Annotated in this window: 55 protein-coding genes (2 of these 55 only partly in view); 27 read left to right on the top strand and 28 right to left on the bottom strand. The window is 64.5% G+C overall.

Going from position 1 to position 56437, the window contains the following annotated elements:
* From NZK81_RS14935 to NZK81_RS14915, 5 genes are all read left to right on the top strand, one after another.
* Positions 1–308 carry the final stretch of an ABC transporter permease gene (locus tag NZK81_RS14935; RefSeq protein WP_260046939.1) on the top strand. Its footprint begins 466 nt before the window's first position, so only the last 308 of its 774 coding nucleotides appear in the window; the start codon falls outside the window, past its left edge; its stop codon occupies positions 306–308.
* Positions 309–325: 17 nt separating this feature from the next.
* Positions 326–1366 (top strand): DUF481 domain-containing protein, encoded by a 1041-nt coding sequence (locus tag NZK81_RS14930; protein WP_260046938.1) that lies wholly within the window; start codon positions 326–328, stop codon positions 1364–1366.
* A gap of 20 nt (positions 1367–1386) precedes the next feature.
* On the top strand, positions 1387–2514 hold the full coding sequence (tgt, locus tag NZK81_RS14925) for a tRNA guanosine(34) transglycosylase Tgt (protein ID WP_260046937.1): 1128 nt from the start codon (positions 1387–1389) through the stop codon (positions 2512–2514).
* A gap of 98 nt (positions 2515–2612) precedes the next feature.
* Entirely contained in the window at positions 2613–4610 is a 1998-nt protein-coding gene (locus NZK81_RS14920) for an alpha/beta hydrolase family protein (RefSeq protein WP_260046936.1), read from the top strand.
* Between the two features lie 137 nt (positions 4611–4747).
* Positions 4748–5383, top strand: coding sequence for a ParA family protein (locus NZK81_RS14915; RefSeq protein ID WP_260046935.1), 636 nt, complete (start codon positions 4748–4750; stop codon positions 5381–5383).
* 6 nt (positions 5384–5389) lie between these two features.
* Here the strand turns inward: NZK81_RS14915 and NZK81_RS14910 are convergent, their stop codons facing one another.
* The 9 genes from NZK81_RS14910 to NZK81_RS14870 all read right to left on the bottom strand — a co-directional run bounded on the left by NZK81_RS14910 (position 5390) and on the right by NZK81_RS14870 (position 11868).
* Positions 5390–5587: a hypothetical protein gene (locus NZK81_RS14910; RefSeq protein ID WP_260046934.1), complete on the bottom strand. Its 198-nt coding sequence runs from the start codon at positions 5585–5587 to the stop codon at positions 5390–5392.
* Positions 5588–5738: 151 nt separating this feature from the next.
* Entirely contained in the window at positions 5739–6353 is a 615-nt protein-coding gene (gene rpsD, locus NZK81_RS14905) for a 30S ribosomal protein S4 (protein WP_260046933.1), read from the bottom strand.
* 240 nt (positions 6354–6593) lie between these two features.
* Positions 6594–7001, bottom strand: coding sequence for a GFA family protein (locus NZK81_RS14900; RefSeq protein ID WP_260046932.1), 408 nt, complete (start codon positions 6999–7001; stop codon positions 6594–6596).
* Positions 7002–7046: 45 nt separating this feature from the next.
* Positions 7047–7796 carry an RNA methyltransferase gene (locus tag NZK81_RS14895; protein ID WP_260046931.1) on the bottom strand — a complete coding sequence of 250 codons (750 nt, stop codon included), beginning with the start codon at positions 7794–7796 and terminating at the stop codon, positions 7047–7049.
* On the bottom strand, positions 7789–8265 hold the full coding sequence (gene nrdR, locus NZK81_RS14890) for a transcriptional regulator NrdR (RefSeq protein WP_260046930.1): 477 nt from the start codon (positions 8263–8265) through the stop codon (positions 7789–7791). The genes NZK81_RS14895 and nrdR overlap by 8 nt, the downstream gene beginning before the upstream one ends.
* A 32-nt stretch (positions 8266–8297) precedes the next feature.
* Positions 8298–8525: a hypothetical protein gene (locus tag NZK81_RS14885; RefSeq protein ID WP_260046929.1), complete on the bottom strand. Its 228-nt coding sequence runs from the start codon at positions 8523–8525 to the stop codon at positions 8298–8300.
* A 1-nt stretch (position 8526) separates the two neighbouring features.
* The gene (glyA, locus tag NZK81_RS14880) at positions 8527–9825 is read right to left on the bottom strand and encodes a serine hydroxymethyltransferase (protein WP_260046928.1); all 1299 of its coding nucleotides are present in this window, start codon (positions 9823–9825) and stop codon (positions 8527–8529) included.
* Positions 9826–9844: 19 nt separating this feature from the next.
* Entirely contained in the window at positions 9845–10282 is a 438-nt protein-coding gene (gene rpiB, locus NZK81_RS14875; protein WP_260046927.1) for a ribose 5-phosphate isomerase B, read from the bottom strand.
* Positions 10283–10692: 410 nt separating this feature from the next.
* Entirely contained in the window at positions 10693–11868 is a 1176-nt protein-coding gene (locus NZK81_RS14870) for a PrnB family protein (protein ID WP_260046926.1), read from the bottom strand.
* Positions 11869–11977: 109 nt separating this feature from the next.
* Between NZK81_RS14870 and NZK81_RS14865 the strand changes: the two genes are divergently transcribed.
* Entirely contained in the window at positions 11978–12421 is a 444-nt protein-coding gene (locus NZK81_RS14865; protein ID WP_260046925.1) for an Lrp/AsnC family transcriptional regulator, read from the top strand.
* Between the two features lie 58 nt (positions 12422–12479).
* Here the strand turns inward: NZK81_RS14865 and rpoD are convergent, their stop codons facing one another.
* From rpoD to NZK81_RS14850, 3 genes are read right to left on the bottom strand one after another with little or no spacing between them, the layout of a single operon-like run.
* A complete protein-coding gene (gene rpoD / locus NZK81_RS14860) occupies positions 12480–14498 on the bottom strand; it encodes an RNA polymerase sigma factor RpoD (RefSeq protein ID WP_260046924.1) in 2019 nt (672 codons plus the stop codon).
* Positions 14499–14554: 56 nt separating this feature from the next.
* Entirely contained in the window at positions 14555–16420 is a 1866-nt protein-coding gene (dnaG, locus tag NZK81_RS14855; protein WP_260046923.1) for a DNA primase, read from the bottom strand.
* Between the two features lie 25 nt (positions 16421–16445).
* A complete protein-coding gene (locus NZK81_RS14850; RefSeq protein ID WP_260046922.1) occupies positions 16446–16898 on the bottom strand; it encodes a GatB/YqeY domain-containing protein in 453 nt (150 codons plus the stop codon).
* Positions 16899–17058: 160 nt separating this feature from the next.
* Between NZK81_RS14850 and carA the strand changes: the two genes are divergently transcribed.
* The 5 genes from carA to greA all read left to right on the top strand — a co-directional run bounded on the left by carA (position 17059) and on the right by greA (position 22844).
* Entirely contained in the window at positions 17059–18225 is a 1167-nt protein-coding gene (gene carA / locus NZK81_RS14845) for a glutamine-hydrolyzing carbamoyl-phosphate synthase small subunit (RefSeq protein WP_260046921.1), read from the top strand.
* A complete protein-coding gene (locus NZK81_RS14840) occupies positions 18222–18518 on the top strand; it encodes a MerR family transcriptional regulator (protein WP_260046920.1) in 297 nt (98 codons plus the stop codon). Before carA ends, NZK81_RS14840 begins: the two co-directional genes overlap by 4 nt.
* A complete protein-coding gene (locus NZK81_RS14835; protein WP_260046919.1) occupies positions 18515–18892 on the top strand; it encodes a hypothetical protein in 378 nt (125 codons plus the stop codon). Before NZK81_RS14840 ends, NZK81_RS14835 begins: the two co-directional genes overlap by 4 nt.
* A gap of 45 nt (positions 18893–18937) precedes the next feature.
* On the top strand, positions 18938–22261 hold the full coding sequence (gene carB / locus NZK81_RS14830; RefSeq protein WP_260046918.1) for a carbamoyl-phosphate synthase large subunit: 3324 nt from the start codon (positions 18938–18940) through the stop codon (positions 22259–22261).
* A 106-nt stretch (positions 22262–22367) separates the two neighbouring features.
* Positions 22368–22844, top strand: coding sequence for a transcription elongation factor GreA (gene greA, locus NZK81_RS14825; RefSeq protein WP_260046917.1), 477 nt, complete (start codon positions 22368–22370; stop codon positions 22842–22844).
* A 92-nt stretch (positions 22845–22936) separates the two neighbouring features.
* Here greA and NZK81_RS14820 read toward each other — a convergent pair whose 3' ends face one another.
* The 5 genes from NZK81_RS14820 to NZK81_RS14800 form a co-directional block, all read right to left on the bottom strand.
* The gene (locus tag NZK81_RS14820; RefSeq protein ID WP_260046916.1) at positions 22937–23158 is read right to left on the bottom strand and encodes a DUF4170 domain-containing protein; all 222 of its coding nucleotides are present in this window, start codon (positions 23156–23158) and stop codon (positions 22937–22939) included.
* 257 nt (positions 23159–23415) lie between these two features.
* Positions 23416–23979, bottom strand: coding sequence for a hypothetical protein (locus NZK81_RS14815; RefSeq protein ID WP_260046915.1), 564 nt, complete (start codon positions 23977–23979; stop codon positions 23416–23418).
* Positions 23972–24289 (bottom strand): hypothetical protein, encoded by a 318-nt coding sequence (locus NZK81_RS14810; protein WP_260046914.1) that lies wholly within the window; start codon positions 24287–24289, stop codon positions 23972–23974. The genes NZK81_RS14815 and NZK81_RS14810 overlap by 8 nt, the downstream gene beginning before the upstream one ends.
* A complete protein-coding gene (locus NZK81_RS14805) occupies positions 24289–24672 on the bottom strand; it encodes a phage holin family protein (RefSeq protein ID WP_260046913.1) in 384 nt (127 codons plus the stop codon). Before NZK81_RS14805 ends, NZK81_RS14810 begins: the two co-directional genes overlap by 1 nt.
* A gap of 28 nt (positions 24673–24700) precedes the next feature.
* Positions 24701–25219 (bottom strand): apolipoprotein A1/A4/E family protein, encoded by a 519-nt coding sequence (locus NZK81_RS14800; RefSeq protein WP_260046912.1) that lies wholly within the window; start codon positions 25217–25219, stop codon positions 24701–24703.
* 175 nt (positions 25220–25394) lie between these two features.
* Between NZK81_RS14800 and eno the strand changes: the two genes are divergently transcribed.
* The 9 genes from eno (at position 25395) to NZK81_RS14755 (ending at position 34658) form a co-directional block, all read left to right on the top strand.
* Entirely contained in the window at positions 25395–26681 is a 1287-nt protein-coding gene (eno, locus tag NZK81_RS14795; protein WP_260046911.1) for a phosphopyruvate hydratase, read from the top strand.
* Between the two features lie 151 nt (positions 26682–26832).
* Positions 26833–27486: a TetR/AcrR family transcriptional regulator gene (locus tag NZK81_RS14790; protein WP_260046910.1), complete on the top strand. Its 654-nt coding sequence runs from the start codon at positions 26833–26835 to the stop codon at positions 27484–27486.
* 167 nt (positions 27487–27653) lie between these two features.
* Positions 27654–28637: an acrylyl-CoA reductase (NADPH) gene (gene acuI / locus NZK81_RS14785; RefSeq protein WP_260046909.1), complete on the top strand. Its 984-nt coding sequence runs from the start codon at positions 27654–27656 to the stop codon at positions 28635–28637.
* A gap of 85 nt (positions 28638–28722) precedes the next feature.
* Positions 28723–30435: a class I adenylate-forming enzyme family protein gene (locus tag NZK81_RS14780; RefSeq protein ID WP_260046908.1), complete on the top strand. Its 1713-nt coding sequence runs from the start codon at positions 28723–28725 to the stop codon at positions 30433–30435.
* Positions 30436–30467: 32 nt separating this feature from the next.
* Positions 30468–30890 carry a nuclear transport factor 2 family protein gene (locus tag NZK81_RS14775; RefSeq protein ID WP_260046907.1) on the top strand — a complete coding sequence of 141 codons (423 nt, stop codon included), beginning with the start codon at positions 30468–30470 and terminating at the stop codon, positions 30888–30890.
* A gap of 85 nt (positions 30891–30975) precedes the next feature.
* A complete protein-coding gene (locus tag NZK81_RS14770) occupies positions 30976–31422 on the top strand; it encodes a MarR family winged helix-turn-helix transcriptional regulator (protein ID WP_260046906.1) in 447 nt (148 codons plus the stop codon).
* Positions 31423–31580: 158 nt separating this feature from the next.
* Positions 31581–32318 carry an SDR family oxidoreductase gene (locus NZK81_RS14765; protein WP_260046905.1) on the top strand — a complete coding sequence of 246 codons (738 nt, stop codon included), beginning with the start codon at positions 31581–31583 and terminating at the stop codon, positions 32316–32318.
* A 49-nt stretch (positions 32319–32367) separates the two neighbouring features.
* A complete protein-coding gene (locus tag NZK81_RS14760; RefSeq protein ID WP_260046904.1) occupies positions 32368–33849 on the top strand; it encodes an aldehyde dehydrogenase family protein in 1482 nt (493 codons plus the stop codon).
* Positions 33850–33929: 80 nt separating this feature from the next.
* The gene (locus NZK81_RS14755) at positions 33930–34658 is read left to right on the top strand and encodes a TetR/AcrR family transcriptional regulator (RefSeq protein WP_260046903.1); all 729 of its coding nucleotides are present in this window, start codon (positions 33930–33932) and stop codon (positions 34656–34658) included.
* Between the two features lie 98 nt (positions 34659–34756).
* Here the strand turns inward: NZK81_RS14755 and NZK81_RS14750 are convergent, their stop codons facing one another.
* A complete protein-coding gene (locus tag NZK81_RS14750) occupies positions 34757–35581 on the bottom strand; it encodes an enoyl-CoA hydratase/isomerase family protein (RefSeq protein ID WP_260046902.1) in 825 nt (274 codons plus the stop codon).
* Between the two features lie 12 nt (positions 35582–35593).
* Positions 35594–37804 (bottom strand): acyl-CoA dehydrogenase family protein, encoded by a 2211-nt coding sequence (locus tag NZK81_RS14745; protein WP_260046901.1) that lies wholly within the window; start codon positions 37802–37804, stop codon positions 35594–35596.
* A 232-nt stretch (positions 37805–38036) separates the two neighbouring features.
* Here NZK81_RS14745 and NZK81_RS14740 point away from each other — a divergent pair, with 232 nt between their 5' ends.
* On the top strand, positions 38037–38807 hold the full coding sequence (locus tag NZK81_RS14740; protein ID WP_260046900.1) for a DUF2889 domain-containing protein: 771 nt from the start codon (positions 38037–38039) through the stop codon (positions 38805–38807).
* Between the two features lie 43 nt (positions 38808–38850).
* A complete protein-coding gene (locus NZK81_RS14735) occupies positions 38851–40191 on the top strand; it encodes an amidohydrolase family protein (RefSeq protein WP_260046899.1) in 1341 nt (446 codons plus the stop codon).
* A gap of 91 nt (positions 40192–40282) precedes the next feature.
* Here the strand turns inward: NZK81_RS14735 and NZK81_RS14730 are convergent, their stop codons facing one another.
* Positions 40283–41086, bottom strand: a complete 804-nt coding sequence (locus NZK81_RS14730; protein ID WP_260046898.1) for a helix-turn-helix domain-containing protein — start codon at positions 41084–41086, stop codon at positions 40283–40285.
* A 301-nt stretch (positions 41087–41387) separates the two neighbouring features.
* Here NZK81_RS14730 and NZK81_RS14725 point away from each other — a divergent pair, with 301 nt between their 5' ends.
* Entirely contained in the window at positions 41388–42341 is a 954-nt protein-coding gene (locus tag NZK81_RS14725) for an enoyl-CoA hydratase/isomerase family protein (RefSeq protein ID WP_260046897.1), read from the top strand.
* Here NZK81_RS14725 and NZK81_RS14720 read toward each other — a convergent pair.
* From NZK81_RS14720 to NZK81_RS14695, 6 genes are all read right to left on the bottom strand, one after another.
* Positions 42297–43694, bottom strand: coding sequence for an amidohydrolase family protein (locus NZK81_RS14720; protein WP_260046896.1), 1398 nt, complete (start codon positions 43692–43694; stop codon positions 42297–42299). The genes NZK81_RS14725 and NZK81_RS14720 overlap by 45 nt on opposite strands.
* The gene (locus tag NZK81_RS14715; protein WP_260046895.1) at positions 43688–44902 is read right to left on the bottom strand and encodes a CoA transferase; all 1215 of its coding nucleotides are present in this window, start codon (positions 44900–44902) and stop codon (positions 43688–43690) included. Before NZK81_RS14715 ends, NZK81_RS14720 begins: the two co-directional genes overlap by 7 nt.
* The gene (locus NZK81_RS14710; RefSeq protein WP_260046894.1) at positions 44883–46385 is read right to left on the bottom strand and encodes a class I adenylate-forming enzyme family protein; all 1503 of its coding nucleotides are present in this window, start codon (positions 46383–46385) and stop codon (positions 44883–44885) included. Before NZK81_RS14710 ends, NZK81_RS14715 begins: the two co-directional genes overlap by 20 nt.
* 39 nt (positions 46386–46424) lie before the next feature.
* The gene (locus tag NZK81_RS14705) at positions 46425–46715 is read right to left on the bottom strand and encodes a hypothetical protein (RefSeq protein WP_260046893.1); all 291 of its coding nucleotides are present in this window, start codon (positions 46713–46715) and stop codon (positions 46425–46427) included.
* Between the two features lie 64 nt (positions 46716–46779).
* Complete coding sequence (locus NZK81_RS14700; protein WP_260046892.1) at positions 46780–48006, bottom strand: CaiB/BaiF CoA transferase family protein; 1227 nt, start codon at positions 48004–48006, stop codon at positions 46780–46782.
* Between the two features lie 42 nt (positions 48007–48048).
* The gene (locus tag NZK81_RS14695) at positions 48049–49278 is read right to left on the bottom strand and encodes a CaiB/BaiF CoA transferase family protein (protein WP_260046891.1); all 1230 of its coding nucleotides are present in this window, start codon (positions 49276–49278) and stop codon (positions 48049–48051) included.
* A gap of 332 nt (positions 49279–49610) precedes the next feature.
* On the opposite strand from NZK81_RS14695, the gene NZK81_RS14690 reads away from it, so the two are divergent.
* Positions 49611–49931: a hypothetical protein gene (locus NZK81_RS14690; RefSeq protein ID WP_260046890.1), complete on the top strand. Its 321-nt coding sequence runs from the start codon at positions 49611–49613 to the stop codon at positions 49929–49931.
* A 111-nt stretch (positions 49932–50042) separates the two neighbouring features.
* Here the strand turns inward: NZK81_RS14690 and NZK81_RS14685 are convergent, their stop codons facing one another.
* Both NZK81_RS14685 and NZK81_RS14680 read right to left on the bottom strand, forming a co-directional pair.
* Positions 50043–50531, bottom strand: a complete 489-nt coding sequence (locus NZK81_RS14685; protein ID WP_260046889.1) for a MarR family winged helix-turn-helix transcriptional regulator — start codon at positions 50529–50531, stop codon at positions 50043–50045.
* 25 nt (positions 50532–50556) lie between these two features.
* The gene (locus tag NZK81_RS14680) at positions 50557–51810 is read right to left on the bottom strand and encodes an acetyl-CoA C-acetyltransferase (protein WP_260046959.1); all 1254 of its coding nucleotides are present in this window, start codon (positions 51808–51810) and stop codon (positions 50557–50559) included.
* A 252-nt stretch (positions 51811–52062) separates the two neighbouring features.
* Here NZK81_RS14680 and NZK81_RS14675 point away from each other — a divergent pair, with 252 nt between their 5' ends.
* The 3 genes from NZK81_RS14675 to NZK81_RS14665 all read left to right on the top strand — a co-directional run.
* On the top strand, positions 52063–53736 hold the full coding sequence (locus tag NZK81_RS14675; RefSeq protein ID WP_260046888.1) for an MFS transporter: 1674 nt from the start codon (positions 52063–52065) through the stop codon (positions 53734–53736).
* A gap of 141 nt (positions 53737–53877) precedes the next feature.
* The gene (locus NZK81_RS14670) at positions 53878–56157 is read left to right on the top strand and encodes a TonB-dependent receptor (protein ID WP_260046887.1); all 2280 of its coding nucleotides are present in this window, start codon (positions 53878–53880) and stop codon (positions 56155–56157) included.
* A 132-nt stretch (positions 56158–56289) separates the two neighbouring features.
* A protein-coding gene (locus NZK81_RS14665; RefSeq protein ID WP_260046886.1) for an NAD(P)H-dependent amine dehydrogenase family protein crosses the window boundary here: on the top strand, positions 56290–56437 show its 5' end (the start). 893 nt of this gene lie beyond the right edge of the window; 148 of the gene's 1041 nt are visible here — the first part of the coding sequence; its start codon is at positions 56290–56292; its stop codon lies off the right edge, out of view.

Genomic DNA, 56437 nt, shown 5'->3' with positions numbered 1-56437 from the left:
TGTTCGGCTTCATCCTCGGCATCTGGGCCGACAGCTTCGAGAAGCTGTCGGTCGTGCCCATGCTGATTCTGATGCCGCTGACGTTCCTGGGCGGAACCTTCTATTCGATCCAGGTCCTGCCGGAGCCGTGGCGCTCGGTGGCGATGGCCAATCCGGTGGTCTATCTCGTCAACGGCCTGCGCTGGACGTTTTACGGCAGTTCGGACGTCTCCATTGGCCTGTCGCTGGGGCTGACGCTGCTGTTCCTCGCAATTTGCGTGGCGCTCATCTCCTGGATCTTCCGGACCGGCTGGCGCCTGCGAGCATAACACGGTAATCGTTTGATATGACGAAGCGTTCCCCCGTCCTCGCCATTCTGCCTCTGTTGACGATCGCCGTGCCGGCGCATGCACAGGGCGGAGACGATCTCGAGCCCGAAACGGAATCCGAACTGGAAATGCCGGCGGGTCCCTTGCGGGTGGAAGCGCCGCCATTCGTCGATCCGGTGCCGTTCATCGAGGTCGGGCCGCCGCGCCTGAACAAGGCGGTCAAGGCGATGATCGAGGAAGCGATCCGCCGCGACGATTCGAAGGCGGTGGCAGCCGTGGTGAAAGTCGCGCTGGCGACACAGCCTTACGACGCCGATGAAATCCGGGCGATGCAGCGTAAATACCTGGACCGCAAGGCCCACGCGCTTGCGGTCATGACCCAGCGGGAGACGGATCGCATACGCAACTCCGGCGTGCTCGAACTCTGGAAGGGGCAGGTCGAACTCGGTGCTTTCCGGTCGACCGGCAATACCAGCAACTTCGGTTTCACCGGCGCGCTCAAGCTTGATCGCAAGGGCATCGACTGGCAGCATACGATCCTGCTCAATGCCGATTACCAGAAGGATTCCGGGAAGGTCACGCGCGAGAAGTACGGTGCGAGTTATCAGCCGCGCTACACGCTCAACGACGGGCTCTTCACCTTTGGTCGTGTCCAGTTCGAAAAGAACGAGATTCAGGGCATTCGTGACCGTTACTCGCTGTCGGGCGGCCTCGGCTACCGGGTGCTGAAGCGTCGGAACATGGATATGTCGCTGGAAGCGGGCCCGGCGGTCCGTCACACACTGTTCGTCGTCGAACCTTCGGAGACGACGTGGTCGATGCTGACCTCGCTGGAATTCAACTGGAAGGTCAACGGGACGCTCAAGTTCACGCAGAACGCATCGAGCTATGTGGGCTCGGACGACAGCACCTTCACCTCGCTCACCGGCATCGAGGCAGGGCTGGCCGAGGGCCTGAAGGCGAAGATGTCCTATTCGTTCCAGCACGAGACCTCGCCGCCCGACGGCGCGCTGAAGACGGACACTATTTCGCGCTTCTCGCTGGTCTACGGCTTCTGATTTCTCTAACGGGCGGTTCCATGAACCCCCGTTTCGAATTCCAGATCCACGCCACCGACGGCAAGGCCCGCACCGGCGTCATCCGCATGCGGCGTGGCGATATCCGCACGCCCGCCTTCATGCCGGTGGGCACTGCCGCCACGGTGAAGGCCATGAAGCCGCAGGACGTGCGCGCCACGGGCGCCGACATCATCCTGGGCAACACCTATCACCTGATGCTCCGCCCCGGCGCCGAACGCGTCGCGCGCCTTGGCGGGCTGCACAAGTTCATGAACTGGGATCGTCCGATCCTTACCGACAGCGGCGGCTATCAGGTCATGAGCCTGTCGGACCTGCGCAAGATCACCGAGGAAGGCGTGACCTTCGCCAGCCACATCGACGGTTCGCGCCATCACCTGACGCCCGAACGCTCGATGGAAATCCAGCGTCTGCTGGGCTCCGACATCGTTATGTGTTTCGACGAATGCCCCAAGATCGACCAGCCGCGCGACGTGATCGCGCGCTCGATGGAAATGTCGATGCGCTGGGCAAAGCGCAGCCGCGCGGGCTTCGACAGCGGCGGCGAGCACGCGGCGAACGCGGCGCTGTTCGGCATCCAGCAGGGCGCGCTCGACGAAGGGCTGCGCAAGGCCTCGGCCGATGCGCTCATCGACATCGGGTTCGACGGCTATGCGATCGGCGGCTTGGCGGTGGGCGAGGGGCAAGAGGCGATGTTCGCCACGCTCGATTTCGCCCCCGGCCAGCTTCCCGCCGACCGTCCGCGCTACCTCATGGGCGTGGGCAAGCCCGACGACCTCGTCGGTGCGGTGGAACGCGGCGTGGACATGTTCGATTGCGTGCTGCCCACGCGCTCGGGCCGCAACGGGCAGGCCTTCACCTGGAACGGCCCACTCAACATGCGCAACGCCCGCCATGCCGAGGATACCGGCCCGATCGACGAGCGCTGCACCTGCCCGACCTGCGGCACCTACAGCCGCGCCTATCTGCACCACCTGATCCGCTCGGGCGAAATCCTCGGCGCCATGCTGCTGACCGAGCACAACATCTCGTTCTACCAGCAACTCATGCAAGGCATGCGCGACGCGATCGGCGAGGGGCGCTTCGCTGCGTTCGCGGCGGATTTCCGGCGGGACTATCTCGGAAAATAGGCGCTGCCAGCGCTGTTAAATTTCTGAAAAATTCATCGCTACCGATTGAAATTGCGGGATAGATCGTCGAGCGTTCTCGCTGTAAAAGGGGGTGTAGCATGAAGAATTTCGCGGGCCTGTTGCTGATGGGCGCGGGGTTGGTGTCATCCGCCGCAGGCGCAGGAACTGCCGATGGGGCAACGGCCGGGCAGGTCGCGGCCCGTTTTGGCGCGCTGGAGAGCATCCAGCAGATCAGCCTGTCTCCGGAAGGGACCAAGGCTGCCTATATCACCCCTTTTGACGACGGTGCGGTGCTCTATGTGGCTGACCTGACCGTGGGGGGCGCACCCAAGGCCATTACCCGGCTGCTGAAGGAAAACGGCAGGCTTTCGTCGTGCACTTGGTCGACCGAGACGCGGCTGATATGCCAGGTCGTCTTTGTCGACACCCATCATGTCCCGATGCTCACCTATACGCGCGTTCTCGCGCTCGACAGTGACGGGAGCAATTTGCTCCAGTTGTCGAGCAGAACCTCGACGCGGGCACTGGGCGTGGCCCAGAATGGTGGCTGGATCATCGACTGGGATCTTGAGGGAGAGCCGAACAAGGTCCTCATGACCCGTGATTTCGTGCCGGAGAACACGATCAATACCCGGCTTGCCAGCGATGCCGAAGGCCTCGGGGTGGAGATGGTGGACATCCAGTCCGGGCGCCGCCGGACGGTGGAGAAAGCCAGCCTTGAAGCGAACACCTACTTGTCCGATGGGCATGGTAATGTCCGCATCATTGGGCTTCACGATGTCAACGGCAGCGGGACCCTGACCGGCAAGTTGCGTTACTATTACCGCAAGGTCGGTTCCCGCAAATGGGACGAGCTTGCCCGGTTGAACGTGGACGGTACGGTCGATGAAGGGTTCGATCCGGTCGCTGTCGATGCCAGGAGCAATTCGGTGTTCGGCTTCGAAGTGCACGACGGTTACCAGGGGCTCTACAGCGTCGCGCTGGATGGCAGCCTCGAGAAACGAAGAATTCTCGCCCGAACGGATGTCGATGTTGACGGACTTGTCCGTATCGGTCGCCAGAATCGTGTTGTCGGCGTGAGTTATGCGACCGACCGGCGCCGGACAGAATTCTTCGATCCCGAGTTGAACAAGCTCTCGCAAGCGCTGCACAAGGCGCTACCGGGCCAGCCTTCGATCGGTTTTCTCGATGCCAGTCGCGGAGAAACGAAGCTGCTGCTCGAAGCATCCAGCGATACCGATCCCGGCATGGTTTATCTGTTCGACAAGGCCAGTCGCAAGCTGGAGGCCGTGCTGCCGCTTCGCGCCTCCCTCGCCGATTTCCCGCTGGCGCCGATGAAGGCGATTACCTACCCGGCGGCGGACGGCACGATGATCCCGGCCTACCTGACCTTGCCGCTTGGCTCGTCGGGTAAGAACCTTCCTGCCATTGTCATGCCCCACGGGGGGCCGAGCGCGCGCGACGAGTGGGGTTTCGACTGGCTGGCACAGTTTTTCGCGGCTCGGGGATATGCCGTTCTGCAACCCAACTATCGCGGTTCATCGGGTTACGGAGCGGCCTGGTACAAGGAGAACGGGTTCAAGTCCTGGCGCACGGCGATCGGCGACGTCAACGATGCCGGACGCTGGCTCGCGGGGCAGGGGATTGCGGCACAAGGCAAGCTTGCCATCGTGGGATGGTCCTACGGGGGCTATGCGGCGCTCCAGAGCGCTGTGCTCGATCCGGACCTGTTCAAGGCTATCGTTGCGGTCGCTCCGGTGACGGATCTGGAGAAGCTGCGGGAAGAGTCGCAGGGTTTCACAAGCTCCGCCCTGGTGGACAAGTTCATCGGCCACGGCCCGCATGTAATCGAAGGTTCGCCGGCCCGTAACGCGGCGCGGATCAAGGCGCCGGTGCTGATGTTCCATGGCGATCTCGATCAGAACGTCGGTGTGGCCGAAAGCCGGTTCATGGCCGACAAGCTGCGCGATGCCGGAAAGTCCGTGACTTACGTGGAATTCAAGGATCTCGATCACCAATTGCGCAGTGCCGCCGCCCGCACGCGTGTGCTGAGTGAGAGTGATGCCTTTATCCGCAAGAACCTCGGGCTGAAGTGATCGTGTGAGGTCGGGCCGGCGGTTGTTCCGGACGGGCTGGACATGCCAGTCGCTTTTGCGGAGATTTGCAGGGCGGCCAGCCGGGGCGAATCGAACGTCGGACGCTGCGAATTTCCTCAATTGGAGAAGGCGTGGGCATGCCGACTGTTGCGATTGTCAGCCAGAAGGGCGGATCCGGGAAGACGACGCTGGCCCTGCATCTGGCGACTTGTGCGGCCTATGGCGACATGCAGACGTGCGTGATCGACCTCGATCCGCAGGCGACGGCGGCGGCCTGGGGCGACTGGCGGGGTGATTTTCTGCCCAAGATCGTCACCTGTCCGCCTGTGCGGTTGCATAGCACGATCCAGAAAACGCAGCGCGAAGGCACCGGGCTTGTGGTGATCGATACGCCCCCGCACGGCGATACGGCGGCCCGAGAGGCTGTGCGTGCGGCCGATCTCGTGCTTATCCCGACGCGGGCGCGGGCTTTCGATCTCCATGCGCTGGAGGCGACGGCCGAACTGGTCTCTTACGCGGGCAAGCCCGCTTTCGTGCTGCTCAACGGGGTTCCGCCCAGAGCGACGCGCATTGTCGCCGAGACGGGCGCATTCGCCGAAGGCCTGGGCTTGAAGCTGAGCCCGGTCACGTTCGGGGAACGCGCCGCGTTCCATCGCTCGTCGAGAGCAGGCGAAGTGGCTTCGGAAGTGGACCCGCAGGGCAAGGCCGCAGCGGAAGTCGATGCGCTGTGGCAATGGGCGCGCGGGCAGCTCGGTATCGAGGGTTCGGCCTGAAGGCCTTCAGGCGGGAACGCCGGCCTTGTCGGCATCGCCGTTCGCGGAGGCAATCTCCAGCTTGGTGCCGACATAGGCGATGAAGCGGCCGGTTCGCGAATCCATGAAACCGGCGCCGATCTTGCAGGCGCAGCGTTTTGCGGTTTCCAGGTCGGGATACCATTTGCCGATACGATGGGGCGTCACGAAGCGGTAGCGTGTCATGATGCGGCCCCCATGGCCCAGATCTGCTGCAGTTTCCTGACAAGTTCTTCGGATCGTGTAATTTTACAGGCGGATCGTCCCGCCGGCCGCCCATGCGAAAAGGGCGGCCCCGAAGGACCGCCCTTTCCTGAAATCCGTAAAGGATCCGAAATCAGCGCGAGTAGAACTCGACGACCAGGTTCGGTTCCATCTTCACCGGATAAGGCACTTCGTCGAGCGTCGGGACGCGGACGAAGGTCACCTTGTCGGTGCCGTCCTGAGCGACGTAGTCGGGGATCTCGCGCTCGGGCAGGCTCTGCGCTTCGATGACCAGCGCCATTTCCTTGGCCTTGTCGCCCAGGCTGATGACGTCACCGATCTTGATGCGGCGCGAGGCGATGTTGCACTTCACGCCGTTCACGCGGATGTGGCCGTGCGAAACGATCTGGCGGGCAGCGAAGATGGTCGGTGCGAACTTGGCGCGGTACACGACCATGTCGAGGCGCTGTTCGAGCAGGCCGATCAGGTTCTGGCCGGTGTCGCCCTTCATGGACGAGGCTTCCTGGTAGGTGCGCTTGAACTGCTTCTCGGTCACGTCGCCGTAGTAGCCCTTGAGCTTCTGCTTGGCGCGCAGCTGGATGCCGTAGTCCGAGAGCTTGCCCTTGCGGCGCTGGCCGTGCTGGCCCGGGCCGTAGCTGCGGCGGTTCACCGAGCTCTTGGGACGGCCCCAGATGTTCTCGCCCATGCGGCGGTCGAGTTTGTACTTGGCGCTCTTGCGCTTCGACATAAGATGTCTTTCCGTTCTGCTTGCCGCGCTGTCACCGTGACTGCGCGATCCATAGTTTCCCGGGGCGCACCATCCAGCCGTATTCCACTGGATGCGGCCGCCGCTTCACCGGGGTGCGGGGCCGAATGGACGAACCTGTCCATAAGGGCAGGCGCCATGTGAAGGGCGGCCCTTACCGCCCGGTGCGCAGGAGTCAAGGATTTTCGGGGGGCACTTGCTCAAGGTAGTCATGGAAGGGCGCTATTCCGGCAGGGAATCCAGCTTGGCGATACCCTCCAGATGATCATCCCAGTCGGCGCGGCTCGCGTAGCAGATATGGGCATCGGGCCGCAGCGGCAGGGGGCTGTCCAGACTGCCCGCGGGTACGGCCAGCAAGGCGCCATCCATCTGAAGGCAGGGCAGGGCGGAACCGCATTCGGTGCAGAAGCTTCGCTGGTGCCGTGTGCCGGGGAGGCTGTACGTGCTGACATGATCGTGTCCCGACAACCATGTCAGCCTGGCCGATGCGGCGAAGAGGTTGGCGGCGTGGGCCGAGCCGGTGTCCTTCCGGCAGCGCTGGCAATGGCACAGGAAAAAGCTGTCGAAACGGCCGTGAACCTCGAATGTCACCGCGCCGCAAAGGCAGGAGCCGTTCGCGGTCTTATCCATGGCAACCTCCCTGTACGGACCTGAGACGGGTCTGGCGCTTACGGCCTAGCCGCGCGGGCGGCGGGCGTTTTCCAGCGTGGAAAGCACGCCGCGCAGGGTGCGTACTTCCAGATGGTTCCAGCCCGGCTTGGTCAGCAGGTTGCGCAGGGTCAGCCGGTTGGCGGCCGCGCGCGTCTTGGGCCAGAAGTAGTTCTTGTCTTCCAGCAGGCGCTCGAAGTGGCCGATCAGGCCTTCCAGCTCTTCCTGCGGGGCAGGGGGGAGCAGCTCTTCGAGCGTGGGCTGTTCGAGGCCTGCGTTCCCCTCGGCGTTGCTCGGGACATGCTTGCTCCACTCGTAGGCGCACAGGATCACGGCCTGGGCGAGATTGAGCGAGGCGAATTCGGGATTGATCGGCACGGTGAGGATCGCGCGTGCAAGGGCAACGTCCTCGGTTTCCAGCCCAGAGCGCTCCGGTCCGAAGACATAGGCAGAGCGGCCCGGTGCAGCATGGATTTCGCGCGCGGCCTGTTCGGGGGTGACGACAGGCTTGGTGACGCCCCGCTTGCGCACGGTGGTCGCATAGACGTTGGCGCAGTCGGATACGGCCTCGGCCAGCGTCTCGAAAACCTGCGCGCCTTCCAGCACTTCGTCGGCGCCCGCGGCGGCGGGGCCGGCCGAGGGATTGGGCCAGCCGTCGCGCGGGGAGACGAGGCGCATTTCGGTAAGCCCGAAATTGAGCATGGCGCGCGCGGCCTTGCCGATATTCTCGCCAAGCTGCGGGCGGACGAGGACGATGACGGGGGCTTGCTCAGACATTGTCGTCGTCCCCAACGGCAACATCGCGAACGGTGCCCGCGAATTCCTCGAAGTCCCTGGCCTCGTTGAACGAGCGGTAGACGCTGGCGAAGCGGATATAGGCGACCGAATCGAGCACGCGCAGGCCATCCATCACCATTTCACCGATCGCGAGCGAGGAAATCTCGGCCTCGCCGCTGGTTTCCACCTGGCGCTGCACGCCGGAGACGAGCTGGTCGATCTTCTCGTGGTCGATCCCGCGCTTGCGGCAGGCGAGCGTGACCGACTGTTCGAGCTTGGAGCGGTCGAACGGTTCGCGCGCGTCGTTGCTCTTCACCACGGTCACTTCGCGCAGCTGGATGCGCTCGAAGGTGGTGAAGCGGGCGCCGCAACTCGAACACTGGCGCCGCCGCCGGATCGCGGTGTTGTCCTCGGTCGGACGGCTGTCCTTTACCTGCGTATCGTCGTTGGCGCAGAACGGGCAGCGCATTTCAGACCTTCACTTTCACAGAACGGATGCGTTCAGTCGGGCCGGACGCGCTTGTAGAACTTGTAGCCGGCACCGGCAGCAAGGCCGAGGCCGACGGAGACGAGCGGCAGCATGGCACCGGCCATGGCCCCCAGCGCGCCCCAGACGAGCACCGGCTTGGTCGAGGGATGGTCGAGACCGTCCCTGAGCATTCCGGCGAGTTCCTGGCGTGCGTCGTAGACGAAATCGCCAGTATCGTTGGGGCGGCGGGGATCGCTCATGTCAGTCCTCGTAGATCGGGAAGCGGTCGCACAGGGCCTCAACGCGCGAACGCACGTTCTGTTCCACCTGCGCGTCACCCGCTTCGCCGCACTTGGCAAGGCCATCGAGCACGTCGGCGACCATGTTGCCGATCTCGCGGAATTCCTCGACGCCGAAGCCGCGCGTGGTGCCGGCCGGCGAGCCGACGCGGATGCCGCTGGTCTTCATCGGCGGCAGCGGGTCGAACGGGATGCCGTTCTTGTTGCAGGTGATGCCCGCACGCTCCAGCGCCTCGTCGGCATCCTTGCCGGTCACGCCCAGCGGCGAGAGGTCGATGAGCGCGAGGTGCGTGTCCGTGCCGCCCGAGACGATCTCGGCGCCGCGGCTCTTGAGCGTGTCGGCAAGGGCCTTGGCGTTCTCGACAACCTGCTTGCAGTAATCCTTGAACTCGGGACGCAGCGCTTCGCCGAAGGCGACGGCCTTGGCAGCGATGACGTGCATCAGCGGGCCGCCCTGCAGGCCGGGGAAGACCGCCGAGTTGATCTTCTTGGCTAGCGCCTCGTCATTGGTGAGGATCATGCCGCCGCGCGGACCGCGCAGGGTCTTGTGCGTGGTGGTCGTGGCGATGTGCGCATAGGGGAAGGGCGAGGGGTGCAGGCCCGCGGCCACGAGGCCGGCGAAGTGCGCCATGTCGACCTGGAACAGCGCGCCCACGCTGTCGGCGATTTCGCGCATGCGCTTGAAATCGATCACGCGCGGATAGGCCGAGCCGCCCGCGATGATCAGCTTGGGCTCATGCTCCCTGGCCAGCTTCTCGACTTCGTCGTAGTCGATCAGGTGGGTGTCCTTGGTGACGCCGTACTGCACGGCATTGAACCACTTGCCCGACATGGCAGCACGGGCGCCATGCGTGAGGTGGCCGCCGGCATCGAGGCTCATGCCCATGATGGTGTCGCCGGGCTTGACCGTGGCGAGCAGCACTGCGCCGTTCGCCTGCGCGCCCGAGTGGGGCTGGACGTTGGCAAAGGCGCAATCGAACAGCTGCGTGGCGCGGGCAATGGCCAGCGCTTCGACTTCGTCCGAAGGCTCGCAGCCCTGATAGTAGCGCTTGCCGGGATAGCCCTCGGCGTACTTGTTGGTGAGCACCGAGCCCTGCGCTTCGAGCACGGCCTTGGAGACGATGTTTTCCGAAGCGATCAGTTCGATCTGCTTGCGCTCGCGCTTCAATTCCTTGCCGATCGCGTTGGCGACGGCCGGATCGCTCTGGGCGATCGTTTCGGTGAAGAAGCCGGGGGAACGGATGGCGGTTTCGACAGTCATGTTCGTGGACCTCTTCGGATCAGGCAGGAGGATTGGAGAGCTTTTCGACACGTCCGGCATGGCGGCCGCCGCCGAACTCGGTCGAAAGGAAGGCATCGAGGCAGGCCTTAGCCATGTCGACGCCGGTCAGCCGCGCGCCCATGGCGATGCAGTTGGCGTTGTTGTGCTCGCGGGCGAGAGCCGCGGAGAGCGGCTCCGAGACCAGTGCGCAACGGCAGCCGGGCTCGCGGTTGACCGCGATCGAGATGCCGATGCCCGAACCGCACAGCGCGACGCCGTATTCGGCGGTGCCGTCGGCAACGACCGAGGCGAGCTTGTAGCCGTAGTCGGGATAGTCGACGCGGTCGGCGGTTTCGGGGCCGAGATCGGCCACTTCGTGGCCGAGGCCGATGAGGTATTCGCGCAGTTCGGCCTTGAGGTCGACGGCGGCGTGATCGGATGCGATGGCAATGCGCATGAGCGAAACGGGCCTGTCCTTTGCGGGGGATTCGTTTGCGATCCCCTTAGTCGCGAGTTCGTCGCAAAGCGAGTCCCGGGAGTGGAACAGTCCCACGCGTTCGGGGCGGGTGCCCTCGAGGAATCGTGAATTTCAGGAACTTCACCCACTCGGGTTATGGCGAGTTCTATGAAAATAATTGTATTTCAGCATCTTGGTGCCGTCGAAACCTGACACTGCGACAGCGTGGCTTTCGTGGCGGGGATGGACGGTTCAAGGAGCGTGACGGACGGATGCCGCGCACAGTGTGGCAGGCGAGGGGGATGTAGGAAAACATTTCCGCAATTCCGCCGCGGGCCGGCGGTCCGAAGCTTCCGGGGGCGGGCGAAACGGTCGCCGGTCCCCGGAAAGCTGATGGACGGCACGGGCCGTCAGGCAGGGATCATCATCGCGGCGGTCTCGTCGCGATGCTTTTTCAGGTACTTCATGAAGGGCGTGCCACCGGTCCCGATCTCGGTGTCGTTTCCGGCGGACTGGGAGCCCTGTTTGTTGATGTAGCTTGCCGCATATTCCAGATGGCGGCTGCGGAAATCAGCGACGGCCTGCACGGCGCGGTTGTATACCCCGATCAGCTCGCGGTCGCGCTTTTCGGTAACGAAGGCGCGCAGGGTGGAATGGGCGCGGACATCGTCGATGAAGCGCCGGTGTGCCGGCGGGCGATAGGCGTGAAGGTCGTCGAGATAGGCTTTCAGCGGGTCGGCGGCATGGCCGACGCCGAGCAGGGCGTCCATGATCGGCACGATCGAGGATTGCGACCCGGTCTGCCCGCGAAACACCTGCGGCTTGCCGGCGAACTTTTCGACACCTTCATAGACAATGCCGCCCTTGAGCGCAGGATTGTCCTTCCAGCCGTGGATGTAGGGGCGCACCCGGTGAAAGTAGATATAGGGATCGCACTGGTCCGGCATGCGATCGAAGATCGCGCTGACATCGGACCAGACGACGACCATCTGTTCGAGCAGCGAACGGGCGTGCACTTCGTCCCCGTCCCGCGCGGCCTCGATGAGCGGAGCGATCAGGGCCAGTGCCTCGCCGGCGCGGGCCTCGATGGCGACGTGGACCAGCACGAACCACGCCTCGTCGATGCCGCCCGCGAACTTCTGGATCATGTAGATGTTGTCGAGGCCGATGGGCCGGCCGGGATCGATCGTTCCCCAGTTGTCGAGGACATAGCCGCTGTACTGCAGGAGCGGCTGCTGCCCGAGCCTGCCGGCGAGCGCTACGATCGGCACGGCGATCGTGGCCGGAAGAGACGATGCCGGCTCGACCCCGCCCCAGATGTAGGACTGGGCCAGAAAGGAATAATGGACCATCGCCATGCGGACCTGGCTTTCGTCCAGTGCGGCAATGGCGTGCGCGTCGACCGGGGGCAGGTGGGCATGCACGGCATCGCGCAGCTTGCCGGCCGGCAGGAATTCGGGAATGCGCAAGGCCACGTCGCGGGCATCGGCAAGATGACCCTCGAACCTCACATCGGGGGCGTCGTGGGTGCACAGAAATCCGCGCTGAGGGATGATGCCGTAGGAAGCAAGCTCGGCAAGGCTCATTTTGGAATTTCTCCCTTTGTATTTTGCCGTGCAATTTTATACCGTTTCAGGGTGAATGAGCTTGCATTGTCGCGCAATATTGCGCGAATTTTATCAATGATTGACGGTCATGGACGCCATAGACGACAAAATATTGCGCGAACTTGAGGCCGATGGCCGAATCAGCAACCTGCAGCTTGCCGAGCGTGTAGGCCTTTCGCCTTCGGCCTGCCTTCGCAGGGTACAAGCCCTTGAATCGCAAGGCGTGATAAAGGGTTACCGCGCCGTGCTGGACCGTAGCAAGCTGGGCGCAGGGCTCACCGTCTTCGTGATGGTCGGCCTCTCTGGCCAGCTCAAGGAGGATGCGCAGGCATTTGAGACCGCCATGGCCGCAGCCCCGCAGGTGCGCGAGTGCCACAACATTACAGGCTCGGTCGAATATCTCCTGCGCGTCGAGGTCGCCGATCTTGCCGCCTACAAGCACTTTCATTCGGAAACGCTGGGTACGCTTGCCCAGGTGTCCAGCTATACCTCCTACGTGAGCCTCGGCTCATCGAAGGACTTGCGCGGCTGAGGCCGCCGCGCGCGGTATTCTGCATTGAAAAACCCCGCCGAAGCGGGGCTTTTCGAATTTACTGATCGAGGAACGAGCGCATCTTTCGCGACCGGCTCGGGTGCTTGAGTTTCCTCAGCGCCTTGGCTTCGATCTGGCGGATACGTTCGCGCGTCACCGAGAACTGCTGGCCGACTTCCTCCAGCGTGTGGTCGGTGTTCATGCCGATGCCGAAGCGCATGCGCAGCACGCGTTCCTCTCGCGGGGTCAGCGAGGCCAGGACGCGGGTGACCGTTTCCTTGAGGTTCGACTGGATCGCCGCGTCCACCGGGATGATCGCGTTCTTGTCCTCGATGAAATCGCCCAGGTGCGAATCTTCCTCGTCGCCGATCGGCGTTTCGAGGCTGATCGGCTCCTTGGCGATCTTCATCACCTTGCGCACCTTTTCGAGCGGCATGGAAAGACGCTCTGCCATTTCCTCCGGCGTGGGCTCGCGGCCCTGTTCGTGGAGGAACTGGCGGCTGGTGCGCACCAGCTTGTTGATCGTCTCGATCATGTGGACCGGGATACGGATCGTGCGCGCCTGGTCGGCGATCGAGCGGGTGATCGCCTGACGGATCCACCATGTTGCGTAAGTCGAGAACTTGTAGCCGCGGCGGTATTCGAACTTGTCGACCGCCTTCATCAGGCCGATGTTGCCTTCCTGGATGAGGTCAAGGAACTGCAGGCCGCGGTTGGTGTATTTCTTGGCGATCGAGATCACCAGACGCAGGTTCGCCTCGACCATTTCCTTCTTGGCGATGCGCGCCTCGCGCTCGCCCTTCTGCACCATGTTGACGATGCGGCGGAATTCGGGGAGCGCCATGCCGGTGGCAGCGGCGATGTCAGAGACTTCCGAGCGGATGCGTTCGACCGAATCGGTCTCGTTCTCGGCGAAGGCAGCCCATTTCTTGTCCTTCTTCGCCATTTCCGGCAGCCAGGTGTCGTCCAGTTCGCGGCCGACGTAGGTCGACAGGAAGTCGACGCGCTTCACCTTGTGGCGCTCGGCCAGACGCAGCATCTGGCCGCCCAGCGTCGTCAGGCGACGGTTGTAGGCATAGAGGTTGTCGACCAGGTATTCGATCTTGGTGGCGTGGAACTGCACCGATTCCACCTGCGCGGTCAGGTCCTCGCGCAGCTGCTGGTACTTCTCTTCCTTCGCGGCCGGGAAATCGATGCCCAGCGCGAGCGCATCGAGGCGTTCCGACTGGAGCTTCTCGAAGGTCTGGAACAGGTCGGTGATGGTCGCGAACTTCTCGAGCGCCTCGGGCTTGAGCGCGGCTTCCATCTGGGCGAGCGAGAGCGTGTTGTCTTCCTCGTCGTCCTCTTCCTTGCGGCGCGTGGAGCCTTCCTCGCCTTCCTCGCCGTCCTCGGAGGTTTCCTCCTCGTCGTCGTCATCGTCCTCCTTGTAGGAGGGGCCGGCGGTGGCTTCGCTGATTTCGCCGTCGTCGTCGCTCTCGCCGTCCTCGTTGAGGTTTTCCGGCGCCGGTTCCTTCGAGAGCATGGCGTCGAGATCGAGGATCTCGCGCAGCTGCATCTCGCCGTTGTTGAGCGCTTCGGACCACTGGATGATGGCGTGGAAGGTGAGCGGGCTCTCGCACAGGCCCAGGATCATCATGTCCCGGCCGGCCTCGATGCGCTTGGCGATGGCGATTTCGCCCTCGCGGCTGAGCAGTTCGACCGCGCCCATTTCACGCAGGTACATGCGCACCGGGTCGTCGGTGCGCTCGACCGTTTCCTTCTTCTTGGTCTCGACGACCATCCTTGGCGCGGCGGTATCGTCGCTCGAGTCGATTTCCTCGACCTCGTTGTCCTCCTGCGCGTCCTCGTCGCTCTCGACGATGTTGACGCCCATTTCGGAGATTGCGGCCATGATGTCCTCGATCTGCTCGGAAGACATCTGGTCCTGAGGCAGGGCCTCGTTGAGCTCGTCATACGTGATGACGCCGCGGCGCTTGGCGCGCGCGATCAGCTTCTTGATCGAGGCTTCGTTGAGATCGATCAGCGGCGCGTCGTTGCCGTCGGTGGTCTCGCCGCTGGTATTGTCGTTTTTGCTCATTCTTCCGCCGTTAACTCGTGCTGCCCCGATCAGATCGTATAATTATACAATCCGGACTAGGACGCATGTCTGTTCGCCATTTGCCTTAGGCGACTGTCAAATTCCAGCTTTCTCTTGAGCAAGCGTTGCTGCTCGGCAAAAGACTCCTCCGACAGCTCGTTTTCGAACCGCGCAGTTGCCCGTGCCAGAGCTGCTTCCAGGACCGGACGCTCTACCAAGAGATCGATGGCCTGAGAGAGTTCCGCTGCCGCCTGCTGTGCATCTGCGTCGGGGGCCAGAAAGCCGAAGCGCAGCCCCGAATATTCAGCGGTCCCGGGAACTTCCAGACCATTTGCGCTCAATATGGTGGCAAGGGCATCGCTTTCAAGCACATCTGTTGCGTCACTGCATTCCAGCAGCGTGGAAAAGCGCGGATCGAGCTCGGAGGTGCGGGCCAACGCCTCTGCGTGGCGGTGAATTTGCCCGGGCCAGCGAATCAGGCCGGCGAGCACTGCATTGGACAGAGCGTCACGCGAACCGCCTGCCATGGCCTTGCGCAGCCGCTCGAGTGATTCGGGCGAGGACGGCGTGGGGGCAGGGCGCCCGGGCTGCCACTTGCCGCCACGTTGCCTGGGCTGGAAGCTCTGTCTGTTGCCGCCTTCCCAACGGTTCTCGCGCCTGGGAAAGGCGAAGGCGGAATAGCGGTCCTGCAATTCGCGGCGATAGAGGCTGGCGATGTCGGGATGCTGGATCGAATCGACATGCTCCATCAGACGGGCCTTGAGACCGGCCTTGTCCTCGGGTGTGGCAAGGGGGTGGGCGTCGCGTTCGAATTCCCACAGAACGTCGATCAGGCTCTGTGCCTCGCCCAGCAGTTCTTCCATCGCCTTGGCGCCTCTGGCCTTGATCAGGTCGTCGGGGTCGAGCCCCTCGGGCAGGCGTACGATGCGCAGCGAATGGGCCGGGCGCAGCAGGGGCAGGGCGCGGGTAATCGCACGCATCGCCGCGCGCTGTCCGGCGGCATCCCCGTCGAAGCACAGGATCGGCATTTCGACGTGGCGCCAGAGCAGTTCGATCTGGTTCTCGGTCAGCGCGGTGCCGAGCGGGGCGACGCACTCGGCAATTCCTGCCGCCGCGAGCGCGATCACGTCCATGTAGCCTTCGACCACGACCATCCGGCCCGACTGGCGCGCGGCCGGCGCGGCGCGGTGGAGGTTGTAGAGCGTGCGCCCCTTGTCGAAGAGCGGGGTGTCCGGCGAGTTGAGGTACTTGGGGGCGTCGGTCTTGGTCTTGGCGAGGATGCGTCCCCCGAAGGCGATCACCCGCCCGCGCGCATCCTCGATCGGCAGCATCAGGCGGCCACGGAACCGGTCGTAGGGATCGCGGTCTTCCACCGCGATCCTGAGGCCGGCCTCGATCAGCATGGGTTCCGGGAAGCGCGAGAGTGCCTCCTTCAGCGCTTGCCGGCCTTCCGGCGCATAGCCGAAGCCGAAGCGCTGCATGGTATGCCCGTCGAACCCGCGCGTCGCCAGATAGGCGCGCGCTGCCTCTCCTTCCGGCGCGGCGAGGTTGTGGACGAACCATTCCTGCGCCGCTGCCATGACATCGTGCAGCGTATCGCGCTTTTCCGCCGCCCGCGCGGCGCGCGGATCGGGGGCGGGAACGTCCATCCCCGCCTCGGCCGCCAGTTCCTTGACCGCGTCCATGAAGGCAAGGCCCTGGTGGTCGGTCATCCAGCGGATGGCATCGCCATGCGCGCCGCAGCCGAAGCAGTGATAGAAGCCCTTTTCGTCGTTGACGGTGAAGCTTGGGCTTTTCTCGTTATGGAAGGGGCAGCACGCCTTGTACTCGCGCCCCGCCTTCTGCAGGCGCGTCGAACGGCCGATCAGCGTCGAAAGCGTGATGCGGGATCTAAGCTGATCGAGCCATTGGGGCGTTAGCACGGGACGTGCCGCCTTTCGCTACGGGTCAGGCCAGCGCGGCCTTTACCCAGCCGCTGGCCTTGCCCATGTCGAGCTGGGCGCCGTGGCGTTCCTTGAGCAGGCCCATGACCTTGCCCATGTCCTTCATGCCCGCAGCACCGGTCTCGGTCTTGATCGCTTCGATCGCGGCCCTGGTTTCCTCTTCCGACATCTGCGCCGGCAGGAACTCCTCGATCACGACGAGTTCGGCCTTTTCCTCTTCGGCGCGCTCCGGTCGGCCGCCTTCCTCGAACAGCTTGATCGATTCGCGGCGCTGCTTGACCATCTTCTGCAGCACGTCGATCACCATGGCATCGTCCTCCGGCAACTCGGTGGCGGTGCGCAGTTCGATGTCGCGGTCCTTGAGCTTGGCGAGGATGAGACGCACGGCGGCGAGGCGCGGCTTGTCGCCCGACTTCATAGCGGAAATCTGTGCGGCCTTGATCGAATCGCGGATCATTGTTCTTCTGTTTTCCTGATGAGTGTGAAACGTGGCTGCGCAAAAGTTAGCAAGCCGCGCGGCAAATTGCACCCTCGCGCCTTGACGCCATGCACAACCGTGTCTAGCGGGTGGGCCTTAGCACTCATCGTCAGAAACGCCTCAAACGGAGCGACCCATCATGGCCGACGCCGCACATACGCTTGCGCCCAAACCGGAAGGGGCGACGGGCGTTCTCGTCCTGAGCGACGGGAACGTCATCTGGGGACGCGGATTCGGCGCCGAAGGAGAAGCGGTGGGCGAAGTCTGCTTCAACACCGCGATGACCGGCTATCAGGAAGTGATGACCGATCCGTCCTACGCCGGGCAGATCGTGACATTCACGTTCCCGCATATCGGCAATGTCGGTGTCAACGACGAGGATCTCGAATCGAAAGTCGAAGGCGCGGTCGGCTGCGTGGTTCGCGAAGACGTGACCCAGCCCTCGAACTTCCGCTCGCACGGCGCGTTCGGCGACTGGCTGGCGAGCAAGGGCAAGATCGGCCTGGCCGGTGTCGATACCCGCGCGCTGACCCGCCGCATCCGCCTTTCCGGCGCGCCCAACGCGGTGATCGCCTATCGTAAGGACGGCCAGTTCGACATTCCCGCGCTGCTCAGGAAGGCGCAGGAATGGCCCGGCCTCGAAGGCATGGACCTTGCCAAGCTGGTCAGCCGCCACGGCAAGGAAGACTGGGAAGGCTCCACCTGGGCGCTGGGCAAGGGCTACGGCCGGTCTCCGCGCGATGCTCGCCCGCACGTCGTCGCCATGGACTTCGGCGGCAAGGACAACATTTTCCGCAACCTGGTGAAGGCCGGAGCGCGGGTGACGGTGGTTCCCGCCGAAACCTCGCTGGAGCAGATCCTCGAACTCAAGCCCGACGGCGTGTTCCTCTCGAACGGCCCCGGTGATCCGGCGGCGACCGGCAAGTACGCCGTGCCGGTGATCCGGGGGCTGCTGGAGCGCGACATTCCGATCTTCGGCATTTGCCTGGGCCACCAGATGCTGGCGCTGGCCGCGGGCGCGAAGACTTCCAAGATGTTCCAGGGCCATCGCGGCGCGAACCATCCGGTCAAGCGGCTGGCGGACGACGTGGTCGAGATCACCTCGATGAACCACGGCTTCGCGGTCGACAACACGACGCTGCCCGACACGCTCGAGGAAACCCATGTCTCGCTGTTCGACGGCAGCAACTGCGGTATCGCCGTCAAGGGCAAGCGCGCCTTCGGCGTGCAGTACCACCCCGAGGCGAGCCCGGGGCCGCAGGACAGCTTCTATCTCTTCGAGAAGTTCGTGGGGATGCTGGGTTGAAGCGGGCAGCTGCCTTTGCGCTGGCCGCATGCGGCCTGGTCGCGGCGTGCAAGGAGGCGCCGCCCCGGCCACCGGCGATGAGCGACGCGGAGATCGGGGAAGTAGCACGCCAATGCGGCGTGCCCGCGTCGGCGATCAGTATCCGGGAGGACAAGGTTATTTTCGATCCTCCCGGGAATATCTCGTATGACAGTTCAACCTGTGTGCTGAAGGAGCTGCGCGCGCGGGTGCCCTCGATGCCGATCGGCTTCGGCGGCCAGGAACGATCTGCTTCGGAGAGACCGGGACAATGACCGACATCATCAGATACATGATCGCCTACTACGTCGCGGGGCCGGCCAACGACCTCAACATCGCGACGCGCTGGTATCCCTACGGCGAGCTGAACCTCATCATCGAGGACAAGTTTTCCATCGCCACGCGCAAGTTCGGCATGAAGGTGCGCGCGCAGTCGAAGGTGGCGGGCAAGCAGTTCCTCGACATGATGATCGAGAAGGGCGCCTGGTCGACCACCGAAAACGAGTTCGGCGGCAAGATGCACCAGTTCCAGGCCGACAAGTTCAGGGCGGCTATCAAGGAACTGCAGGCCAATGACCCGATCATTGCCCGGGCCGGGGGCGAAGGCCTCGAATTCTGGGAAAAGGCTTTCGGCGAACTGGTCGCCTGAGCGAACGAACGACACTTCACTCGAACACCAAGGCAGCACTTTCTCATGCCCAAACGCACGGACATCTCCTCGATCCTCGTCATCGGCGCGGGTCCGATCATTATCGGCCAGGCCTGCGAGTTCGACTATTCGGGGACCCAGGCGATCAAGGCGCTCAAGGAAGAGGGCTATCGCGTCGTTCTGGTGAACTCGAACCCGGCCACGATCATGACCGATCCGGACATGGCGGACGCGACCTATGTCGAGCCGATCGTGCCGGAAGTCGTCGCCCGGATCATCGAGAAGGAACGCCCCGACGCGATCCTGCCGACGATGGGCGGGCAGACGGCGCTCAACTGCGCGCTCGATCTGTTCAATGACGGAACGCTGGAGAAGTTCGGCGTGACGATGATAGGCGCCAATGCCGATGCCATCGACAAGGCCGAGGATCGCCAGCGCTTCCGCGAGGCGATGGACAAGATCGGTCTCGAATCGGCTCGCTCGGGCGTTGCCCATTCCTACGACGAAGCGCTCAAGGTGCTCGAGACGACGGGGCTTCCCTCGATCATCCGTCCCAGCTTCACGCTGGGCGGCACCGGCGGCGGCGTCGCCTACAACAAGGCCGAGTTCGAGGCGATCGTGCGCTCGGGCCTCGATGCTTCCCCGACCAACGAGGTGCTGATCGAGGAATCGCTGCTCGGCTGGAAGGAGTATGAAATGGAAGTCGTGCGCGACAAGCACGACAATTCCATCATCATCTGCTCGATCGAGAACGTCGACCCGATGGGCGTGCACACGGGCGACTCCATCACGGTCGCGCCCGCGCTGACGCTGACCGACAAGGAATACCAGATCATGCGCACGGCGAGCCTTGCCGTGCTGCGTGAAATCGGTGTGGAAACAGGCGGTTCGAACGTACAGTTCGCAGTCAATCCCCAGGACGGGCGGCTCATCGTCATCGAGATGAACCCGCGCGTTTCGCGTTCTTCGGCACTGGCGTCCAAGGCTACCGGCTTCCCGATCGCGCGCGTCGCGGCCAAGCTCGCGGTCGGCTATACGCTCGACGAGATCATGAACGAGATCACCGGCGCGACGCCGGCGAGCTTCGAGCCGACGATCGACTATGTCGTTACCAAGATCCCGCGCTTTGCCTTCGAGAAGTTCAAGGGCGCCGAACCGCTGCTGACCACCGCGATGAAGTCGGTCGGAGAAGTCATGGCGATTGGGCGCAACATCAAGGAATCGATGCAGAAGGCCCTGCGCGGCCTCGAAACCGGTCTGGACGGCTTCAACCGCGTCGCCGAACTCGAAGGCGCGGGCCGCGACACGATCACCGCCGCGCTGTCAAAGGCCACGCCCGACCGGCTGCTCAATGTCGGCCAGGCCCTGCGCGAGGGTTTCACTGTCGACGAGATCCACGCGATCACCCACTACGACAAGTGGTTCCTGCGCCACATCGAGGAAATCATCGCCGAAGAAACGAAGATCGTGAAGGATGGCCTTCCGATCGACGCGGCGGGCATGCGCCGGCTCAAGGCGATGGGCTTTTCCGACAGGCGCCTGGCCACTCTGGCGGTCCGTTCGGTCAACGTCGCCGGAGGACTGGCGGAGACGCAGGCCAAGCGTTCGGGGCTGCTGCATGATGCGCTGCGTGCCATGGCCGGGGCTACCAGCGAGGACGAAGTGCGCGCATTGCGCCACAAGCTGGGTGTCCACCCGGTGTTCAAGCGGATCGATTCCTGCGCGGCCGAGTTCGAGGCGATCACGCCTTACATGTACTCGACTTACGAGGCGCCCATCTTCGGCGCGCCCGAGGACGAGGCGATGCCGTCGGACCGCAGGAAGATCGTGATCCTCGGCGGCGGCCCGAACCGCATTGGGCAGGGCATCGAGTTCGACTATTGCTGCGTTCACGCCTGCTTCTCGCTGTCCGAGGCCGGTTACGAGACCATCATGGTCAACTGCAACCCGGAGACGGTCTCCACCGACTACGACACCTCCGACCGCCTGTACTTCGAGCCGCTGACGGCGGAGGACGTGCTGGAGATCCTGCGCGTCGAGCAGCAGAACGGCGAACTGGTCGGCGTCATCGTCCAGTTCGGCGGGCAGACGCCGCTCAAGCTGGCGCAGGCGCTGGAAGATGCGGGGATTCCGATCCTGGGCACTTCGCCCGACGCGATCGACCTTGCCGAGGACCGCGAGCGCTTTGCCGCGCTGGTCGAGAAGCTGAACCTCAAGCAGCCGGCCAACGGCATTGCCCGCAGCCGCGACGAGGCCGTCGCGGTGGCCAACCGCATCGGCTATCCCGTGCTCACCCGTCCCAGCTACGTGCTGGGCGGGCGCGCGATGGAGATCGTCGACAGCGAGCAGCAGCTCGATGACTACATCGCCACCGCCGTGCAGGTGTCGGGCGACAGCCCGGTGCTGATCGACCAGTACTTGCGCGATGCCATCGAATGCGACGTCGACGCCCTGTGCGACGGCGAGCAGGTCGTCGTCGCCGGCGTCATGCAGCACATCGAGGAAGCCGGCGTTCACTCGGGCGACAGCGCCTGCACCATCCCGCCCTACAGCCTCCCGGCCGAGATCATCGCCGAGATGGAACGCCAGGCCGAGGCGCTGGCCATGGGGCTCGGCGTGCGCGGGCTGATGAACGTGCAGTTCGCGGTGAAGGACGGAGAGGTCTACCTGATCGAGGTGAACCCGCGCGCTTCGCGCACGGTGCCTTTCGTCGCTAAGGCCATCGGCCAGCCGGTCGCCAAGATCGCGGCGCGCGTCATGGCCGGCGAGAAGCTCTCCACCTTCCCGCCGTTCAAGCGTGATCTCGACTACATGGCGGTGAAGGAGGCAGTATTCCCCTTCGCGCGCTTCCCGGGCGTCGACCCGGTGCTGAGCCCGGAAATGAAGTCCACTGGCGAAGTCATGGGTATCGACAAGGACTACCCGCGGGCCTTCGCCAAGGCTCAGCTCGGCGCCGGCATGCGCCTGCCGACCGAGGGCACGGTCTTCGTGTCGGTGAAGAACAGCGACAAGCCGATGATCGTGCCGGCCATCCGCAAGCTGATCGACAACGGCTTCCGCATCATCGCGACCTCGGGCACGCAGAAGTATCTCGCGGACGCGGGGCTTTCGGTCGAGCTGGTGAACAAGGTGGCCGAAGGCCGGCCGCACATCGTCGACAAGATCGTCGACGGCGAGGTGGACCTGATCTTCAACACGACCGAGGGCTGGCAGAGCCTGAAGGACTCGCAGTCGATCCGTGCATCCGCGATTACGGCGAAGGTTTCGATCTTCACGACCGCGGCTTCCAGCGTGGCGGCAAGCGAGGCGATTGCGACGATTCGTGGCAGCCAGCTTGAAGTGCGCTCGTTGCAGGATTATTATAGCTGAACTAGGTCTTGCTTCCCCACATCGCTGCGGATTGACCTGTCCCTTGAGGGGCGGGGCAGTCGACTAGTCGCAGCGGAGGGGGAGGCAGCAGGAGGAAGACGTCAGAATGGCCAGTATCGAAAAGCTGCCGATGCTTGCGGAAGGCTATGAAAAGATCACCGCGGAGCTGAAGGCCCTGCGTGAGGAACGGCCCCGCATTGTCGATGCGATCGAGGAAGCACGCGCACACGGCGACTTGTCGGAAAATGCCGAATATCACGCAGCCAAGGAGCGTCAGGGGCAGGTCGAGGCCAGTATTGCCGACCTCGAGGACAAGGTCAGCCGCGCGCAGATCGTCGATCCGGCGACCCTATCGAGCGACAAGATCATCTTCGGCGCGACGGTTACCCTGCTCGACGACGACGACAAGCCGGTGCGCTACCAGATCGTCGGCCCTTACGAGGCGGACGCCAAGGTCGGTCGCATCAGCTACAACTCGCCACTCGGCAAGGCGCTGATCGGGCGCCAGGTCGAGGACGAGATCGAGGTGACGGTCCCTTCGGGCGACAAGTTCTATCTCGTGCAGAAGATCGAATTCATCTGATCGACACTGTTCCGGTCTCGCTCCGGAACAGCCTGACAAAAAAGGGCCGGCAGTGATGCCGGCCCTTTTTTATGCAGCGTGTGACAGTCCGCTCAGCCTTCCGGCAGTTCGGGCTCAAGCAGGCGGTGCAGGTGCACGATCACGTATTTCATTTCCGCATCGTCGACGGTGCGCTGGGCCGCCGAGCGCCAGGCGTCTTCCGCGGAGGCGAAGTCGGGAAAGACACCGACCATGTCCATGGCGTTGAGATCGACGAATTCGAGGCTGCGCGGGTCCTTGACCCGGCCGCCCATGACAAGATGAAGCTTTTGCATGGGAGAGGACCGCTTTTCTGGTTGGGAGGAGCGGCCCCTATAATTTCACGCAGGGTATAGGGCAAGAGTAGATCGCGCCTGCGATGCGATCTCTTCAGATGCTGCAAATCAATAGCATTAAGCCTTGTGCGCCGGGCCTCAGGGGCAAATTTCTGCGCGGGATGCCCAAGGCGGTTGTCTGCGAGATGTGCGCAAGAAGTGTCGATCCGGACACGTCGCCATTGCTGAATGCCCAGCCTGGAACTTGCCCGCGTCGCCTAGCGCTTGATGCGGCCTTTCAGCTCGCTCGCCCTGGCCTTGACCTTTTGCGACCGTTCGGCCGCGGCATCGCCGATCCGCGCGGCCTTGTCCGAGGCGGTTTCCCCCAGGTCGCTGGTGCGGCGGGCCGTGGCGCGGCCGAGCGCGCCGGCGGCGGCAAGCGCGGCAGCGCCGTATTTCTCGATCCGGGACGCCGTGCGGTGGCCGGCATCTTCCGCCTTGTCCGCGAAGTCGGCAGCCTGTTTGCGCGCGCCCAGTCCCAGCGACTGCATCTTCTCGCCCGCCTCGCGTCCGAACAGCATGGTCGCCGCGCCCGCGGCTTCGGCAGCGCCGAGCGCCTTGCCGAGCATCTTGCGGCTCGCCTTGCCCCCCATCCTGCGCGGCAGGAGCGCACTTACCGCGACGCCCGCGGCGACAGCGCCGGCGACCGTCAGCGCGGGATGGCGCTTCACGAACGAGACGACCTTGTCGGACGGACGCGGCTGAGGAACGACGGCGGGCAGGGGAACGACGTTGTTGGCCTGCTCCGGGATGTCGGGATTGGTGGGTTCGGGCTCAGTCACGGTCCTGTTCCTCCAGCTTTTCCACCACCGGTCCGAGCATTTTCTCGATCCAGGCGATGATTGGGTTGCGTAACATCCAAAGCACCAGCGCGGCGATGGTTCCGCCGATGACGCCGGGATGTGTTTCGGCCACGGCCACGGCCTCGTCGAACATGTCTTTCGCCTGATCCATGGCTTCATCGACGATGCGCCCGGCAATGCCGCGCTCCTCGATGTCGGCCTTGAGGACGCCGTAGTGTTCGTCGAAGGCGGCGCGTGCGGCATCGCGTGCCGCGCGGTCGGCCTCGACCCGGGAAGCCAGATTGCCCATCAGGCGTCCTTCTCGTCGGAAATGACCGCCATCATCCGCTTGAGCTTCGAGCGGGCGGTGAGCGCGCAGATCCCTGCCGCCAGCAGCAGGCCGAAGGTTACAGCCGCCATGGCGCCCCACAGGCCCAGCACCGGTCCCAGCGCGATGACCGTGCCGGTGACAAACGCCACGACCGCAAAGAACACGACGACTGCCGCCACCACCAGCAGGCCGGCGATCGCCTTGGTTTCCGATCCGGCATAGGCCGCGCGCGATTTCTGGAACGCGAGTTCGGCCTGCGCCAGGGCCTTCGCCTCCTCGGCGAGCTGGCGCAGGTCTTCGGCAAGCGAAAGCCCCTCTGCCCCTTCGGCAAGGGGGGCGGGTTCATTCTCGGACTGTTGCATCGTCTTGGTGGACAGGTCCTGCGCGATGCTACTTGCTCTTCTTGAAGATGCGGCCGAACAGGAACCCGGCGGCCACCGCCATGCCCACGGCAAGGCCGGGGCTCTTGCGGACGAATTCCTTCGCGTCTTCGCCCAGTTCGTCGAGCGACTTCTCGTCGAGCTTGGTTGCCGCGTCCTGCATCGACTTCGATGCGGTGCGGGCATAGTCGCCGTACTTTGCTCCTACCTTATCGTCGATCAGGCCGGCATTGTCGTCGATCATCTTTGACAGCCCAACGATCGCCTTGCTGGTGCGCGCCTTGCCTTCGTTGGCGTATTCGGTCGCCTTCACCTTGGCGTCGGAGGCAAAGGCGCTGGCCTTCTCGCGGGCGTCGCCGGACCGCGACTTGGCCTCGTCGCTAAGATCGTCCTTGGTCTTGGTGAGCTTCTCGCGATACTCGCCTGCAAGAGCCTGCGCTCCGGCCTTGGCTTCTTCCATGGCCTTGGTGAAGTGATTCTTGGCGTTTTCAGTGCCGTCTTCGGTGGTGGTGGCAGTGGGTTCGACCATAGTGGTTTCCTTCCATTTTCACCCTTGGCGCGGGCTGACTGCTATATAATTGGTGCGCGGGCATATTAACACAAGACAACGATAACGCTGCAACGCAACTTGTCATGCGCAGTTCCCCTGCGTAGAGCGCCGCAAAAGGCGCAGAACGGCGTCACCAGCATGGAGTGCAGCACCAATGACCGCCATCATCGACATCCACGGCCGTGAAATTCTGGATAGCCGCGGCAATCCTACCGTTGAAGTGGACGTGCTGCTCGAGGATGGCAGCTTCGGCCGCGCCGCGGTTCCCTCGGGGGCCTCGACCGGCGCGCACGAGGCCGTCGAGCTGCGCGACGGCGACAAGGGCCGGTATCTGGGCAAGGGCGTGCTCAAGGCGGTCGACTCGGTCAACACCGAGATTGCCGAGGCGCTCGTGGGCATGGACGCCGAGGACCAGCGCGACCTCGACCTGTCGATGATCGAACTCGATGGCACCGAGAACAAGGGACGCCTGGGCGCCAACGCCATTCTCGGCACCAGCCTCGCCGTCGCCAAGGCCGCGGCCAATGCGCGCGGCCTGCCGCTCTATTCGTACATCGGCGGTGTTTCGGCCCACGTCCTGCCGGTGCCGATGATGAACATCATCAACGGCGGCGAGCATGCCGACAACCCGATCGACTTCCAGGAATTCATGATCATGCCGGTTGGCGCGGACTCGATCGCCGAGGCTGTTCGCTGGGGTTCGGAAGTGTTCCACACGCTGAAGAAGGGCCTGTCGGAAAAGGGCCTCGCCACCGCCGTGGGCGACGAGGGCGGCTTTGCCCCGAACCTTGCCAGCACCCGCGACGCGCTGGATTTCGTCATGGCCTCGATCGAGAAGGCCGGTTTCAAGCCGGGCACCGACATCCAGCTCGCGCTCGATTGCGCCTCGACCGAATTCTTCAAGAACGGCAAGTACGAGATCAGTGGCGAGGGCCTCTCGCTCGACCCGGTCGCTTTTGCCGACTACCTTGCCGACCTGTGCGCCGCCTATCCGATCGTTTCGGTCGAGGACGGCATGAGCGAGGACGACTTCGAGGGCTGGAAGGCGCTGACCGACAAGATCGGCGACAAGGTGCAGCTCGTGGGTGACGACCTGTTCGTGACCAATCCGAAGCGCCTGACCATGGGCATCGAGCAGGGCCTCGCCAACTCGCTGCTGGTGAAGGTCAACCAGATCGGCTCGCTCACCGAAACGCTCGAAGCGGTCTCGATCGCCAACCGCGCCGGCTACACGGCGGTCATGTCGCACCGCTCGGGCGAAACCGAGGACGCGACCATCGCCGATCTTGCAGTGGCCACCAACTGCGGCCAGATCAAGACCGGCTCGCTGGCCCGTTCGGACCGGCTTGCCAAGTACAACCAGCTCATCCGCATCGAGGAAGAACTGGGCAAGGCAGCGCGTTACGCCGGTGCCGGCGCGTTCGGTCGCCTGAGCGTCTGAAGCGCGCATCTGATCTTCTGAATTTCGATTGGAGCCCGCATTCGTCTGGGGATGCGGGCTCTAGTCAACATTGTCGATTAGTAATTTCGTCGCTATGTTTGCCCCTGATAGCAGAAGGGGCAATACAATGGAGGCGAAACCAAGGCGCAGGGTGAGGGACCCCGCCGCGACACGGGAAACCATCCTCGATGCGGCCAGCAATCTTCTGGCCAAGGACGGTGTGGAGGGCGTGAGCCTGTCTGCCGTCGCGCATCTCGCTGCGGTCAATCGCGGCACGGCCTACCAGCATTTCGAAACACGAGAGAAGCTGATCGAGGCCACGATCCAGTGGGTTTCGGACAAGCTCTTCCGGGCCGTCTTCGGCGATCCCGAGACCATTGGCGAGCGTCAGGTGGAGCAGGTCGACGTTGCCGCGCTGACCGACCGCCTGTGCGATTTCGCCATGGAAAATCCGGAGATCTGCCGGGTCTGGCTGCAGCAGGTGCTTGCCTCGCCCGATCCCAGCCAGGACCCGTTCTGGCGTGAATATTGCGGGTCGCTGGGGCGTTTCGCGGCGACCGGGCTTGCCGAGTCCGGCATCGATTTCGAAGTGCTGTCGGTCGTCAACCTCGCCGGTGTGTTCTTCTGGCCGATCCTGGCCCGCGCCCATGCAGCGGATGCCGCAGAGCGCAGCGAACTGTCCCGGCGTTTCAGCCACGAGATCCTGCGCCTGTCGATGTACGGGACGATGCGTGCCGAGGCCTTTCCCGATATTGCGAAGCGCTTGCGCGAGGAGGCGGCGGAGGCTCGCTCGCGCCGGGGCTAGGTTGCCAGCACTTCGCCTCGGCGATGCTGCGTTGCGACGCCATTGACGCGGCGGGTTCGATCCCGTTTCAGCAGGCGGCAAGAGTTCGAAGCCGGGCCACTGCAAAGGGCGGTCCGTCGCACGCATGATCGAAGGGCGCGGTGTCGCCCAGAGGAAGGGAGTGCTCCATGTTTTCCGCTATCGTGATCGACAAGACTGACGACGGCCAGACCGTCACCCTGCAACAGCTCGACGAGAGCGCGCTGCCCGAGGGCGATGTCACCATCGACGTCGCGTTCTCGACGCTCAACTTCAAGGACGGCCTCGCCATCACCGGCAGCTCGCCGGTCGTGCGCAAGTTCCCGATGGTTCCGGGCATCGACCTTGTCGGCACCGTCACCGAAAGCACCAATGCCGACTGGAAGGCCGGCGATACTGTCGTGCTCAACGGCTGGGGCGTCGGTGAAGTCCACTGGGGCGGCCTCGCGCAGAAGGCGAAGCTCAAGGGCGACTGGCTGGTTCCGCTGCCCAGCGCCTTCACCCCCGCGCAGGCCATGGCGATCGGCACTGCCGGTTACACCGCCGCGCTCTGCGTCGATGCGCTGATCGATGCCGGCGTTACCCCTGATCAGGGCGAAATTCTCGTCACCGGCGCGACCGGCGGCGTCGGTTCGGTCGCGATTGCGCTGCTCAAGAAGCTGGGCTTCTCGGTCGCCGCGCTGACCGGCAAGGCTTCGGAAGCCGACTACCTCAAGTCGCTGGGCGCCGAGACCATCATCGACCGCTCGGAGATGTCGGAAAAGGGCAAGCCGCTCCAGAAGGAGCGCTGGGCCGGTGTGGTGGATACTGCCGGCAGCTTCACGCTCGCCAATGCCTGCGCCCAGACCAGGTACGGCGGCGCCGTCGCGGCTTGCGGTCTGGCCCAGGGCATGGACCTGCCCGCCACCGTGATGCCGTTCATCCTGCGCGGCGTCTCGCTGCTCGGGATCGACTCGGTCATGGCCCCCAAGGCCAAGCGCCTCAAGGCCTGGGACCGTCTCGCCAAGGATCTCGATCCGGCGGTTCTCGACACCATCGGCCAGACCATTGGTCTCGGCGATGCCATCGAGGCGGCCAAGAAGTTCATGTCGGGCGAGGTCAAGGGCCGCTACATCGTCGACGTGAACGCCTGATCGGGCAAACCGGCATGCGCCCGGCAGCCGCTTTCGGCGGCGCCGGGCGTGTCTGCTCAAGATAATCCGGAACGGGACAGGACAGATGACAGCGAAGGTCGAAGTGGTGGACGGCATGTCGGTGGTGCGCGGTATTCCGCTGGCCGAGGAACCGGGCATCGGCGCGCTGACGCTGGGAGGGTTGATCCGCGAGGTCTGCGAGGCGCATGGGCCCAACGAGGCGCTCGTCCTTCACCTCGACGGCGAAGTGATCCGCTGGACCTATTCCGAACTGTGGGGCAAGTGCATGGCGGTTGCCCGTGCGCTGGTCGCCTGTGGCATCGGCAAGGGAACCCGCGTTGGCGTGATCGCCACGAACCGTCCCGAATTCCTCTCGAACGTCTTCGGCGCCGCGCTGGCGGGCGCGGTCCCGACGCCGATCAGCACGTTCTTCACGCCGACCGAGCTTGACGAGGTCCTGACCGCCTCGGGCGTTTCCGTCCTTCTGGCCGAGCGCAAGGTGCTCAAGAAGGACTTCGGAACCATCCTCGCCGAACTCGAACCGGCGCTGGCGAACAGCGCGCCGGGCGAATTCGCCTCCACGCGCTATCCGTTCCTGACGCATGTCGCCTTCATCGACAGCGACGAAGGGCTGGGCGCCATCGAAGGCACCGCGGCGTTCCTGGCGCGTGGTGAAGCGGTGGACCCGGCGATCGTCGACGCGCGTTCCGCGCAGGTTGCGCCGGCCGATCCGGGCATCCTGCTGTTCAGCTCGGGCTCGACCGGCAAGGTCAAGGGGATCCTCTCCGCCAATCGCGGTGCCTGTCTGCAAGCATGGCGCTGGCCGCAGTGGTACCGGTTCGAGGAAGCACCGCGCACCTGGTCCGCCAACGGCTTCTTCTGGTCGGGCAACTTCTGCCAGGGCTTGGGCGCGACGCTCGCGGCGGGCGGCGCGCTGATCCTGCAGCGCTGGTTCGACGCCGAAGAGGCGCTCACGCTGATGGATCGCGAGAAGGCGACGATGCCGGTGGCCTGGCCGCACCAGTGGGCGCAGCTCGAAGCTGCCTCGAACTACGGGGACGTGGATCTTTCCAGCCTCAAGTATGTCGACATGAACACCCCGCTGGCGCGCCACGAGACCGTCCATTCGACCTGGCGCCAGCCCGAGTGGGCCTATGGCAACACCGAGACCTTCACGCTCATCACCATCTACCCGGCCAATACGCCGGAAGACGAGCATCGCAACAGCAACGGCGTGCCGACGGCGGGATCGATCATCAAGATCGTCGAGCCGCTCACCGGCGCCACCGTGCCCGTCGGCGAGCGCGGGGAGATCGCGGTGAAGGGCCCGACGCTGATGATGGGCTACATCGGCATTCCGCTTTCGGAATCGGTGGACGACGAAGGCTTCCTGCGCACGAGCGACGGCGGCTACGTCGATGCCGGTGGGCGGCTCTTCTGGGAAGGCCGTCTCAACGACATCATCAAGACCGGCGGCGCCAACGTTTCGCCGCTGGAGATCGACGCGGTGATCCGCGAATGCCCCGGCGTGAAGATCTCGCAGACCGTGGGCGTGCCTGACGAACTGCTGGGCGAACTGGTTGTCTCGTGCATCGTTCCGCACGAGGGCGCCAGCCTCGACGAGGCGACGATCCGTAATTACGCCAAGGAAAAGCTGGCCAGCTACAAGCTTCCGCGCCGTGTGCTCTTCGTCGAGGAAAGCGATCTCAAGACGACCGGCAGCTCGAAGATCAAGACTGCGGACCTGCGCAAGCTGGCCGCCGAGAGGCTGAAGGAAATGGACGCCCAGGCCGGCTGAAAGCCGAACCGGGAAGGGGAGAGGGAAAGACGATGACGGGAACACCCGCGTTCGAGGACTGGCTGGCGATCTGCAATCTCAAGGCGGCGTATTGCCGCCTGCTCGACACCAAGGACTGGGATAACTGGAAGCAGCTCTTCACCGAGGACTGCGTGGTCGATACCCGGCCGAGTGGCGGCACGCTGGAGGAAGGGCGCGACCGCTTCACCGGCATGGTAAGCAGGTCCCTGGCCGACGCAAAGACCGCGCACCAGATCCACTCCCCCCAGATCACTGTCGAAGGCGACACCGCCGAAGTGGTCTGGGCCATGCAGGATCGGGTGATAAAGGACACGTTCGCTCTGACCGGTTATGGCCACTATCACGAGACCTGCGTGCGCACAGCCGATGGCTGGAAGATCGCGCGCCAGACGCTCACACGCCTGATCGTGGAAATGGACGGTAAGCCCGCGTGAGCTGAAACGCTCTTGATTCAAGGCACTTGCGTTCCCTGCAAGATTTGTCTGGTCAATACTAAGCAAGCCTACTAATTCTGGCCGGATGGAACGCAGGGTCGGTACGGTACTCGCACAAGTGGCGCGCCTCATGCGGCGTGCCTTCGACGAACGTGCCCGTGAAATCGGCGTGACGAGACCACAATGGCAGGTGCTCAGCGTGCTGCTGCGTCACGAAGGCATCAAGCAGGGTGGCCTTGCCGAAATTCTCGAGGTCGAACCGATCACCGCAGGACGGATGATCGACCGTATGCAGGATGCGGGGCTGGTCGAGCGCCGCGACGACCCGGCCGACCGGCGGGCCTGGCGGCTCTATCTCACCGGGCGTGGGCGCGAGATCATGGATCGCCTGCAGCCATTGGCGCGGGAAACCTCCGACCAGACGCTCAGCGGCATTTCCGAGGCGGAAACGGCGGCTCTTCTGGGCACGCTTGAAAAGATGCTGGAAAACCTCACCGGCCGGCCTGCCGGAGCGAACAGCTGGGACGACTGAGCGGTATCGCTCCCGCGCGCCCTGGGGGGCTCGCTGGCCAACTATCGCGAGCGCGATAGGCAGGTTCTTGCCGAGAAGCTATGTTGCTGGAAATCAAACTACCCGGCAGCCATGTCTCTTCAGCTGCCGCGTGAAGTAGTTTTGGATTGGGAGGAACTGTGGGCAAGACGATCGTCATTACCGGTGCCGGCGCGGGCATGGGCAAGGCTCTGGCGCAGCGCTTTGCAGGCGAAGGGGAAACCGTGATCCTGCTTGGGCGCACCTTTTCGAAGGTTCAGTCGCTCGCCGACGAACTCGGCGCGCCTGCGATGGCGGTGGAATGCGATGTCGCCAATGCCGATTCCGTGCGCACGGCCTTTGCCAAGATCGCCGAGGTTCACCCCAGGATCGACGTGCTGATCAACAATGCCGCGATCTACGAGCCGTTCACTGTCGCCGAAGCGACCGACAAGCAGATCGACAGCATCATTGCCACCAACCTCAATGGTCCGATCTACTGCTGCCGCGCGGCCATCCCGATGATGGAAGCCGGCGCGCAGATCATCAACGTGGGCAGCGAGTCGATCGCGGTGCCTTTCGTGATGCTCTCGCTCTACCAGACGTCGAAGGCCGGGCTCGAGATGTTCAGTTCGGCGCTGGAAGCCGAACTCGAGGAATCGGGCATCCGCGTGACCGTGGTTCGCGCCGGGCCGATGTTCGACGAGGGCAAGGAAGCCCCGAACTGGGATCGCGACGCCGCGATGCGTTTCCACATGGGATGCGCCAAGAACGGCCTCGACCTGCGCACCCGTCCGGTCTCGCACTCCGCGTCGGTGACGGGCGTGTTCCGCGCCGTGCTGGACCTGCCGCCCGACGTGAAGCTCTCGCACGTCACCATCGGGGCCCGCAAACCCTGATTTCCATTCGTTTTCCGACCTGATTTCGACACTTGCCAAGGATCAATCCATGACCACCCTTCCAGATGCCAAGCTCTACATCGACGGCAAGCTGCGCGATGCAACCGGCGGCGCGACATTCGACGTCATCAGCCCCTGGACCGGCGAACCCGTAGGCAAGGCGGCCGACGCAACCGCCGAGGACGTGGAAGCCGCGATCGCGGCCGCGCGCCGTGCCTTCGACACCACCGACTGGTCGACCAATGTCGAAAAGCGCGTGGCGCTGGTGAAGAAGTACCGCGAGCTGTTCGAAAAGAACCGCGCTCGCCTGGGCCAGCTGGCCGTGCACGAAGCCGGCGCCGCGCTTGGCGCCGTGAACCGTGCACAGGTCGACATGGCCCTCGATGGCTGGGACGACTACATGGCCGTGTTCCCGAAGGTCGAATGGGAACTGGACTACGGCGAAAAGCCTGCGTTCGGCATGATCCACAAGCGTCTCGGCCTGCGCGAAGCGGTGGGCGTCGTCGGCGCGATCACCCCGTGGAACGTGCCGCTCTACGTCAACATCGGCAAGGTCGTCGCCGCGCTGCTCGCCGGCTGCACCGTCGTCCTCAAGCCCGCTCCGGACACGCCGGGCATGGGCGCTATCTTCGGTGAACTGGCCAAGGAAGCCGGCTTCCCCGATGGCGTCATCAACGTTGTGTTCGGTGCCGATCCGGCGCTCGCCGGCGAAATGCTGGTGACCGATCCGCGCGTCGATCTGATCTCGTTCACCGGCTCGACCGGCGTCGGCAAGCGCATCATGGAGCAGGGCGCCGCTTCGCTGAAGCGCGTGTTCCTCGAACTGGGCGGAAAGTCGGCCAAGATCGTGCTCGACGATGCGCCGAACTTCCAGATGGACGTGGCGATGTCGATGCTGGTGTTCCACGCCGGTCAGGGCTGTGCGGTGCATTCGCGCCTGCTCGTCCCGAAGAGCCGGTACGAGGAAGCCAAGGCGATCCTCAAGGGCGCCTACGGCCAGTTGGGCGACAACTGGGGCGTTATCGATAATCCGGCGCACATCATGGGCCCGGTCGTCTCCAGGCGTCAGATGGAGCGCGTGAAGAGCTACATCGACCTTGGTCAGGAAGAGGGCGCGACGCTGCTCGTCGGCGGCAACATCCGTCCCGACAAGGGCAACGGCTTCTTCGTCGAGCCGACCTGCTTCGTCGACGTCACCAACGACATGCGTATTGCACAGGAAGAGATCTTCGGTCCGGTCCTGGTCGTCATCCCCTATGAGGACGACGAGGATGCCATCCGCATCGCCAATGAAAGCTCCTATGGTCTTTCGGGCGGCGTATCGGGCAGCCACGACCGTGCGATGAACATCGCGCGCCGCGTGAAGACCGGCTCGATGAGCGTCAACAACGGCATGTGCATTGCCGGCGACATTCCCTTCGGCGGCTTCAAGGCCAGCGGCATGGGCCGCGAATGGGGTGTCGAGGGCATTGAGGAATATACTGACATCAAGATGCTGGCATGGCCGGTTGGCCAGGCTGAGCCGGCCTGATTTGAAATAAAATAATCGGAGGGCAGGTCGAACCGGGCTTGCCCTCCATAAAATTGTGGGGGATGGGCGTGGCGATGGATATGGAATCGCCCAGTCTGAAGGGGCTGCAGCCGCAGCTGGCGGCCGCGGTGACCGATGCATGCGCGTCGGTCAGTCATAACCTCAATGGGCAAAAGCTTGGACGAAAAGGCAGGATCACGCGTGAGCGGATCCTGGCTGCGGCGATCGAACTGATCGATTCTCCAAAGGAACCCGTCACGCTCAGTTCCGTCGCGCGCCGGGCATCGCTCGGCATGACGTCGCTCTACAATTACTTCACCGACCTGACCGAACTGCTTCTGGCCGTTCTGGAGCCGGTTATGGCCACGGCGGATGCCGCCTACCTGAACTTGCTGCGCGAACGCTGGCCCGACGACGCGCTGTTCGATTACTGCTATCGGTTCGTGCGCGCCTATCACGATTTCTGGTTCCGGCACTCGCGCCTGCTGCACATGCGCAATGCGCTGGCCGACCAGCGCGACGAGCGCATGCTGGCCCATCGTATCGAGAGCACGCGGCCGATCATTTCGCTGCTCGTGCGCCAGATGGGGCGCGAAACGTTGACAAAGGTCAGTCCGGACACGTCGATGGCGACGATGGTGATGATCGGGATCGAACGCTCGATCACGGTCGCGACCGACCGGGACCTGCGGCGGCAGGTCGGCATGGGGCCGGACGTCAGCGAGGATCGCTTTCTCGTTCCCGGCGCAAGGCTGATGGAACTGGCGATCCGGGATGCGCGCTCGGGATCGCGCTATCTGGCGCACTAGATCGCGGGCGGAGCCTCTCGGGCGAAGAACAGAAAAGGCCGGCGTAGCAACATGCTACGCCGGCCTTTTTTCCATGATCTGCGAAGAAGAGCGGGGGCTTACTTCTTCTTGCCGCCCACGCCCTTGAGGTACTCTTCCATGCCCTTGATGTAGTCGGGATTGAGCATCAGGCCCGAGTTGGCCATGCGCTCGACATGACGGGCGGAATCGCGGCCCACCTCGGCGCACAGCTCGATCGCGACCTTGGCCGCGCCCATCTGCTCTCCGTTCTGCTTGGCGAGGTGCTGGCAGAACTCCATCACTTCCTGCTCGAACGTTTCGTCCTCGAAGACCTGGTGGACGAGGCCCATGGTCATGGCCATGTCGGCGGGGGCAGGCTTGTTGGCCATGATGAGCCAGCGCGCCCAGTGCGGGCCGCACAGGCGCGTGAGACGCGAAACGCCGCCCGAAGCCGGGAGCACGCCGAACAGGCCTTCGGGGAAGGCATAGCCGGCGCTCCTGGCGGCGAGACGGAAATCGCACGAGAGGCTCATTTCGAGGCCGCCGCCCACGCACATCGCGTGATGCGCGACGACGATGGGCTTCTCGACGTGTTCCATCTCGTCCCACAACTGCTGCATGTTGTTGAGGTTGAGGCGGTGGTTCTCGCGGATCTTGCTGGCCGAGTTGGCCGCGACGTTCACTTCCGAGGCGATGTTGCGGTTGCCGCCGCGCAGGTCCGCGCCCGAACTGAAATAGCGACCCTGAGAGCGGATCAGCATGACCTTGAGCTCGGGTGTTTCGCGCAGGCGCAGCACGGCTTCGGTGAGCAAGTCCATCATCTCGCGGCTGATCGCGTTGAGCTTGTCGGGACGGTTGAGCGTCGCGACGAGGATCTTGCCGTCGACGACTTCGGTCAGCAGGTGCGGTGCTTCTTCGGACATCCTATCCTCTCCTCAGTTGCGCGAGCGCGGCAGGCCAAGGCCCTTTTCGGCGATCATCGAACGATGCACCTGGCTGGTGCCGCCGTAGATAGTCGTCCCGTGGGCGTGGCGATAGGCGAGGTTGACGTGATCCGCCGCACCCTTGCGCTTGGACAGCGAGTAGGGCGCGGTGAGGTCGAGCAGGTCGCGCGAGTCGGTGATGAACAGCTCGGACGAGAACATCTTGGCCATCGGGCCATAGGCGCCGTTGCCCTTGCCGTGGACCTGCGTCCAGTTGGCGCGGTAGGCGATGAGCTCGGAGGACAGGACGTTGGCGTACGTGCGCGCCAGCCGCGTCTGCGCCTTGACGGTGTCGATCAGCTTGCCGCCGCCCGCGACCGGGATCTCCTGGCACAGCTCGACGGCGCTTTCGAGCATCGCGCGCTGCACCTTGGCGAAGCCGCCGCCGTGTTCCAGCTCGAGGCTCGCGGCCATCGTCCGTCCGCCGCTGTTGATTTCGCCCAGACGCCAGGTGTCGGGTATGCGCACATTGTCGTAGAAGGTGACGTTGGTGCGCTCGTCCATGAAGGTGTGCACGGCCTGCACGGTGACGCCCTCGGCCTTGAGCGGCACGATGAACATCGTCAGGCCCTTGTGCTTGGGCGCGTCCGGATCGGTGCGGCAGAGCATCAGCACATAGTCGGTCAGGTTGGCGCCGCTCGTCCACATCTTGGTGCCGTCGATCAGCCAGGAGCCGTCTTCCTGCTGCGTGGCCTTGCACTTCGCGGCGAAGACGTCCGAACCGCAGCCCGGCTCCGAATAGCCCAGCGAGCAGATCGCATCGCCCGACATGACCTTGGAGAGGACGTCGCGCTTCAGCTCGTCGGTGCCGAAGCGGTACATGATCAGCGCTACCATCTGCGCGACGTTGGCGATCGGATTGTTCCAGCCTTCTTCCTCGAAGGCGTCGCGCGCGGCGGTCACCGCATAGGGGCTGAGGCCGCGGCCGCCGATGTCTTTGGGCAACTGCAGATAGGCAAGGTTCGCCTCGACCAGTTGCTTGTGGATGACCGGGTTGTGGCCCTCCCACGAGAAGTGGAACTTCTCGCGCTGCTCGTCGGTGACGTTCCTGGCGAAGAACTCGTGGATTTCCTGCTGGATCGCGCGGGCATCCTCGCCGAGGTCGAATTCGACCGGGACTTCGCCGGCGTCGGGAAGGTTGGTGGTCTCGGCCGCATAGAGGCGGCGGCCGGCTTCGGTGAGCCAGTCTTCCGGATCGCCGGCGATCAGCGGCCAGGCCTTGGCGCGCAGGTTGTAGAGGTGAATGTCGTGCTCGGTGGTAAGGCCGATGCCGCCGAAGGTCTGCACCGCATGGCGCACCGTGCGGCCGGCCGCGCCTGCCGCGTACCACGCCGCGAGCGAAATCTGGGCACCGGCTGCCGCTTCGCCGTCGGCGATCGAGCGCATCGCCTTCCAGGCGAGGAACTTGGCGGAATCGATCTCGCAGATGAGGTCTGCCATCGGGTGCGAGAGCGCCTGGAACGTGCCGATGAACACGCCGAACGCCTTGCGCTCACCAGCATATTCGGCGGCCATCATCAGCGCCGCGCGGCTCAGGCCAGAGAGCGCCAGTGTCATCAGCAGCTTCCATTCCTCGATGCCGCTGGCGAAGGCCGCGAGCGCATCCTCGCCGCTGCCCAACACGGTGGCGGGCAGGGCGGCGAGATCGAGTTCGGCGATCGGCGTGGAAGCCAGGTTCGGCTCCGCGATGCGCGCTTCGGCCGGCACCGGGATCAGTACGACATCGTCACCCTTGCGGGCGATCACGGCGTCGGCGACCAGTCCGCCCGCGACCCACTGGCTGGGGAATTCCGCGATGTCCTGCATGGCGATGGTCACGACCTTCTCGCCGCCGATGGCGCTTTCGAGGAGTTCGCCCTGGCCGCCGAGCTGGCCCAGCAGGCGCGTCGCCACCAGCGCTTCGGCCAGCGGGCCGGAGACCAGCGTGCGGCCGGCCTCCTCCATCAGCAGCCCGGCGTCGAACAGGCCGAGGCCCATGCCGCCGGCCTGTTCGGAAACGCGCATTGCAAAGGCGCCGAGTTCGGCGAGCCCCGCCCACATCCCGGCATCGAAGCCACCGGTGTCCTGGGCTTTGCGGACCCGTTCCGTGCTCGAGTTGTCGTCAAGGAAGCGCGCGAATGTGTCGCGCATCATTTCCTGTTCGTCGGTGAGGTCGAAGTTCATTGCAGGCTATCCCGGGGCTTATTGTTGTCGCTCGGCTTTCGCGTTCACGAGACGCGCGTTTACAGGTCCTGACCATAGACCGAAGGGCCGTTCAATCCGTTTCGCGATGCAATCGCACGCACGATGGCTGACGGGCCGTATGGCTTGCGTAGATAGCGAGGGCTACATTCGCTTCCGCAAAGCCGCCCGCGACGACAGCGCCGGGCGCCAGGAACGCAGATGGGAGTAAACCTTGTCCGGTTCGCAGACCAGCGAGCAGAGGTCCGCAGCCTCCCTGCCCGGTTACCGGCGTGTTCTGCGCGTCGAGCCGGGCGAGGGGGCCGTTCTGGCCATGCTCGAGGACGACCTGCATTGCATGGCGGTCCGTCTGCGCCATGATGGGCAACGCGTTCTGGCCGTCGAGCCGCTGATGGAGCGCGTGCCCTGGACGGTTTGCCCCGGTGCGGCCGATATGCTGGTGAGGACATTCAAGGGCGTGCCGCTGGACGAAGTCACCGCGCGGCGCGACAAGCAGGCGAATTGCACGCATCTGCACGACCTCGCCGTCATCGGCGCGGCCCATGCGCTGGAAAAGGCGCCGGTCGAATACCGTGTCGTCGTAAGCGACCCGCGCGAAACGAACGCCGGGCCCGAGCGGCAGCTGGAAATCCGATGCGGTGGCAGGCTGATGCATCGCTGGGTGGAACGCGGCGGCCGTTTCGTGGAACCGGCGGGGCTCGTCGGGCTTTCCGCCTTGACCATGCGCGACTGGGTTGCATCGCTCGATACAGGGGACCGGGAAGCGGCGCGATTGCTGCAGTGGGCCTCGCTGGTTGCCCATGGCCGGACGATGACGGACGAACAGCGCCGCGGATCGCTGGCCATGCGCCCCAGCTGCTTCACCATGCAGCCGGAACGCGTCGGGCAGGCGTGCATGGCGAACGGAATTAACGATTTCAGTGCAGGCGGACGTCAGCCGCTCGAAGGTCTGCACGATGCGTTCGAGGCCGCTTACGGTCCTTGAAGAACAACGACCCCGTCAACTCAAGCCAACTGGGAGAAGCGACATGGAAATGAACGATATGGTGATCATCAGCGTCGATGATCACATCAGCGAACCGCCCGACATGTTCAAGAACCACCTTTCGGGCGAGCTTCTCGAATCCGCGCCGAAGATGATCAAGGACGATAACGGCAAGGACATCTGGGTCTATCAGGGGCAGAGCTTTGCCTCGGTCGCGCTCAATGCCGTGGTCGGCCGCCCGTTCGAGGAATATGGCATGGAGCCGACCTCGCTCGACCAGCTGCGCGACGGCGTCTACATGGTCGACGAGCGCGTGAAGGACATGGACGTCAACGGCATCGCCGCCTCGCTGAACTTCGGTTCGGTGTTCGATTTCGCCGGTGGCCGCCTGCACCGCGTGCCGGACAAGAAGCTCGCCGTGAAGCACGTCTCGGCCTACAACGACTGGCACATCGACGAATGGTGCGCTGCCCATCCCGGCCGCTTCATCCCCTGCGCCATCCTGCCGACCTGGGACATGGACGCGACGATCGCCGAGCTGAAGCGCGTGAGCGACAAGGGTTGCTACACCGTCTCGATCAGCGAGAACCCGACCTGCCAGGGCCTGCCCAGCATCCACAACGCATATTGGGATCCCTTCTACAAGGCGATCAACGACCTCGACATGACGATCTGTCTGCACATCGGTGGTGGCAGGCCGGCGCCGCACGCGTCGATGGAAACGCCGATCGAGGCGTGGATTTCGACCATGCCAATGACGATCGCCTATGCCGCGTCGGACTGGTTGCAGCTCGATGCGCTGCACAAGTATCCCGACATGCGCATCGCGCTTTCGGAAGGCTCGATCGGATGGGTCCCCTATTTCATGGAGCGTGCCGACTTCTCGAACTCGCGCCACAAGTACTGGACGCATTCGCGCTTTCAGGAGATGAAGCCGAGCGAGATGTTCAAGCGGCACTTCCTGAACTGCTTCATCGATGACGCCTTCGGTCTGGATAACATCGAGTACATCGGCGAGAACAACATCGCCTATGAATGCGACTATCCGCACTCCGACACGCTCTGGCCCGAAGTGCCCGAGCGCCTGTGGCCGACCATCAAGCACCTCACCGACGCGCAGATCGACAAGATCACGCACGGCAATGCCATGCGCTGGTTCCGCTTCGATCCCTTCAAGCACATTCCGAAGGATCAGTTGACCGTCGGTGCGCTGCGCAAGAAGGCTGAGGAAGAAGGTGTCGACACCACGCCCAAGTCCTCGCTGGGCGAACGCCCGCTGGCCGAAGGCGAAGTGCGCCCCGTTACCTCGGGGGACATCATGAAGATGTTCACCCGCCACGAGGATGCCGACCGCCTCAGCCGAATGGCTGGCGAGGACGCCTGAGAGAGCGAGCCCGGACGTCAAGAGGCCCCGCGGGTTGTCTCGCGGGGCCTCTCTTCGTTGGGACTGGTGAATGGCCGTTGCCGCCGGCGGATCAGGCCGCGTGCGAGAACTGTTCTATGTTCGTCGTGGCTTCCGGATCGGGCAGGCACTTGCGCATGGCGTCGCTCATGCACTGGATCAGCGCTTCCGGATTGATCTTGTCGTCCTTGCTGTAGACCACGCTGATGGCCAGCGGGTGGCCTTCGGGCTGGCGCGGAAGCAGGGCGCAGAGCGCTTCGGTGCCGGTGTTGAAACCGGTCGGGCCGAACACGTGCCGCGGCTCACGGCAGGCGTCGATACGCGCCATCATTTCCGAGAAATTGAACTTGCTGGTATCGTCCGCCTCGGCGTTGAGGCGGCGGACCATGCCTTCGCAGCGCTGGCGGGCGACGGTCGAGAGCATCAGCCAGCCGGAGGCACTCTGCACAAGCGGTTCCTTGACGCCGCCGGCAAGTTCGCGCGTGGCTGCCAGTGCACGCGGGCTGTGGCGCCAGTTGACGATCTGGGCGTCGAGCCCGACCATCGAGGTCAGCGCGACAGAAAGGTTCGTCTGCGCGACGAGGCGGTCCATGAGGCGCACGATGCGTCCGTCGCGGACCAGCTCGGGCTGTCCCGAAGTGCCGAGCAGCGCGGCGCGCGGGGTGAGGCTGTAGGCGCGGGAGTAGGGGTCCTTGTAAAGGAGGCCCAGTTCGACGAGGCTGGAAAGCAGCTCGGACGTGCTCGACTGCGGGCGATTGTAGCGGCGCACGATGTCCATGACCGTGGCCTCCTTGTGGGTGTCGTCGAAGTATTCGAGCACTTCGATCACCCTGCGAGCGATTTTTGCCTTGTTAGATGAAGTCGTCTTGCCAGCCATGAGGTCTCTCCTCCCTCCGATTGGGTGTGAAACTTGCTTCTTCCCCGAGTCGGTATCATAAAACTGACATCCGCTCGTTTTTTCCTCAGCTGGGTTAGCATCAACAACCTTGTTGATCAAGAGGGCTGTTGGATACCGAGCCGAAAACCTTGCAACTGGATGCATTGTGATGTGAGTCGTGTAGGGGCGGCAAGTTTGTTTCGTGAGTGTCGCGAGGTGTTCGGGGGCTGGTCAACTGCGATCAGTCGGTTCATGCCTTGCGCACGACGAATGGCAGTGGCTTCGGAGTAACAGGAAAGTCATGTTTTCTGCGGCATTCAGGGTTTCGGCAGCCGAGTTGACGATGAGCGCCGGGCAATGGCGGGAACCTGTCGCGATCATCGATCTCGATGCGGAAAGCGGGGATGTTCCCGACATGAATCTGCCGGCCTGTCCGGTGGTGGGGATCGGCAGTCCGGATCATCCGCTGGGGCACCGTATGGATACAATCGTCGAACCACATTTCGATGGCGCGGCCATGACGGAGGCCGCCTCGCGCCATCCGGTCGCCGCGGCATGCGTTGCGCAGCTGTTGCGGTTGCTGCCTGCGCTGTCGCGCGAACAGGGGCTGACGGCGGAATCGTTCGCCTATGCCATGTTGCAGGGGAGCGAAGCGCACCGCGCATGGATCGCCGCGAGCCCCAGCCCCGATCCTTTGCCGGAGGGGCATGTCGAGGTGGCGCGCGAAGGCGACGAGCTTTACGTCACGCTCGACCGTCCCGCGGCCGGCAATGCCATCGACCGGCCCATGCGCGATGGCCTGCACGAAGCCTTCGCGCTTGCCAGCGCGGATGCGTCGATCACGCGTGTCGTGCTGCGCGGAAACGGCAAGACGTTCAGCCTGGGCGCGGACCTTTCGGAATTCGGCACGACCACCGATCCCGCAACCGCCCATATGATCCGCTTCGCTACCTTGCCCGCGCGCGAGGCGGTGCGTTGCGCCGATCGCCTGGAAGCCCACGTCGACGGTGCCTGTGTCGGGGCCGGCCTGGAGCTGGCGGCCTTCGCGCGGCGGATCACGGCGTCGCGCCGTTCATGGTTTCAGCTGCCCGAGCTTGCCATGGGGATATTGCCCGGAGCAGGCGGCTGTGTTTCCCTGACGCATCGCATCGGGCGCCAGCGAACCTTGTTGATGATCCTGTCGGGTCGGCGGATCGCGGCGCGTCAGGCGCTAGACTGGGGACTGGTCGACGCGCTTGTGGATGCAGCGCCCTGAGGTCCAGGTGGTGACGACATCCGCGCAGGACAACCGTTCGCGCGCTTGCGTCCATGGCCGGTCGAGCAGGCATAAGTCCGCCGTTTCGCCAGGCGCTATCCGGCGTTGCCGAGCAAGGTCGAGAGGGTCGGCGAGGTAAAGTGCCAGCGCTTCCTCGGGAGTCAGCGCTTCGTCCGGGCCGATGATGGCGCCGCTGGCCGTGCGGCGATGTACCGCAGCGGCCATGGCCGTCCAGGGATCGGGGCTGCCATAGGGAGCGTCGCTGCCGCCTGCCAGCGCCATGCCCGCCTCGTGCAGACTGCGCAAGCGGTAGAGGTCGCCGTGATGACGCGGCTCGACCTCCGCCAGATAGCTGTCGCCGCGCTCGGCAATGAAGTGCGGTTGGATGCAGGCCTGCAGCCCGAGCGCCGCCATGCGCGCGACGAGGTCGGGTGCGGCGACCGAGACATGCTCGATCCGATCGCCCGGCAGCGGGCCGCATTCCTCCAGCAGAGCGAGTGTGAAGACGAGTTCCACCTCGGTCACGCAATGCACGGCCAGCGGCCGGCCCTGCGCGTGCCCGGCACGCACGAAAGCGGCGGCCTTGTCGAAATCGGGCAGCGCCGCTTCGTGCAGGTGGAGCTTGAGCGGGCCAAGCCGCCATCCCGCCTGTTCCGCCTGATCGAGCGCAAGCGCCCCGGCCAGCACCAGCGACTGGGCAAGGGTACCCTCCGCCCGCTGTCGTGCGAAGTGCGCGGCCATCGCCGGATCGTTGCGCGGGGACATGTCGGTCGCGCCGGTCACGCCGAAGCCGGCCAGCTCGCGGCTGACATAGCCAAGGTCTGGCGGAGTGCCCCGCAATGCCCGGCGCAGCCAGTCGTCCTCGTCGAACAGCCGACCGGTGAAGCGTCCGTTCAGACGTTCGAGGCCGGGCGGCGGCGTGGCGCGGGCCAGCAGGTCGTCCAGCGCCATCGTGTTGAGCAGCCACATGCGGCCGGTGCGGTGCTGCAGGCGCAGCGGCCGATGCGCGACGAACCCGTCGAGCGCGACGGCATCGGGCAGGGAGCCTCCCAGCAGGCTCTCGTGATAGCCGACGCCGCGTATCCACCCGCTTCCGGGGCGGTTCAACGCAAGGGCCAGACCCTGGGCATCGGTGACCTCAGGCGGACCGCAGGGGATCGAGGACTTTCGCGCGGCGAGGCCGGCCAGGTGGATGTGATGATCGTGCAGGCCGGGCAACAGCGCACCGCCCTCGGCATCGACCACGGTTTCGCCGTCGCGCGGGTGAAGGATGCCGGTTTCGCCGATGCGCTCACCGTCCACACGGACATCGCAGCGGCCCTTGCCCCAGACCTCGGCGTTACGGATCAGCACTGGGCCAGTCCGGGAAGGTAGCGTGTGGTGTCGGCGCCGATTTCGTGCACTTCGGCCTGCAGCACGCGGCGGGCGACGTGGGGGAAGGGCTGGCCTGCCGCCGTGCCCCATGCCCGCAGTTCCGCGTCGATGGCGGCACGGTTGAAGGCGCGTTCTTCGGCAAGAGCCATCGCGGATATCGCGGTCATGGAAAGACCGATGCGTTGCGCTTCTCCGCTGCGCAAGGCGGCAAGGCCTTCGCGCGCGGCGGTGATGCCGGTGAGCGGATCGGCAATGGCATCGCCGACATAGCCGATCTCACCGGTAAGTTCCGCCATCGCCCGCGAAAGGCCGCCGGCGACGCCGCAATCGTTGCCGATGCCGACCCAGTTCGCAGCATCGCCGCTGGCCCCGTGTCCGGTGACGGAAAGCCACACGAGGCCCGGCACTTCGCGCACAAGCGTCTCGGCATCGATGCCGAGATGGCGCAGAGCGCGCGGGCGCGAAGATTCGATCACCACGTCCGCGCTGCGGATGAGCGCGATCAGCGCGGCCTTTTCGTGCGTACTGGCGAAGTCGACGAGCACGTTGGCCTTGCCCTGGTTGATGAGGTCGAAGGTGGTGGGATCGTCGCGTCGGATGAGGTCGGGCCGGGTCCGGCTCTCGACTTTCACGACTTCCATCCCGGCTTGCCAGAACAAGTGGCCGGCCAGCGGCCCGGCCCAGATGGCGGAAAGGTCGATCACGAGCGGACGATGGCCCGCGGGTCTTTCGCGCCGTTGCCCGCGCGTCATGACGGTGACCGGCGGCGAGGCGGGAACTTCGTCCGCCGAGGCCACGGGCAGGCCCAGCGCTCGTCCGCGTTTGACGAGATCCGCGCAGTCATGCTGCAGCGTCGCCGCGGCAATCGCGGCGGGATCGTCGATGGCGAGGCGGGCATCGCCGAACAGCGCGGGCAGCAGCTCGCGGTCCTCGGCGCGGATCAGGGTAAGCGCGAACCAGCCGCCGTCGCGGGTGGGCATGAGGCGGCTGCCGCCGAGCCCCGCCGAAATCCTGCCGCCGATACGGTAGCCGCCGTTGGCGCCACGCTCGCCCATCAGCGTCGCGCCTTCGAGTCCGGAAAGGGCGGTGAGGCCGTAGGTCTCGCCCATGGCTTTCAACTGTCGGTCGGCCCAGCGCGCCAGAGGGATCGCCGGGCCGGTTCGCGGATCAGGCTTCGGCAAGGACATCCTTGACCTTGCGGCGCAGCAGCTTGCCCATCTCGTTGTAGGGCAGCTCGGCGACGAAGGCGATCTTCTCGGGCACGCGCGAGGAGCGCAGGCGCGAGCGGACCAGCATCTTGAGTTCGTCTTCGCTCGGCGTTTCGAAACCTTCGCGGGTGACGATGGCGACACCCACGGTTTCGCCCCATTCGACCGAGGGAATGGCACAGGCACAGGCGTCGGCGATGGCCGGATGGGTCAGCAGCACGTCCTCGATCTCGCCGGGCGACATGTTCTCGCCGCCGCGCACGATCACGTCGTCGGCGCGGCCCGAGAGGAACAGGTAACCGTGCTCGTCGATGTAGCCCGCGTCACGGGTGGGGAACCAGCCTTCGGCGTCGAGCGCGCTCTTTTCCTTGTACTCGCCCGAAACCTGTTCGCCGCGCACGTAGATCTCGCCCGGTTCGTTGGGCCCCAGCACTTCACCGCTCTCGCCCCGGATCTGCATCTCGACCGTCGGGATCGGCTTGCCGAGCGAGGTGAGGCGCGCGCGGACCTTGGGGTCCTCCGATGCCAGCGCCTCGCGGTGGTCGTCGGGGCCGAGAAGGGCGACGGTCGAGCTGGTCTCGGTAAGGCCATAGGCATTGGTGAAGCCGGCAGAAGGAAAGCGTTCCAGCGCCTTGTGGATCACCTCGATCGGCATCTTGCCGCCGCCGTAGGCGATCGCGCGCAAGCTTCCGACATTCACCGTAACGCCCTTTTCCATGGCATCGACGATGCGCGCCAGCATGGTGGGCACGACGAATGCGTTGGTCACGGTCTCCGCTTCGACCAGGCTGAGCCAGCCTTCGGGCGAGAAGTTCGGCAGCATCACGATCTTGCGCAGCGAATAGATCGAGCTCATCAGCGCCGAGATGCCAGCGATGTGGTAGGGCGGCACGACCACCAGCGCGGCGTCTGCCTCGTCCGCCGAGGCGAACTCCACGGTGCCGAGGATATAGCCCAGCAGGTTCGAGTGGCGCAGGATCGCCGCCTTCGGCGCGGCAGTGGTGCCGCTGGTGAAGAGCTGGATCGCAACGCCTTCGCCGGGATCGTATTCGCGCGATTCCGGTTCGGGCACGGTTTCCTGCGCCTTGAGCGTGAATTCCTCGCGCGAGAAGATCGTGTGGCCCTGATCGCCCGCGAGGCGGGTGATGCGCTCTTCGTCGCCCACCACCAGTGCCGGCGCGACGCGGCCCAGCAGCGCGGAAAGGTCCGCATCGGGCAGGCGGTAGTTGAGCGGGCAATAGGGCACCCCGGCCAGGGCCGCACCGAACACCGCAATGACCGCCGCTTCGCTGCTTTCGTCGAGCAGGGCGACGTACTCCGCCTCGCTTTCCTGGATCAGTTCGAACGCGCCGCGCGCGGCGTCGAGCAGGTCTCCATAGGTCCAGCGCTTTCCGTCGCAGACGAGACCGACGCGGTCGGGCGCGGCTTCCGCCGCCATTTCAAGAAGGAGGGCGATGTTCATTGGTGATAGCGGCCTTGGCTCGGGAGGTCAGTGCTGGGGTCAGTCGGAAGCGGGGAGCGGCTTGGCGTCCTTGACGACCAGCGCGACACCGTCGACCGAAAGCGAACCCTTGCCGGGCTTGACGCAGAGCAGCTCGTACTTGCCGTCGGCATCGACGTAGCGCTTGCCCATCAACGTGCCGGCCGAGAAGTCGGCGGCGAGGGGGGCTGCTTCGGCCGGCTTGGCTTCGCCCATCGGCGCGCCGCCGCATTCGATCTGGCCGTCGGCGCAGCGGATCACCATGACTTCGGTGTCGCAGGCGGCGCTCTTCAGGCGGGTTCCAGGCTTCATCTCGGATTTCCTTCGTATCGGGTTTTCTGTTGTTGAATGTCTTGCAGGCGGGGCTGGCGTTCCGTCATGCAATCGCACCTTTTGCCTTTAAGCTCTCGATGTCGCCCCATTCAAGGCCGAGCTCCAGCAGTACCGTCTCAGTATGTTCTGATGGCTGCGGGGCACGAGGCGAGGCAAAAGGCTCGTGATCGAATTGCACCGGGCTGCGTACGATGCGCATCGGGTCGGACCCGTCGATCGGTTCGACTTCCATGAAGGTGTCGTTGGCGATCGCCTGGGCATCGTCGCCGAGATCGAGCAGGGTCTGAACGGCGGCCCACTGGCCGCGCATGGTCTGCAGCTTTTCGCACCAGTAGGCGAACGGCCTGGCGGCAAAGGCGGCTGAGATGATGTCGCTTGCCGCCGCGCTGTTTTCCATCAGCGAAAGGGCATCGGCAAAGCGGGGGTCATCGGCTGCCTCCGGCACGCCGAGGTGCTCGAACGTGTCGCGGATGTAGGGACCGGGCACCATGATGAACAGGCTGATGACCCGCTCGTCGGCGGTCTTGAAATGGCCAAGGAACGGATTGACCGCAGCGCCCCCGGCTTGCGGCGCGCCGACGCGCATCATCTTGCCGGTATGGAGGTAGGGGCCGATCACCTGGCCCATCGACCACATCGCGCTGTTGAAGAGGGAAACGTCGATTTCCGAAGTCTCGCCCGTCTGTGCGCGGTTGAAAAGCGCGCCGGCAATCCCGCCGGCAAGGTACATGCCGCTGATGGAATCGCCCATTCCGCCCACGCCCATGGTCAGCGGCACGTCGAATTCCTGCGGCGTGAGCGCGTGGCCGAGGCCCGAATGGATCCAGAAGGCCGTGGCATCGAAGGCGCCGCGATCGCGCGAGGGGCCCTTGTCCCCGTAGCCGCTGCCGCGTGCGTAGATGATGTCCGGGTTGGCGGCACGGATGTGCTCGACGTCGATCTTCAGCTTCTGGCGGGCCGAGGGCAGGTAGTTGGTCAGGAAGACGTCGGCGGTCTTCGCCAGCTCGTAGATCAGCGCCTGGCCTTCCTCGGTCGCGACATCGATGCCGATGCTGCGCTTGCCCCGGTTGGGATGCTCGATCATCGGATTGACGACGGGATCGAGCCTGGCACCCGCGATCGAAAGCATCCCGCGCTGTGCGTCGCCGCGTACGGGATGCTCGACCTTGATGACGTCTGCCCCCCAGTCCGCAAGCACCGCCCCGGCAGCCGGAACGAAGACGAACTGGGCCACTTCGAGCACCCGCACGCCTTTCATCACCTGCTTCATTCCGGTCGTGCCTCCTTGCGGCCAGACAACGGGAAGGTGGCCTCAAGCGATTGCGCCCTTGGCCTTCCATTCCTCGATCTTGTCCCACTCGATGCCCATTTCCATGAGCACGATCTCGGTATGTTCGGAGGCCTGCGGCGAGCGTCCGGTTTCGAGCGGTTCGCCGTTCCACTGGACCGGGCCGCGGACCAGCGTGAGCGGCTCGCCGCCGTCGGCCGCGTCGACCTCGACGAGCATGTCGTTGGCGAGCGCCTGCTCGTCGGTGAGCAGGTCGGTGAAGCTCTGGATCGGCGCCCACTGGCCAGAGAAGGTCTTGAGGTGCTGGCGCCAGTATTCGAACGGCTTCGCGGCAAAGGCCTTCACCATGATGTCGCTGGCGGCGCCGGCGTTCTCGAACAGTGCGCGCGGATCGGAGAAGCGCGGATCGTCGGCGGCCTCGGGTACACCCAGGTGTTCGAACAGACTGCGGATGTGGCCCTGCGGCGACAGCGTGCACAGGTTGATCGTGCCGCCGTCGGACGTCTGGTAGTTGCCCGTGAAGGGGTTGCGCACGGCACCGCCCGAACCCGGCATCGGGTTGCGGGTGAGGATGCCGGTTTCGGCAACCTGCGCGATCAGCGCACCCGAAGCCCAGGCCGCGGTGCTCAGCAGCGAGACGTCGAGTTCGGTCGCTTCGCCGGTCTTTTCGCGGTGATAGAGCGCGGCGGAAATGCCGCCGGCGATGAACATGCCGCCGATGGAATCGCCGAACGCGGGAATGCCCTGCGAGAGCGGGGCGCCCAGTTCCTCGGGCGTCATCGAATAGGCGATGCCGCTGCGCGACCAGAAGCAGGTGCCGTCGAAGCCGCCGACCTCGCGCTCGGGGCCCTTGTTGCCCAGCGCCGAGCCGCGTGCGTAGATGATGTTCGGATTGATCGCGCGGATGTGCTCGACGTCGAACTTGTTCTTCTGGCGCACCTGCGGGAGGTAGTTGGTCAGGAACACATCGCACTGCTTGGCGAGTTCGTAGAGCGCTTCCTGGCCTTCCGGGGTCGACAGGTCGATGCCGACGCTGCGCTTGCCGCGGTTGGGGTGCTCGAACAGCGTGTGGCGCAGCGGATCGAGCGTCACGCCGCCCATGTTGAGGAAGCCGCGCTGCGTATCGCCGCGGACGGGGTGTTCGATCTTGATGACGTCCGCGCCCCAGTCGGCGAGGATCGCGCCGGCGGCGGGAGTGAAAGTGAACTGTGCCACTTCGAGGACGCGCACGCCCTGCATGACCTTTGTCGACATCTGCTGCCAGTCCCTGTTGTGTTCTTGCAATAAACCGCTCTCGAGGCACGGCGCGGACGCCGTTTCGAGGTTCCTCCCGATTTGCGCGCAATCCCCTGGAGGATCAACCTTGGACCCCATCGTGCAGACGATCATGGGAAAGGGATTTGATCGCGCGCCCAGCGTATGTTGCATTGCAACAATTCTGGAAGTTCAGCGTTTCCGGGGCTTTTCGAGTGTTGAGTAAAGTGCTTTTGCAGTTGCAACAATTGCAATTGACTTTGGGGTGGCTAATAACTAACCTAGGTTAGTAAATTGAAAAAACGAACAATTCGCATTCTGGAGTTTATCGCATGAACAAGTTCGCCTCGCTCGCAGCTCTTGCTACCGTAGCCACCATGGCCGTCGTTCCGACCGCCGTCTTCGCCGAAACCACGCAGGCCGTTCACGAAGTGACCGAAGAAGCCGCTGCTCCGGTCGAGCTGAACGCCGGCATGATGCTCTACGCTTCGAACGGCTATCGCATCGCGCCGATCTATCGCGTCAACGCCGAAGGCAACCCGCAGGTCATCCTGAACGGCCGCCTCGTCACCGTTCCGATTTCGACCGTCAGCGAAGTCGAAGGCAAGGTTGTGACCTCGCTTTCGAAGAAGGAAGTTGCTCGCGCCAAGTAAGCGCCGACGAGCTCTCAAGACGGAAAGGGCGGCGCCTCGGCGCCGCCCTTTCTGTTTGTGCGCGGGACGTAATGCGTGCCGCGTCATGGGACCTGAAGGCGACGCGCGGCGTCAGCCGCGGCTGACGTTCTCGTAGATCCGGTCCATGAAATTGAGCAGTTGCTCAAGCTCTTCATCCGAAAAGCCGTTGAACATGCGCTGCTCGCTCTCGGACGCAATGGCGCCCAGCTTGGCGAGCAGGGGTTCGGCCTTGTCGGTCAGATAGACCGCACGTGCGCGGCGATCGTCGCGACGGTCGCGCCGTTCGAGCAGGCCATCGGCGCACAGGCGGTCGATCAGTCGGCCTGCCGATGCCTCTGACATCTCGAGAAACTCGGCGATGGTGCGCTGGGTGGAACCGGGATGGCGGGCCACGATGACGATCATCGCCCACTGGGAACGCGTGACGTTGAGCGTCGCAACCTTGCGGTCGAAGGTATTGCGCTGCAGGCGCGCGATAACCGTCATGCGCAGGCCGACCTGGCGCCTCGGACTTTCGTCGCGAAAACCGAAAGGGTCTGCCTTTGCGTTCGTCGTGTTGCTGTCGGCGTCGATCGCCACGCGCTTTCCCTTCAGTCTCGGTTGGTCAGATGCGTTCGATGATGATCGCGGGCGCCATGCCGCCGGCCGCGCACATGGTGATGAGGCCATAGCGTCCGCCGGTGCGCTCGAGTTCGTCGAGGGCGGTGCCGATCAGGATGGCGCCGGTCCCCGCGATCGGGTGGCCAAGGGCGATCGAGCCGCCGTTGGGATTGACCTTGGCGCGATCGAGGTCGAGGTCGCGGATGAACTTCTCGACGACGACGGCGAAGGCCTCGTTGATTTCCCAGGTGTCGATGTCGTCCTTGGTGAGGCCGGCCTTGGCGAGCACCTTGTTGGCCGCGGGAACCGGGCCGTTGAGCATGAGCGTCGGGCAATCGCCCGTCTCGGCCATCGCAACGATCCGTGCACGCGGCTTGAGGCCGTGCTTCTCTGCGTATTCCTTCGAGGCCAGCAGGATCGCCGAGGCACCATCGACGACACCCGAAGAGATGCCGACATGGTGGATCGGCTTGATGTCGATGTCCGGATAGACCTGGTTGATCAGTTCGGCATAAGTCTTGCCGCCGGGCTGCGAGGGCATGTCCAGGAACATCTCGAAGGCGGGCTTGAGCTGCGCGAGGCTTTCCGCCGTCGTTTCGGGACGCGGGTATTCCTCGTGGTCGAGGATCACGTTGCCCTCGTCATCCTTCACCACGATGGTGGACATGGCGAAGCGGCCCTCGGCGATTGCCTTGGCGGCACGGCGCTGGCTTTCCACGCCGAGCTGTTCCAGCTCTTCGCGGGTGATGCCTTCCATTGCGGCGATGGCATCGGCGCACACGCCCTGGTTCGACTGCGGGTGTTTGGCTTGCAGGCGCGGATTGCCGACGCCCATGCCGCCGCTGCCGACACCGGCCTCGCGCATCTTCATACCCATCATGTTGGCGTAGGACAGCATGTCCATGCCGCCCGAGACGATCAGGTCCGCCATGCCCGACTTGATCATCGCGGCGCCGAAATTGGTAGAGGTGATGCTGGAGCCGCAGAAGCGGTTGAGCGTGACGCCGCCGGCCTTCACGTCGTAGCCGGCGTCGAGCGCGGCCATGCGGCCGATGTCGCCGGCCTGCAGGCCCAGCGCGGCCGAGACGCCCCAGATGACGTCGTCGACTTCGGCGGTGTCGAAGTCGTTGCGCTCCTTGAGGGCGGCCAGGACGCTCGCGGAGAGGTGCTCGGGATGCATTTTCGAGAGGGCGCCCTTGCCCATCTTGCCAATCCCGCGGGGGGTCCGGACGGCATCGATGATATAGGCTTCGGTCACGGTGTCTTTCTCCTCGAAATCCCTGGTGCGCAGTGCGCCGTTTCCGAGGGTCATGCGAGCGCGTTCGGACAAATGCAATCGCTCCGCCCCGCCCTATCGCAGCGGCGATTGCTTTCATGCGTTAGTATATTGTAGCGCGGACGGATTGCGTCAATCGATCGTCTTAGCGATACGCCGAAATTATCCGGGCCACGCTTCGGGGCGAGAGGGCGGTCAGGAAGCATCAAGCAGAATCAGGGAGATGGTGAAGCGATGGCCGGCAACGGGCAAGTCGATCAGGAAGAGACCGCCGGCGGCGCGTTCGCTCCATTGCGGGAGCCGGTCTTCTGCCGGATCTGGTCGGCCAGCCTGTTTTCCAATTTCGGGCAACTGTTCCTGGGGGTGGGCGCCGCGTGGGAGATGACGCGCCTGTCCAGCTCGCCCAGCATGGTGGCACTGGTGCAGACCGCGATGATGGTGCCGCTCATGCTGGTGACGCTGCCCGCGGGCGCCATTGCCGACATGTTCGACCGCCGGCGCATCGCCATGAGCGGGCTGGGCTTCAGCGCGGTCTGTGCGGCGATCCTTGCGGGCATTTCACATTTCGACCTCGTTACGCCTTGGCTGCTGCTGGCGTTCTGCGTCATGATCGGCGCCGGCGTCGCGTTCTACTCGCCATCATGGCAGGCCTCGATCCCCGAGCAGGTCTCGCGCGCGCACCTGCCGGCGGCAGTGGCGCTGGGCACGATCAGCTATAACGTCGCGCGCAGCTTCGGGCCCGCGCTGGGCGGGCTGATCGTCGTGCTGTACGGCGCCAGATCCGTGTTCGGCATGACCTCGCTGCTCTACCTGCCGCTGATGGTGGCCTTCTTCCTCTGGCGGCGCGAGCACGTTCCGTCGCGCCTGCCGCCAGAGCGGATCGACCGCGCGATGATCGGAGGCGCGCGCTATGCCCTCCATGCCCCGGCCATCCGCACGGCACTCCTGCGCGTGTTGTGTTTCGGCCTGACCACCGCCACCGCGTCGGCGCTGGCGCCGCTGATCGCCAAGGACCTGCTGCACGGCAATGCCGCGACGTTCGGCATCCTGCTCGGCGCGCAGGGCGTGGGAGCCGTGAGCGGGGCGCTGTTCGTCAGTGCCATCCGGGAGCGCATCTCCACCGAAATGGCGGTGCGCATCTTTGCGGTGGGCTCCGGCATCGCGCTTGTCGGCATTGGCTTCAGCCATTCGCTGATCCTGACGTGCGCGGCCTTTCTGGTGGTGGGCGCCTGCAACATCCTCACCGTCGCGATGCTCAACGTCACCGTGCAGCTTTCCGCCCCCCGCTGGGTGACGGCGCGCGCGCTTTCGCTGTTTTCGTCGGCGATCACGGCCGGCATCGGGATCGGCGCCTGGGGCTGGGGCGTCGTTGCCGGGGAGTACAGCGTCGCTTTCGCGGTCATTGCCTCGGGCATCGCCGTTTCGGCCACCGCGCTGCTGGGGTTCGTCCTGCCACTCGCCAGCGACCAGATACTCGACAACGATTCAGTCGAGCTTGGCCACGAGCCCGAAGTGGAACTTGCCCTGACGATGCGGTCCGGCCCAATCGTCGTCGAGGTCGACTACGACGTCGATCCCGATCGCGCGCGCGATTTCTACGGCGCCATGATGAAGATGCAGGGCATGCGAAAGCGCATCGGCGCGTTCCAGTGGTCGATTGCGCGCGACATCGCCAATCCCGCGCTGTGGACCGAGCGCTACCATTGCCCGACCTGGGGCGACTACCTGCGCATGCGCGACCGCTATACCCAGGCCGATTTCGTCATCCAGGCCGAGGTCGACGCTTTCAACCGGTCGGGACACGCGCGGCGCGTGCGCCGCCGGCTGGAGCGGCCATTCGGTTCGGTGCGCTGGAAGGCGGATTCCTACGATCCGCATCAGGAGACCATCGGTTTCATCGGCCCCTGATCCCGCGGCATTTCCCCTCCCGCGGCACCTGTTGCAGCGAGGACTCATCCGTAGACCGATTTGACACTCGTCCAATTTCCGACTGGAAAAGTGTCAAGCATCACATTACGGTTGTGCAATAAGAAAAGTGGGAGGGATACCGTGACAATTGGCAGGACAGCTACGTCCATTTTCGGGCTCGTCGGGCTCGCAGCGCTGGCTCCGACACAGGCTTTCGCGCAGGAAAGTGCCGAGACGGCGACCGACAGCGGCGTCATTATCGTGACTGCCCAGCGCCGTGCCGAAGCACAGGTCGACGTGCCGATCACGATCACCAATCTGAGCAGCGATGCGCTCAAGACGGCGAGCGTTCAGCAACTGGCGGACATCGGCAAGGTCACGCCCGCACTGCGCTTCGACTTCGCCGGTGGCTTCTTCCAGCCGACGATCCGCGGGATCGGCACGGCGGTCGCCACTTCCGGCGGTGGCGGCAATGTCGGCATCTACATCGACGGGTTCTATTCGCCCAATCCGCTGGCCGCCGACTTCGACCTGGTGAGCATCGAGAGCATCCAGGTGCTCAAGGGGCCGCAGGGAACCCTGTTCGGCCGCAACACGACGGGCGGCGCGATCCTGGTCACCACGCGTGAACCCTCGATGGACGCCAATACGTTCGACGGCCGGGTCAGCTACGGCCGCTACAACGAAATCAAGGCCGAGGGGCTGGCCAACTACGTGATTTCCGATAGCGTGGCCCTCAGCATCGAGGGGCTCTACCGGCGCGGCGACGGCTGGCAGCACGACATCTCCAACAACGACAAGCGCGTGGGCGACTACGAGAACTGGTCGGTGCGCATCAGCCTCAAGGCGCAGCTCACGGACGATGTCGAGGCCCTGCTGCGCTACAAGCATGGCAAGGTCGACGATCCCTCGCCGCTGCTCACCTCGTCGTACGTCGACGACAGCTTCGGCCTTGGTGCGCCGTTCGGCGGCATTCCGGGCACCTACACGACGGACAAGAACAAGATCGCCTCGGGCTCGCAGCCGGAATTCTTCCGTTCGAACAGCGATCTGCTGCAGGCCACGATCAAGGCCGACCTCGGTTTTGCCGACCTGGCTTCCTATTCCCAGTACCGTAACGAGAAGGTCGATTCCTCGCTTGAGCTCGACTATTCGGGACTGGACATCTTCCAGCTCGGCCTGCCCAACAACAACGAGACGTGGAGCCAGGAATTCCTGCTCACGTCCAAGCCCGGCACGCCGCTGCAGTGGACCGCGGGCCTGTTCTATTTCGAGAACACCGACCAGTACATCACGGGCATCGACAACTTCGGCGCCGCCTCGCGCATCCGGCTCGGCGGGTCCAGCACGACCGTCAGGAGTTACGCCGCCTTCCTTGACGCCACTTACGAGATCATGCCGAGGCTCTTCGTCACTGGCGGCGTTCGCTATTCTCACGACAAGGTGGACGATGCGTACTTCAATACGCGCTACCTTGCCCCGCTCACCTTCACCTTGCCCGACGGCACGATATGCAGCTCGAACAACGGGCGGGTCTACATCAAGGCATGCGACCCGAGCGCGTCCGACTTTGCCACGGGTGATCGCGTAACCCCCCGTGTCGTCATCCGCTACAAGCCGACCGACCGCACGAGCCTCTATGCCTCCTATACCAAGGGCTACAAGGCGGCGATCATCGACGTGGGCGGGTCCTGCCAGAATCCGCCCTATGTCTGCACGCGCGTGAAGCCGGAGACGATCGACGCCTTCGAGGTCGGCGCCAAGTATGAAAGCTACGGTCTCTCGCTCGACGCGGCGGCTTTCTACTATGACTACAAGGACCTGCAAGTCTCGATCTACGAGGCCGGTACGGCGCGCATCGTCAATGCCGCCAAGTCGGAGATCTACGGTCTCGAAGGTTCGGCGCGTTACCGTCCGGTCCCGGCGCTGGAGCTTTCGGCCGGCGCATCCTGGGTCCACGCGCGCTACAAGAAGTTCACCAATGCGCCGATCTATACGCCTTGCGCGGCTCTGGATGCCGATACGCAGACGCTCTGCGCGGACAATGGTCTGTCGTTCCTGGTGATCGGGCAGGACCTGGACAACGTCACCATGCAGCGTACACCGGAATTCACCGGTTTCCTCGGTGCCCGCTACACGGCCGACGTGGGCGGCGGCGAACTGGCGCTGTCCGGAAACCTCTCGTATTCGTCCAGCTTCTATTTCGGTCCGTCAGGAATCCAGTTCCGGCAGGGGGGCTACGAGACGCTGTCGCTACGGGCGCAGTGGACCTCGCCCGACGAGCATTGGTACCTGGCGGCCTACGGCGACAACGTCACCAACAGCCGCTACCTCACGCAGGTGCAGTATTCGAACTTCGGTCTCGGCGCCAACTGGAACAAGCCGGTTACCTACGGCCTCGAGTTCGGCGTCAGTTTCTGAGCATCGCCGGCGCGGTGCGTTCCCACGCGGGGATTGTCCGCATGCCGGCCTGCTGACCTAATGCGAACGTGGCAACGCCGCTCCGGGCTTGATCCGGGGCGGCGTTTGCATCGGATCTGACGGGAGAGAGAGATGTCGGAAGGCAAGATCTGGCGTGTGGTGCAATGGGCCACAGGCAATGTCGGCAGCCGCGCGCTGCGCATGGTGATCGAGCACCCGCGCATGGAGCTGGCGGGGCTCTGGGTGAGTTCTCCCGGCAAGGTCGGCAAAGACGCGGGTG

Source organism: Novosphingobium mangrovisedimenti (assembly GCF_025153475.1).
Lineage (GTDB): Bacteria > Pseudomonadota > Alphaproteobacteria > Sphingomonadales > Sphingomonadaceae > Novosphingobium > Novosphingobium mangrovi_A.
The sequence above is the reverse complement of the archived record's forward strand: the minus strand, read 5'-3'. Positions and strand labels throughout refer to the sequence as shown.

Bases quoted from the DNA above. Each gene is read 5' to 3' on its own strand.
- NZK81_RS14930 (WP_260046938.1), top strand. From the start codon at position 326: ATGACGAAGCGTTCCCCCGTCCTCGCCATTCTGCCTCTGTTGACGATC.
- tgt (WP_260046937.1), top strand. From the start codon at position 1,387: ATGAACCCCCGTTTCGAATTCCAGATCCACGCCACCGACGGCAAGGCC.
- NZK81_RS14920 (WP_260046936.1), top strand. From the start codon at position 2,613: ATGAAGAATTTCGCGGGCCTGTTGCTGATGGGCGCGGGGTTGGTGTCA.
- NZK81_RS14915 (WP_260046935.1), top strand. From the start codon at position 4,748: ATGCCGACTGTTGCGATTGTCAGCCAGAAGGGCGGATCCGGGAAGACG.
- NZK81_RS14910 (WP_260046934.1), bottom strand. From the start codon at position 5,587: ATGACACGCTACCGCTTCGTGACGCCCCATCGTATCGGCAAATGGTAT.
- rpsD (WP_260046933.1), bottom strand. From the start codon at position 6,353: ATGTCGAAGCGCAAGAGCGCCAAGTACAAACTCGACCGCCGCATGGGC.
- NZK81_RS14900 (WP_260046932.1), bottom strand. From the start codon at position 7,001: ATGGATAAGACCGCGAACGGCTCCTGCCTTTGCGGCGCGGTGACATTC.
- NZK81_RS14895 (WP_260046931.1), bottom strand. From the start codon at position 7,796: ATGTCTGAGCAAGCCCCCGTCATCGTCCTCGTCCGCCCGCAGCTTGGC.
- nrdR (WP_260046930.1), bottom strand. From the start codon at position 8,265: ATGCGCTGCCCGTTCTGCGCCAACGACGATACGCAGGTAAAGGACAGC.
- NZK81_RS14885 (WP_260046929.1), bottom strand. From the start codon at position 8,525: ATGAGCGATCCCCGCCGCCCCAACGATACTGGCGATTTCGTCTACGAC.
- glyA (WP_260046928.1), bottom strand. From the start codon at position 9,825: ATGACTGTCGAAACCGCCATCCGTTCCCCCGGCTTCTTCACCGAAACG.
- rpiB (WP_260046927.1), bottom strand. From the start codon at position 10,282: ATGCGCATTGCCATCGCATCCGATCACGCCGCCGTCGACCTCAAGGCC.
- NZK81_RS14870 (WP_260046926.1), bottom strand. From the start codon at position 11,868: ATGAGCCTTGCCGAGCTTGCTTCCTACGGCATCATCCCTCAGCGCGGA.
- NZK81_RS14865 (WP_260046925.1), top strand. From the start codon at position 11,978: ATGGACGCCATAGACGACAAAATATTGCGCGAACTTGAGGCCGATGGC.
- rpoD (WP_260046924.1), bottom strand. From the start codon at position 14,498: ATGAGCAAAAACGACAATACCAGCGGCGAGACCACCGACGGCAACGAC.
- NZK81_RS14850 (WP_260046922.1), bottom strand. From the start codon at position 16,898: ATGATCCGCGATTCGATCAAGGCCGCACAGATTTCCGCTATGAAGTCG.
- carA (WP_260046921.1), top strand. From the start codon at position 17,059: ATGGCCGACGCCGCACATACGCTTGCGCCCAAACCGGAAGGGGCGACG.
- NZK81_RS14835 (WP_260046919.1), top strand. From the start codon at position 18,515: ATGACCGACATCATCAGATACATGATCGCCTACTACGTCGCGGGGCCG.
- carB (WP_260046918.1), top strand. From the start codon at position 18,938: ATGCCCAAACGCACGGACATCTCCTCGATCCTCGTCATCGGCGCGGGT.
- greA (WP_260046917.1), top strand. From the start codon at position 22,368: ATGGCCAGTATCGAAAAGCTGCCGATGCTTGCGGAAGGCTATGAAAAG.
- NZK81_RS14820 (WP_260046916.1), bottom strand. From the start codon at position 23,158: ATGCAAAAGCTTCATCTTGTCATGGGCGGCCGGGTCAAGGACCCGCGC.
- NZK81_RS14810 (WP_260046914.1), bottom strand. From the start codon at position 24,289: ATGGGCAATCTGGCTTCCCGGGTCGAGGCCGACCGCGCGGCACGCGAT.
- NZK81_RS14805 (WP_260046913.1), bottom strand. From the start codon at position 24,672: ATGCAACAGTCCGAGAATGAACCCGCCCCCCTTGCCGAAGGGGCAGAG.
- NZK81_RS14800 (WP_260046912.1), bottom strand. From the start codon at position 25,219: ATGGTCGAACCCACTGCCACCACCACCGAAGACGGCACTGAAAACGCC.
- eno (WP_260046911.1), top strand. From the start codon at position 25,395: ATGACCGCCATCATCGACATCCACGGCCGTGAAATTCTGGATAGCCGC.
- acuI (WP_260046909.1), top strand. From the start codon at position 27,654: ATGTTTTCCGCTATCGTGATCGACAAGACTGACGACGGCCAGACCGTC.
- NZK81_RS14780 (WP_260046908.1), top strand. From the start codon at position 28,723: ATGACAGCGAAGGTCGAAGTGGTGGACGGCATGTCGGTGGTGCGCGGT.
- NZK81_RS14775 (WP_260046907.1), top strand. From the start codon at position 30,468: ATGACGGGAACACCCGCGTTCGAGGACTGGCTGGCGATCTGCAATCTC.
- NZK81_RS14770 (WP_260046906.1), top strand. From the start codon at position 30,976: ATGGAACGCAGGGTCGGTACGGTACTCGCACAAGTGGCGCGCCTCATG.
- NZK81_RS14760 (WP_260046904.1), top strand. From the start codon at position 32,368: ATGACCACCCTTCCAGATGCCAAGCTCTACATCGACGGCAAGCTGCGC.
- NZK81_RS14755 (WP_260046903.1), top strand. From the start codon at position 33,930: ATGGAATCGCCCAGTCTGAAGGGGCTGCAGCCGCAGCTGGCGGCCGCG.
- NZK81_RS14750 (WP_260046902.1), bottom strand. From the start codon at position 35,581: ATGTCCGAAGAAGCACCGCACCTGCTGACCGAAGTCGTCGACGGCAAG.
- NZK81_RS14745 (WP_260046901.1), bottom strand. From the start codon at position 37,804: ATGAACTTCGACCTCACCGACGAACAGGAAATGATGCGCGACACATTC.
- NZK81_RS14735 (WP_260046899.1), top strand. From the start codon at position 38,851: ATGGAAATGAACGATATGGTGATCATCAGCGTCGATGATCACATCAGC.
- NZK81_RS14730 (WP_260046898.1), bottom strand. From the start codon at position 41,086: ATGGCTGGCAAGACGACTTCATCTAACAAGGCAAAAATCGCTCGCAGG.
- NZK81_RS14725 (WP_260046897.1), top strand. From the start codon at position 41,388: ATGTTTTCTGCGGCATTCAGGGTTTCGGCAGCCGAGTTGACGATGAGC.
- NZK81_RS14715 (WP_260046895.1), bottom strand. From the start codon at position 44,902: ATGTCCTTGCCGAAGCCTGATCCGCGAACCGGCCCGGCGATCCCTCTG.
- NZK81_RS14710 (WP_260046894.1), bottom strand. From the start codon at position 46,385: ATGAACATCGCCCTCCTTCTTGAAATGGCGGCGGAAGCCGCGCCCGAC.
- NZK81_RS14705 (WP_260046893.1), bottom strand. From the start codon at position 46,715: ATGAAGCCTGGAACCCGCCTGAAGAGCGCCGCCTGCGACACCGAAGTC.
- NZK81_RS14700 (WP_260046892.1), bottom strand. From the start codon at position 48,006: ATGAAGCAGGTGATGAAAGGCGTGCGGGTGCTCGAAGTGGCCCAGTTC.
- NZK81_RS14695 (WP_260046891.1), bottom strand. From the start codon at position 49,278: ATGTCGACAAAGGTCATGCAGGGCGTGCGCGTCCTCGAAGTGGCACAG.
- NZK81_RS14690 (WP_260046890.1), top strand. From the start codon at position 49,611: ATGAACAAGTTCGCCTCGCTCGCAGCTCTTGCTACCGTAGCCACCATG.
- NZK81_RS14675 (WP_260046888.1), top strand. From the start codon at position 52,063: ATGGCCGGCAACGGGCAAGTCGATCAGGAAGAGACCGCCGGCGGCGCG.